We start from the raw sequence: 57671 nt of genomic DNA, 5'->3' as shown, positions 1-57671 counted from the left end.
GGCGAAGATGTGCGCAAAACTGTTGGGGAAGCGGTTGTAGGCTGGCGGACGCATCACCGACACTTCGTCACGCACGCCTTCGAGCACTTGCAGCACGCTGCGGCCGTCGCCGTGGGTGGCGTGCAGTTCGAAGTCGAACAGCGAGAACTCCAGCTGGCGAACCATCATCAGGCCGGACTGGAAGTTTTTCGCCGCGAGCATTTTCCCGAGCAGGTCCTGAGGCAGAGGCTCGCCAGTTTCATAGTGACCGGAAATCAGCGCCAGGCCTTCCGGCTCCCAGCACCAGTTTTCCATGAACTGGCTTGGCAGCTCGACCGCATCCCAGGCCACGCCATTGATGCCGGACACGCCGGCATGCTCGACGCGGGTCAGCAGGTGATGCAGGCCATGGCCGAATTCGTGGAACAGGGTGGTCACTTCATCGTGGGTCAGCAGCGCAGGCTTGCCGCTGTCGGCCGGGGTGAAGTTGCACACCAGGTTCGCCACCGGGCTTTGCAGAACGCCACCGGCGGTGCGGCGACGGTCGCGAGCACCGTCCATCCAGGCGCCGCCACGCTTGTTGGCGCGGGCATAGAGGTCGAAGAAGAAGCGGCCGACGTGCTGGCCGTTTTCCTTGATTTCGAACAGGCGGACATCCGGGTGCCAGGTGTCGAAACCTTTCTGTTCGGCGATTTCGATGCCGTACAGACGCTGCACAATGGCGAACAGGCCGCTCAATACCTTGTCGATCGGGAAGTAGGCACGCAGGGCTTCCTGGGCCACGCTGTAGCGTTGTTCGCGGAGTTTTTCCCCGTAGAAACCGCTGTCCCAGCTTTGCAGGTCTGCGCAGCCTTGTTCGGCCGCGTAGGCCTTGAGTTGCTCCAGGTCCTGGGCGGCGAACGGTTTGCTGCGCTTGGCCAGGTCACGCAGGAAGCTCAGCACCTGATCGCTGGATTCGGCCATCTTGGTTGCCAGGCTCAGCTCGGAGAAACTGGCGAAGCCCAACAGCTTGGCCAGTTCCTGGCGCAGGTCGAGGATCTCTTCCATGACCGGGCCATTGTCGTTCTGGCCAGCATTCGGCCCCTGGTCCGACGCGCGGGTGCAGTAGGCCGCGTAGACTTCTTCACGCAGTGCACGGTCCTGGGCGTAGGTCATCACCGCGTAGTAGCTCGGGAATTCCAGGGTGATCAGCCAGCCGTCGAGGTTCTTGGCCTGGGCAGCGGCCGCCATTTGCGCCTTGGCCGAATCGGTCAGGCCGGCGAGGACGGCTTCATCGGTGATGTGCTTGGTCCACGCCTGGGTGGCGTCGAGCAACTGGTTGGAGAAACGGCTGCCCAGTTCCGACAGTTTACTTTGCACTTCGGCATAGCGCTTCTGCTCGGCTTCCGGCAGGTCGATACCCGACAGACGGAAATCACGCAGGGAGTGTTCCAGGATGGTTTTCTGCGCCACGTCGAAACCGGCGGCTTCCGGGCTGTTGGCCAGGGCATCGAAGGCCTGGAACAGCTCGCGGTTCTGGCCCATTTCGGTGGAATAGGCGCTCAGGGCCGGCAGGCACGACTCATAAGCTTCGCGCAGTTCGGCGCTGTTGCACACGGCGTTGAGGTGACTGACCGGGCTCCAGGCTGCGCCCAGGCGATCGTTCAGCTCGTCCATCGCCAGTACGAGGCCAGCCCAGGTAGGCTGTTTGCCCTGGGTTTTGAGGATTTCGACAATGGCGGCGCGGTTGTCAGCCAGGATCTGTTCGATGGCCGGTTGCACATGTTCGGCACGGATCGCGGAGAACGGCGGCAGGTCATAGGACTGCAAAAGAGGGTTGTTCACGCTCACGTTGGCACCTTGGCTGAAGAAACATGCAACCATCTTAATTACAATCGACGCTCACCGCAGCTATCAGCGACAGAGAGAAACACTATCGTGAACCTTCGCAAGTATCAGAACCATACGCCACAGCTGGGCAAAGGCGCCTTTGTCGACCGTTCGGCAGTGGTGATCGGTGACGTCGAGATCGGCGAGGACAGCTCGGTCTGGCCTCTGACGGTGATCCGCGGCGACATGCACTGCATCCGCATCGGTACGCGTACCAGCGTCCAGGATGGCTGCGTGCTGCACATCACCCATGCAGGCCCGTTCAATCCCGATGGTTTTCCACTGCTGATCGGCGATGACGTGACCATCGCCCACAAGGTCATGCTGCACGGCTGCACCGTCGGCAGCCGGGTGCTGATCGGCATGGGCAGCATCGTCATGGATGGCGCGGTGGTCGAGGATGACGTGATCATCGGCGCCGGTAGCCTGGTGCCACCGGGCAAGCGTCTGCAAAGTGGCTTCCTGTACGTCGGCAGCCCGGTGAAACAGATCCGCCCGCTGACCGACAAGGAACAGGCCTTTTTCACCTACAGCGCGGCGAACTACGTCAAGCTCAAGGACCTGCACCTGGCCGAAGGCTACGACCAGATCTGAACCGTCTCGCTACTGCCCAGGATTTTTCATGCATTACCAAACCGTTTTATTCGACCTCGACGGCACCCTGACCGACCCGCGCGAAGGCATCACCCGCTCGATCCAGTTCGCCCTGAGCAAACTGGGTATCGATGAGCCCGACCTGAGCAAACTCGAGCACTTCATCGGCCCGCCGCTGTTGCAGGCGTTCATGCAGTTCTATGCCTTCGACGAAGCCAAGGCCTGGGAAGCGGTGAACTTTTATCGCGAGCGCTTCAAAGTCACCGGGCTGTACGAAAACCGCGTATTCGACGGTGTCACGCCGCTGCTGGAAACCCTGAACGGACAAGGCCGGCAGCTGTACATTGCCACCTCGAAACCCTGGGTGTTCGCCCGCGAAATCGCCCGGCATTTCGATTTCGCCAAACACTTCAAAGTGATCTACGGCAGCGAACTGGACGGTACCCGCACCAACAAGGTCGAGCTGATCGCTCACTTGATGGCCGAAGAGGGCCTGGACCCGACCGATACGCTGATGATCGGCGACCGCAAGCACGACCTGATCGGCGCGCGCAGCAATGGCCTGGACGCCGCGGCGGTGGGCTATGGCTTTGGCAGCCACGAAGAGTTGAGCGCCGAAGCGCCGGCTTTTCATTTTGAAACGCTGGACGCGCTGCATCGGGCGTTTTTGCAACGATAGTTGAGCCACCCCTAACCCCTTGTGGGAGCGGGATTGCTTGCTAGGGCGGTGCATCAGGAAGCATCGATGTCGACTGACACTCCCTCATCGCGAGCAAGATCGCTCCCACAGGGGACGGCATGCATCCTCAAGGTCTGGGTGGCGGCGCCAGCTTCTGCCCTTGCTCCACCGCCCAGCTTACAACCTGTGCGGTCAACTGATCATTGGCCTGACCGAACGCAGACACCACCGCCGGGACCTGCACAGCGCTGACCGGCTGGCGCACTTCGAAGCGGCGGCTGGCCAGCAGGCGCTGGTCATAGCTGCGCACCAACAAGGCATCCAGGCGCACCACCACACTGGCATTCGCGCCCTGGTATTCGGTCTGGAAAGCTTGCAGGCTGCCACCCAATTCCAGATCGGTCTGGAAAATGCTGTCGTCAGTGCTCACCAGCGAGACCCTGCCGTCATGCTGAAATCCCTCCAGCAGACGATTGCGCACCAGCACCGGCGCCGGGTCGCTCCAACGCGAGCCCTTGTAGTGGCTGATCACATCGCCCTGGGGAATCACCGCGATGTTCGGGCTGTTCAACGCCTCGCTCGATTGCAGCTTGGTCAGGCGCAGCGACCAGTGTTGCGGCGCGCCACGGCTGGCGGGTGCGCTGGTTGCAGCGGAGGGCAGGCGATAAACGTCGAACGGTTCTTGCTTGGGCAGGATCGAGCAGGAACTGATCAGCATGAAGCCGGCGAGCAAGGCAATACGGGTCAGCGTCATGGCGTGAATTCCTTGGTCTTGTCACTGCCCAGCAGGTAACCGCTGGGGTTGGCCTCCAGGCGTTTGGTAATGGCGCGCAACGAGGTCAAGGTCTCGCGCATTTCGCGCACGGCCGGGCCCAGGCCACTGAGCCCCTGCATGCCGCTGTTGATCGAATCCTCGTTTCTGGCCAGCAGCTTGTTGAGGGTGGCACTGCTTTCTTCCAGGGATTTCATGGCCTGCTCGGCGCTGCCGAACATCTGCTTGCCGTTATCGTTGAGCAAGCCGTTGGCGGTGCGCATCAACGCGCTGGTCTGTTCCAGCATGTTGTTGGCTTGTTTGCCCACCGACGCCAGTTGCTTCATGGCCTGACGGATATCGTCTTTCTGATCGGCCACCGCTCCGGTGGCTTGCTCCAGGTGCTCCAACGTGTTGCTGATGCGCTCGATGTTTTCGGTGGAGAACAACAGATTGGCGTTCTGCATCAGCGTGTTCACACCAGACATCAGGTCGTTGCTGTCATTGAGCAGACGCGCGATGGGTGAAGGCGAGGCGACGATGGTCGGCAGGTTACCGTCCTTGCCGCGCAGCTTCGGACTCTGGGGCGTGCCACCGCTGAGCTGGATGATCGAGGTGCCGGTCACTCCGGTCAGGGCCAGCTTGGCATTGGTGTCTTCCTTGACCGGGGTATCACCGGCCAGGCGAATCCGCGCCAGCACCCGGCGCGGGTCCTTCGGGTCCAGGCGCAACGAAATCACGTCGCCGACCTTGATCCCGCTGTACTGCACGGAGCTGCCCTTGGACAGACCGCTGACTGCCTCGTTGAACACCACTTCGTAGTCCTTGAACTCGGTGTCGACGCTCGACTTGGCCAGCCACAGTCCGAACAACAGCGCGGCCGTCACCACGATCACGGTGAACAGGCCGATCAATACATGATGGGCTCGGGTTTCCATGTCAGACCTCGTTTAACTGTTGAGCGGCCGTCAATGCCGCGCGGCCGCGTGGGCCATGGAAATACTCGTGAATCCACGGGTCATTGGTTTCCGAGACCTTGTCGATGGCGTCCGCCACCAACACTTTTTTCTGCGCCAGCACCGCCACCCGGTCAGTGATGGTGTACAGCGTGTCGAGGTCGTGGGTGACCAGAAAAACGCTCAGGCCCAGGGCATCACGCAGGGTCAGGATCAACTGATCGAACTGCGCCGCACCGATCGGATCGAGGCCGGCGGTAGGCTCATCGAGAAACAGGATGTCCGGATCAAGCGCCAGGGCCCGGGCCAATGCGGCACGCTTGATCATGCCGCCGGACAGCGACGCGGGGTATTTGTCCGCCGCCGACAGCGGCAACCCGGCCAATGCCATCTTCACAGCCGCCAGGTGCTCGGCATCATCACGGCTCAAGCCGGCGTGTTCGATCAGGGGCAAGGCCACGTTCTCGGTCACCGTCAGCGAAGAAAACAGCGCGCCCTTCTGAAACAGCACGCCAAAGCGTCGCTCAATCATGGAACGCTCGTGCTCAGGCAAGCTCGGCAGGTTCTTGCCGAAGACCTTGACCATGCCTTCGCTGGGCTGGCGCAAGCCGACGATGCTGCGCAACAGCACGGATTTACCGCTGCCGGAGCCGCCGACCACGGCAAGGATTTCGCCTTTGTACAAATCCAGATCGAGGTTCTCGTGCACGCTCTGACGGCCAAAGCGGTTGCACAGGCCACGCACTTCGATCACCGCCTCGGCAGGCGCTCGGGGTAGACGACTCACCAGCCCATCTCCATGAAAAACATCGCTGCAATCGCATCGAACACGATCACGACGAAGATTGACTGCACCACGCTCGAGGTGGTGTGAGCGCCAACGGATTCGGCGCTGCCGCTGACCTTGAAGCCTTCAAGGCAGCCGATCGCCGCGATCAGGAAGGCGAAGATCGGCGCTTTGACGATCCCCACCAGAAAATGCTGCACGCCGATGTCCGTTTGCAGCAGCGAGAGGAACATCGCCGGTGAAATATCCAGCGCCACCGCACAGACCACGGCTCCACCGATAATCCCCGACAGCATGGCCAGGAATGTCAGCATCGGCAGGGCGATCAGCAACGCCAGCACACGGGGCACCACCAGCAGCTCCACAGGGTCGAGCCCCAGGGTGCGGATGGCATCGATTTCTTCGTTGGCCTTCATCGAACCGATTTGCGCGGTGAACGCACTGGCGGTGCGCCCGGCCATGAGGATGGCGGTCAGCAACACGCCGAACTCGCGCAGGAAAGCGAAGCCCACCAGGTCGACGGTGAAGACCGTGGCGCCAAAGGTCGCGAGCACGGTGGAGCCAAGGAAGGCCACGACTGCGCCGACCAGAAACGTCAGCAGTGCGACGATAGGCGCGGCGTCGAGACCGGTCTGTTCGATGTGCGCGATGGTCGGTGTGATGCGCCAGCGTTTTGGACGGAACAGGCCGCGGGCGATGGTTTCGATGATCAGGCCGACGAAACCGAGCAGCTGTAGGGTGTCCTGCCAGACGGTGTCCACTGCGCGGCCGATGCGGGTCAGCAATTGCACGGTGACGCTGATTTCCGGTTCCTTGATTGGCACGCAGAAATCGGTCAGCGAGCAGTAAACCGTCTGCAGCAGGGCACGATCAGGAGCGGAAAGGGTGCAATCGGGATGCTCCGCCGAACGACCGATTCGCTCGGAGCCCAGCAGCTCCACCAGTAACGACGCACCTGCGGTATCGAGGGCACCGAGGCCATTGAGATCGATGGGTGTGTCGGCGTCGTACTGACCGTAAAGTTTTTCGCTCAACAGCTTGAGGTCGGCGTAATGGGCAAGCGTCCAGTCGCCTGTCACCCGCAACCGCGCAGGCGTAAGCGAAGTGTCTAGCTGGGCATTTCCGGCCATTGGGCTGTTGATCATAAGCTCCGTGCTTGTTCGGTGGTAACGCAGCCCTACGTAATAGCACGAACCGGGCTACTTTTCTTTGACCGCTGTGCTGTCCTTGACCTCGAAGCGCAGCACACCGATCACCTGACCGTCTTCAGTCAGCACCCGCACTTGCCACTTGCCGACCGGGTTACCGGGGAAATTCTGCTTGTGCGTCCAGGCCCGGTAACCTTCCTTGCGGCCCCCGTGGATGTCCAGCGGGATACGGTCGACCTCATTCCCGTTGAACTGCCACACGTGATAAATGCGCTCGTCGAGGCCGCGCGGCGCGTTGATTGCAGTGTAGGCATAGAGACCACCGCTGCGAATCTGCTCGGCGCTGACTTCATCAAGGCTGGCGCCGGGCGTGCGGTCCTGCATTTGTGTGCTGATCGCCACGTCGGTCATCCACAGGGTGGCCGGCGGCACCCACGAACGCAGCTCCCATCCGACCGCACCGATGCCCAGGGTAATACTGAGGATCGCCAGCGCGCTGCGCAACGTGCGGATCGGGAAAATCGACGCCAGGCTCGGGAACGACAGCAGCACCGCGATGCCCAGCGCCCATTTGAAGCTCTGCGCGGTGGTCAGGTGCAGGATCACCGGCAGTGCGGTGAGCAACGCGGCGAACAGGGTCAGGGTGTGCAGGGCGAGGAATGCCCAACGGCGCGGCGCCAGCCATTTGTAATAGAGCGGGTCGATGATCGAAATCAGTGCCGCGATGCCCAGCAGGCCGGTGAAAAACAACTGGCCGCTGTTCCAGGTCGTCGTGATGAAAAAGAACGGCAGGACGAAAAACAGGCTTTCCTGATGGATCATCTGCGTGGCGTAGCGCAACAGCGGCTGCGGGATTTCACGCTTGAAAATACGGGTGAACAACTGAGTCAGGCTGTTTTCCAGCATCAGCCAGATCCAGCTGATCAGCATGATGGTGGTGATCCAGGTCGCCAGGCCCTGTTGCCGGTCGACCAGAATGAAACTGCAAACGCCTGAGATAAAACCGCCGAGCGCAATGACCCCGGGATAGCGCTTCATCAAGTCGAGGATGCGCTGTACGAAAAGGGGCATGTTTTGCATTGGGCGGTTCACAGTAGTCGTAGGAAAAATCCTCAACAGGGTACCGCTGGCGCGGCGGTGTGGCGAGGGTTTGCACTCACCTGCACCGCGCGACCTGTGGGAGCAAGCCTGCTCGCGATGAAGCCATTCGCTTCAACATCAGCGTTGAATGACGGATCGCCATCGCGAGCAAGCTCGCTCCCACAAGGAAAACCTATTTCCTGCGATGGAAGCGCCATGCCACCAGACCGAGCAGCAACATCCCCAACGCCCCAGCCGCCAGCCACAGCAATTGGTCATAACTGAACAGTGGCTTCTCGATCCGCAGGTAACCCGGCTGCAACAGCAACTCGCGCACCGCCTTGTTCGCCTCTTGCAGCGTCACGGCCTTCAGCTCCCGGGCCGGATCGGCGAAACGACCGTCCTCGTAGTCGCCGATGGCCCCCCAATAGTAATCGGCCAGCGCGCTGTTGCCTTGCACCGCCCAAGCCTGCCGGGCGATAGCAGCCTCTTTCAGGCGATTGAAGGTCTCGGCGTTCAACCCCTCCTTGAGCAGCCTGGCCTTCAGGTCCTCCAGCACTTGCTCGGCCTCGGGCACGTCATCGCGCTCAAGGTCGGCGTTGAGGCTCATGAAACCCACACCACCGAACACTTCGCGCTCCGCCCAAGGACCGTAGGACAGACCGTGGGCCAGGCGCAGCTCACGGTAGAGCGCCCAGTCCAGGTAGTCCTTGAGCAGGTCGAAGGTTTCGTCGTGTTCGTCCTCCAGCACGGGCTCAGGCACCAACCAGTGCAGTTTGGCCCCGTTGCCGACCAGGCCATGGGTCAAGGTCCGCTCATGGGCGGCGCTGGAGGCGATCTGTGGCAGCGGCGGATGCTCGCTGGGCGTGATCGCTTCCAGCGCGCCATAGGCCCGCTCCAGATAAGCCGGCAACAACTTGTCGAGATCGCCGACCACGATCAGGGTCATGTTGTTCGGCGCGTACCAGTCCTTGCGCACGCGCTCCAGCTGTTCGCGGGTCAGGTTATCGACTTCGGCGCGCTGGGCACATTTGAGGCCCAGTTCCACCGCCAATTGGCTGCTGGCGGTATGGCCAAGATCCTGGCGGTCGAGCCAGCGTTGCAGGTGCGAGTAGTGGCCGCCATCCTCACGCTCCACCACTTGCTTTGCGGCATTGATGGCGTTGTCGTCGAAGTGCGTCTGGGTCAGCAAGGCCAGCAGCAGGTCGAGCACCTTGCGCTGGTTTTTCGCCGGGGCTTCGATGACGAAGGTGGTGTCGGCGTTGCTGGTGAAGGCGTTCCACTCGCCACCCAGTGCCTGCATGCGCTCTTCAAGGCCGCCTTCGCCGCTGGCGTCGATGCCGCTGAACAGGAGGTGCTCTAGCAGGTGCGGCAGCTCTTTTTCGTCGCAGCTGAAATCATCCAGGCCCACCCCAACTACCAGCCGGATCGCCACATGCCCGCGATCAGCACTGGGTTTGAGCAGCAACTGCAAGCCGTTGCGCAGGGTATAGCCCTCGACCTGGAAGCGATCCAGGGCCAGCGAGGGAAGAGAAACCAGCAACAGACAAGCGAACAACAGACAACGCATAACGAGCTTCCAGGCAATCAATAGGCGATCCGTGTCGTCAGTCGGGCCGACGTACTCACGAATGACCTTCCGGCTGAATCAGTAGTACTGACTGGCCACTGTGCCAGACGTTCAAGGTGAATGCGTGATGTCGTTCAAGTCTTCAATGGCCAAGGCGCCGGTCTCCGAGGTTTCCAGCACGACGTAGGCACTGCTGCAGAACAGCGAATTCAAGCGCTTCATGTCGGCAATCAGTTCCAGATGCAAGGAGCTGGTTTCGATACTTTGCACGATTTTACGTTGCAAGCGGCTGACATGGGCGTGGGCCAGACGCCGCTCCTGAGCGCGAAAACGACGTTTCTCGCGCAGCAACTGACGGGCACTCTCCGGATCGGCACTGAGGAACACCGACATGCCCAGCCGCAGATTGGAGATCAATTGGCTGTGCAAGCCCACCAGCTCATCCAGTCCGGTTTCTGAGAAAGAACGGCGCTGGGAGGTTTTCTGCTGCTGGACCTTGCGCAGCATGCGCTCGATCAGGTCGCTGGCGAGTTTCAGGTTGATCGCCAGTTCGATGATTTCCGCCCAGCGTCGGCTGTCCTGGTCGCTGAGGTCTTCCCGGGGCATTTGTGCCAGATACAGCTTGATTGCGCTGTAGAGCGACTCGACATCATCGGTCAGGCGGCGCATTTCCTGGGTCACCGCCGTTTGTTTGCCACGCAGCACATCGAGCATGGCTTCGAGCATGCTGTCGATCAGGTCGCCCATGCGCAGGGTCTCCCGCGCCGCGTTGGCCAATGCAAGCCCCGGGGTGTCCAACGCGGTTGGGTCCAGATGGCGGGGTTTGGCGGTGCCATTGGCTTGCGGGCGCTCCGGCAACACCCAGGCACAGAACCGCGCCATCGGCCCGACGCTGGGCACCAGGATCAGGCAACGTGCGGTGTTGTAGAGCAGGTGAAAGCCGATGACCAGTTCCTGAGGGCTGAAGTCCAGGCCATCGAGCCAGTGCGCCAGCGGGTCCAGAACCGGGATGATCAACAGCAGGCCGATCAGCTTGTACAACAGGCTGCCCAGCGCCACCTGGCGCCCGGCGGTGTTCTGCATGCTGGTGCTGAGGAACGCGAGCACACCACTGCCGATATTGGCACCAATCACCAGGCCGATGGCCACTGGCAGGCTGATCACGCTGGCGCCGGCCAGAGTCGCAGTGAGCAAGACGGCCGCCAGGCTGGAGTAGGAAATCATCGCGAACAGCGCACCAACCAGCGCATCGAGGAGGATATCGCCGGTCAGCGAGGCGAAAATCACCTTGACCCCCTTGGCGTGGGTGATTGGGTGCGCCGCCTCGACGATCAGTTGCAGTGCCAGGATGATCAATCCCAGACCAATGGCGACACGGCCCATCTGTCCGAGCCGGGTCTGTTTGCGCGACAGGAAGAAAATCACCCCGATGAAGATCAGCAGGGGCGATAGCCACGACAGATCGAAGGTCAGCACCCGTGCCATCAAGGCTGTACCGACATCCGCACCGAGCATCGTCACCAGCGCCGGCGTCAGCGCCATCAGGCCCTGGCCGACGAAAGACGTAACGAGCATGGCGGTGGCGTTGCTGCTCTGGACCATGGCCGTGACCACGATGCCCGAGATGAATGCCAGCCAGCGATTGGCCATGTTCTGGCTGATGACATGGCGCAGATTGGTGCCGTACACCCGCAGGATGCCGGTTCGGACGATGTGCGTGCCCCAGATCAGCAGGGCGACGGCGGAGAGCAGATTGAGCAGGGTGAGCATACCGGCCCCCTGTGGTGTAGCGCCCCAATGGAGCAAGTTGAAGTACCGCGAAACGTTCTAGGTTCTGATACTTAAGCTGTAGTTGCCTGACGGCCTGAGCGCCAGCATCGCATAGCTAAAGAAGGGATTGAAACAAAAGCGTCATGAAAACAGCTTCATGCGCTGCACAACGTAATGTGGGAGCGAGTCTGCTCGCTCCCACAGGTTTTGCTTCGCTAGCGCTTGCGGGTTACTGGCCCGGAATGTCCTTGCGCAGTTTCACCGGGTCCTGCTGCTTCTTTTTTGCAATCGCGCTGCGCATCTTGATGTTGATCGCTTCCACCGCCAGCGAGAACGCCATGGCGAAGTAGACGTAGCCTTTTGGCACATGCACGTCGAAGGATTCGGCAATCAGCACCGTACCGACGATCAGCAGGAACGACAGCGCCAGCATCTTCAGCGACGGGTGCTTGTCGATGAATTCGCTGATCTTGCCGGACGCCAGCATCATCACCAGTACAGCGACGACAATGGCCGCAACCATGACCGGCACGTGGGAGACCATGCCCACCGCGGTGATCACCGAGTCCAGGGAGAACACGATGTCGATGATCGCGATCTGGATGATGGTGTAGAGGAAATTGCCGCCCTTGCCCTTCGGCTCGTCGTTGGTTTCGTCTTCGCCTTCCAGCGCGTGGTACATCTCTTGCGAGCTCTTCCACAGGAGGAACAGACCACCGAAGAACAGGATCAGGTCGCGCCCGGAAATGCCCTGGCCGAACAGCACGAACAGGTCGGCCGTCAGGCGCATGACCCAGGTGATCGATAGCAGCAACAGGATGCGCGTGATCATCGCCAGCGCCAGACCGAAGATGCGCGTGCGCGCCTGCATGTGTTTGGGCATGCGGCTGACCAGGATCGAAATCATGATGATGTTATCGATGCCCAGAACGATTTCCAGAGCGGTCAGGGTAAAGAAAGCAACCCAGATTTCAGGGTTGGTCAGCCATTCCATGTGTATTCCTTTGAGCGAGTGTTAAACCAAAAAGGGCCCGGGCTTCAAACAGCAAAGCCTGGACCCGAAATGGTGAGTCTTGGGCTTATAGAGTGCTGAACATCGGGAAAGTCCCCAACAACAGTGCAGCAATCAGGATGCAGATACACACCAGCACAGCCCACTTGAGGGTGAAGCGCTGGTGATCACCAAAATCGATACCGGCCAGCGCTACCAACAGATAGGTCGATGGTACCAGCGGGCTCAACAGGTGGACGGGCTGACCGACGATCGAGGCACGTGCCATCTCAACCGCGGTTATACCGTAATGGCTGGCGGCTTCGGCAAGTACCGGTAACACGCCGTAATAAAATGCATCGTTCGACATGAAGAACGTGAACGGCATGCTCACCAGGGCCGTGATCACCGCCAGGTACGGGCCGAGGAAGTCCGGAATCACTGCCAGCAGGCTTTTCGACATAGCGTCGACCATGCCGGTGCCGCTCAGGATACCGGTAAAGATACCCGCTGCGAAAATCAGGCTGACCACCGACAACACACTGCCGGCGTGCGCCGAAACGCGATCCTTCTGCTGTTGCAGGCAAGGGTAGTTGACGATCATGGCAATACTGAACGCCACCATGAACAGCACCGGCAGCGGCAGCAGGCCGGCCACCAGGGTGCACATCAAGGCCAGGGTCAACAGGCCGTTGAACCAGATCAGCTTCGGACGACGGGCATCCGGGAACTGCGAGACGCTGATTTCGCTGTGATCGATTTCATCCGTCACCAGGTGCAGCTCACCCAGGCGTGCACGCTCACGCATGCCATAGAAGTAGGCGATGACCAGGATCGCTACCACGCCGGCAGCCATCGCCGGGATCATCGGCACGAAGATGTCCGACGGATCCACGTGCAACGCACTGGCGGCACGGGCGGTCGGTCCGCCCCACGGGGTCATGTTCATCACGCCACCGGCGAGAATGATCAGGCCGGCCATGATCCGCGGGCTCATGCCGATGCGGCTGTACAGCGGCAGCATGGCGGCCACGCAGATCATGTAGGTGGTCGCGCCGTCACCGTCGAGGGACACCACCAGCGCCAGCACGGCAGTGCCGACCGAGACTTTCAGCGGGTCACCCTTGACCATTTTGAGGATCTTGCGCACGGCCGGGTCAAACAGGCCAGAGTCGATCATCAGGGCGAAGTACAGGATTGCGAACATCAGCATCACGCCAGTCGGCGCGAGCTTGGTGATGCCTTCGAGCATCATCGGGCCGATCTTCGGCGCAAAACCGCCGAACAGGGCGAAGGCAATCGGGATAATGATCAGGGCGATCAGCGCGGACAGGCGCTTGGTCATGATCAGGAACATGAACGTGATGACCATGGCAAAGCCAAGGAAAGTCAGCATGGGAATACTCCAGGCGTAGCGCGGCTAGGGAATGGGCGGATCGGGCGTGATCAGCGCAGAACGGGAAGCACGAGGCGTACGGGTGGAGTTGCAGCGAAGCGGCGGGTAGAAGAGGACATCAGAATCACCATTGTTGTTGTTAATTGGGCCTGACGTGCAAGCGAACGCACGCGTGGCCAACCGGTCTGTTGCCGGTAGTGGTGGCGATCCTAATAGGGGAAGCTTTCAGCCAGCTTTCGCCAGTGAAAGCTTTGGGCGGATGTACAACCGGTCGTCGGACAGTGGCAGCGCTTTACATCCGGTTGAGGCCATCGTCGGAACGCCGCCCGGAGCAAGCTCACTGGAGTCTGGATCAGATGCATCAGGAGGGAACAGCTATGACCGATATTCACACCGGCGGCTGCCACTGCGGGCAACTGCGCTATCAATTCAACGGCCCGTTGCACGACATCGCCCACTGCCACTGCTCGATTTGTCGGCGGGTCAGCGGCGGTATCGTGACTACATGGATCACTGTTCCAGCCTCCGCCTTTCAGTGGCTGGCCGGAACACCTACCCGTTACGACTCGTCAGCCACCTGCGCACGCTATTTCTGCGGCCGCTGTGGTGCACAACTGGCCCTGATGACGCACCTGAGCCCGGAAAGCATTGACCTGACCATCGCCACCCTCGATCACCCGGAACAGGCGCCGGCCGAGCGCCACATCTGGACCAACAGCCGCCTGCCCTGGCTGCATCTGGACGAACAGTTGCCCGGCGAAGCCGAAGAAACCCTTTGATCAAAAAATAGACAGGTCCAACGGACGCACTGCACCCATCCAGATCGCATGTTCGGTGTGGTCGAGCAGATCGTTGCCGGTATCCGGGTGCAGGAACACCACCAGACCCTGGCGATTGAGCGCCAGCCAGGGCAGCACCTCGCCTATGAGTTGCGGCTCGAAGGCCAATTGGCAACTCCAGTCCGGGTGCGGCCCGACCGGGCGCTCGTGCATGCGCCCCATCTTCAGGGCAAACAACTGTGCTGCCCGCTCACACAAGACCCGCGCCTGCTCGAGGGTATTGGCGTCGTAATACACGTGGGCGTGATAGCCCGTGATCTGTTGCATGTTCAATCCCTCTGAAACCTGTTCGAACCGCCGGGATGTCCCACCGGTCACACACTATATGCGTGGGAAAAACAGGGAGCCCAGCCATGAAAAATGCCGAAACCCCAGCCGTGAAAGTGGTGCTCTATGGTGCCATGAGTAGCTTGGGCAGTGCGCTGATGGCTGAAATGCTGCGCCGCCAACACGAAGTCATCGCCATCCTCAATGATCTGACAACGCTCGCGCCACGCCCTGGACTGCGGGCGAAGAAGGGCGACCTGTTCGACGCCGAGCGGGTCAAGCAAAGCGTCGCCGGCGGCTCTGCCGTCCTCTGTTTACTGGATGCCCCCGGGCTGCCGCTGAACAGCGAATACGTGGAAAAAACCATTGTCCCCGGCCCGGTGGAGCAGGTACTGGCCGTGGATGCGCTGATTGAAGGCATGCAGGCGGCGGGCGTACCCCGGTTGTTTCTGGTGGGCGATTTCGACGTACTGGACGATCCAGAGATGGAAGATCATCTGCAATTGCATGCGGCCGAAGAAATTCGCGAGGCTCTGCAAAGCAGTCGCCTGCAATGGACAATGGTCAATGCGCCTTGGGCTGTCGCGGGCCTGACTCTGGAACACTTCACCCAGGTCAGCAGCAGCCTTGAAGCAGGCATGGCCGAAACCCTTGATCGCCTGAATCGGGTCGCCGTGGGCATTGCCGATGAAATGCAGTTGAACCTGCACCTGGGTGAGCATGTGAATTTCGTCGCTACAACCGGGCCGTAGCATCACACCGCAATCGAAGGAAACGAAAGCCCCGACAGTGATTGCGCACTGCTGGCCTGCTCGGCCATCAACCAGTCGACAAATTGCTGGATCAATGCCCCGCGTCGTTTGCGCTGGGGCAAGACCACGTAATAACCCAGCCTGGACATCAGCGTTTCGGCAATCGGTCGGCACAACAATCCTTGCGCCAGCAAGTTATCCACAAGGTGACGCCAGCCGATGGCCACGCCCTGTCCGCCAATCGCGGCCTGAATCAACAAGGTGTAATTGTCGAAACGCAACTGACCCGGGGCCGGCGGCGAAGTGATGCCCAACTCGCGGAAGACGCCGCTCCAGTCGAACCAGTTGCTGCTGTTCTCGCCGCGCAGGTGCAACAACGGGAACTCGAGCAACGACTGCGCCGGCAAGGGCAACGGTCGCTCACTGAGCAATTGCGGGCTGCATACGGGGAACACTTCCTCGCTGAACAACCAGTGGCTTTCACCCTGTTTGAAGCGACCATCACCGAACAGTACAGCTACATCGATATCGGTACGTAGCATGTTATGACTGCGTTCACTGGTCACCAAACTCACGTCGACCTGGGGATTGGCGGCGTGAAAACGGTGCAGGCGCGGCATCAACCAGTAGGCCGCGAAGGCAAAGTCAGTGGCCACCTGAAGCACTTCATGTTGCTGCTGTGCGCTGATTGCGCTCAAACCGGCATCGATATGCTGCAATCCGAGCTGAACTTGCTGAAAAAGCACCATGCCCGCCTCGGTCAGTTCAATGCCGCGATAGATGCGATCAAACAACCGCGTCGCCAGTTGTTCCTCCAGACGCTTTATCTGCTGGCTGATCGCAGGCTGCGTTGTACCCAGTTCATTGGCAGCCGCCGTGAAACTGCGCTGGCGGGCGGCAGATTCGAAGGCGCGGAGCAGATCCAGAGACAGGTCACCGAGGGTGTCATACATAAGCTGTGCTTATCCTAGTCATTGCCGTACATGGGCTTTACCGCAGGCCAGTGGGATTCCATTCTCGATCCCAGCACCTTCGCATAAACATCCACTATGGAATGCCGCGATCACATGAAGCGCAAGAACATTCTTTTCATCATGGCCGATCAAATGGCCGCGCCAATGTTGCCGTTCTACGGCCCATCGCCGATCAAACTGCCTCATCTCAGCAAACTGGCCGCCCAGGGCGTGGTGTTCGACTCGGCTTACTGCAACAGCCCATTGTGCGCACCCTCGCGCTTCACCCTGGTCAGCGGTCAGTTGCCGAGCAAGATCGGTGCTTACGACAACGCCGCCGATTTCCCCGCCGATGTACCGACCTACGCCCATTACCTGCGCCGCCTCGGCTACCGCACTGCGCTGTCGGGCAAGATGCATTTCTGCGGTCCGGATCAGTTGCACGGCTACGAAGAGCGTCTGACCAGCGATATTTACCCGGCCGACTACGGTTGGGCGGTGAACTGGGATGAGCCGGACGTTCGGCCGAGCTGGTACCACAACATGTCTTCGGTGCTGCAGGCCGGCCCCTGTGTACGCACCAACCAGCTGGATTTCGACGAAGAAGTGGTATTCAAGGCCCAGCAATACCTGTTCGATCACATTCGCGAGGATGGCGATCAGCCGTTCTGCCTGACGGTTTCGATGACTCATCCGCACGATCCGTACACCATTCCCAAGGCGTTCTGGGACCTGTATGACGACGCCGACATTCCGCTGCCTGTTACTCCAGACCCACATGACCTCGATCCACACTCGCAGCGCCTGCTCAAGGTCTACGACCTGTGGGAAAAACCCTTGCCTGTGGATAAGATTCGCGACGCCCGTCGTGCCTATTTCGGTGCCTGCAGCTATATCGACAGTAACGTCGGCAAACTCCTGCAAACACTCGAGGATACCGGGCTGATTGACGACACCATCATTGTCTTCTCCGGCGACCATGGCGACATGCTCGGCGAACGTGGGCTCTGGTACAAAATGCATTGGTACGAGATGGCCGCCCGCGTGCCCCTGTTGATAAGTGCTCCGGGACAATTCGCAGCCGGGCGGGTCAGCGCCAGCGTTTCCACCGCTGACCTGCTGCCGACCTTCGTCGAACTGGCCGGCGGTTCCCTCGAACCTGGCTTGCCCCTCGATGGCCGCTCACTGGTGGCGCATCTGCAAGGGCAGGGCGGTCATGATGAAGTGTTCGGCGAATACATGGCCGAAGGCACCATCAGCCCGCTGATGATGATTCGCCGCGGCGCCTACAAATTTATCTACAGTGAAGACGACCCCTGCCTGCTCTTCGATGTACGCAACGACCCTCAGGAACAGGAAGAACTCAGCCAATCACTGCAACATCGCCAGATTTTCGACGACTTTCTTAGCGAAGCGCGTGCGAAATGGGATGTGCCGGCGATTCATCAACAAGTGCTCGCCAGCCAGCGTCGCCGGCGTTTTGTCGCCGAGGCACTGACCCTCGGCAAGCTCAAGAGCTGGGATCACCAGCCGCTGGTAGACGCCAGTCAGCAGTACATGCGCAACCATATCGACCTTGATGATCTGGAGCGTAAAGCACGTTATCCACAACCCTGCCAAAACCAATAATGTTAAGGGGAAGTCCATGCAAAGGTTATCCACACTACTGACGGTCGGGCTCCTGGCCCTGGGCAGCGCGTCGGCGTTTGCCGATGCAAGTTGCGACACGGTGAAAATGGCCGATCCGGGCTGGAGCGACATCGCCGCGACCAACGCCATCACCGGTTTCCTGCTGGACGGCATGGGCTACAAGGCCAAAGTAGACACCCTGGCGGTGCCGATCACCTTTGGCGGCCTCAAGGACGGCCAGGTCGATGTCTTCCTCGGTAACTGGATGCCGGCGCAACAGGGCTTCTACGACAAGTTCGTGGCCAGCGGCGATGTCACGCAACTGGCGAAGAACCTCGACGGCACCGAATTCACCCTGGCCGTCCCGGATTACGTGTGGGACGCCGGTGTGCATGACTTTGCCGACCTGAACAAATTCGCCGACAAGTTCGACCGCAAGATCTACGGCATCGGCTCCGGCGCGCCGGCGAACCTCTCGTTGCAGGAGATCATCAAGAAAAACGATTTCGACATGGGTCAGTGGAAACTCATCGAATCCAGCGAACAGGCGATGCTCGCCGAAGTGTCCCGCGCGATAAAGAAACAGAAGTTCGTCACCTTTCTCGGCTGGACCCCGCACCCGATGAACGTGCAGTTGAAAATGCATTACCTCAAGGGTGGCGAGAAGTACTTCGGTGACACCGGCAGCGTGCATACCCTGACACGCAAGGGTTATGCACAGGCGTGTCCGAATGTGGGCAAATTGCTGACCAACCTGAGTTTCACCCAGGACATGGAGAACAGCATCATGGCCGAGGTGGTGAACAAGAAGGTGAGCAATGCCGACGCGGCCAAGGCGTGGATCAAGGCGAATCCGGTGGTGCTGGACAAGTGGCTCGATGGCGTGAAAACCGTTGATGGCAAAGACGCACTGCCGGCAGTCAAGGCCAAGTTGTAACGATTAGCCGGCAGGACGCTGTATTAAGCAACTGTGGCGAGGGAGCTTGCTCCCGTTCGGCTGCGCAGCAGACGCAAACCCGGACAACTCTATAAGAGCTGGATACCGGATTAGGAGCGCTCCGCGCTCCAGCGGGAGCAAGCTCCCTCGCCAAAGAAGCTTCCTTCAGCACAGCAAGCGTCCTGTCCTGCTACCCTTGCGCAAAACCCCAACCGAGAGGCCCCATGGCCCTGCCAAGTCGCCAATCACTCTTCCCGTTCCTCACCTGGCTGCCCAGGCAAACCCGCGCCAGCGTCGGACGGGACCTGATCGTTGGCCTCAGCGGCGCGATTCTGGCGTTGCCGCAATCCATTGCCTACGCACTGATCGCCGGTCTCCCACCCGAATACGGCCTGTACGCCGCCATCATTCCCGTGTTGATCGCCTGCCTTTGGGGCTCTTCGTGGCACCTGATCTGCGGCCCAACGGCGGCCATCTCTATCGTCCTGTACGCCAGCGTCAGTCCTCTGGCTGTGCCGGCGTCGCAAGACTACGTCGTGCTGATCCTGCTGCTGACCTTCCTCGCGGGCATCTTCCAGTGGCTATTGGGGCTGTTGCGCTTTGGTGCCTTGGTGAATTTCGTCTCGCACTCGGTGGTGCTCGGCTTCACCCTCGGCGCTGCAGTGGTGATCGCCATCGGCCAATTGCCCAACCTGATGGGCCTGGACCTGCCCGGCCAGGCCACGGCGCTGGACAGCTTCATCACCTTGTTGCGTCATCTGGGTGAAGTCGACAAGCCTTCGCTGGTGCTGGGCCTGGCAACCGTGGTGCTCGGCGTGATCCTGAAGCTGTTGCTGCCACGCTGGCCAACCCTGCTGATCACCCTGGTGATCGGGGCGCTGGTGGTGTGGCTGTGGCCATCAATGTTTGGCCACGTGGCGCTGGTCAGCGCATTCACCGGCCAACTGCCGCCTTTCAGCCCGCTGCCGCTGGACCTGGATCTGATCCTGCGTCTGCTGCCCAGCGCTGTCGCAGTGGGCATGCTCGGACTGGTGACCAGCCTGTCGATTGCCCGCTCGATTTCGGCACGCTCGCAACAGTTGCTCGACGCCAACCAGGAAGTGCGTGCCCAGGGGTTATCGAACATCGTCGGTGCTTTCTTTTCCGGATCATTGTCCGCCGGTTCCTTCACTCGCTCTGGGTTGAGCTACGAGGCTGGCGCCTGTTCGCCACTGGCTGGGATCTTTTCGGCGCTTTGGGTCGCGCTGTTCGCGCTGTTCGGTGCGAACCTGATTGAACACATCCCGATCCCCGCCATGGCCGGCAGCATTCTGCTGATCGCCTGGGGACTGGTGGATCACCGTGGTATTCGATCCTTGCTGCGGGTCAGCCGCGCCGAGTTCGTGGTCATGGCGCTGACCTGCCTGGCGACCTTGCTGCTGGAGTTGCAGACGGCAATTTATGCCGGGGTGCTGGCCTCACTGTTCTTTTATCTCAAGCGCACCTCGCAGCCCCGGGTGCAGCATTGGCGCGATGGCGAGGAAGACATTCTGCGGGTCGGTGGTTCGATCTTCTTCGGCGCCAGCCACTACCTGCAGGTCCGCCTGCAACGCATGCAGGGCCCGCGTGTGGTGATCGAGGCGCAACAGATCAACTTCATCGACTATTCGGGAGTGGAGATGCTGCATCAGGAGGCACGGCGACTGCGCCAGCAGGATCGCAGCCTGACCCTGCGTCGGGCGCGACCGCAGGTGGTTGAAGAATTACGCAAGCTGGAAGGCGCGGAGAAATGCCCGATCCGGTTTGAGGATTGACCTGTAGGCGCTGGCTTGCTGGCGGTGGCTAACGACACGATAAATCTGATGCACCGTGTTGTTCCAATCGCCAGCAAGCTGGCTCTTACACAGTTTTACAGGGCCAGTTGCCGACGAAGTTCGGCCAGCACCGGCGCCGTGTCCGGGCGTACGCCGCGCCACAGCAGGAACGCCTCCGCCGCTTGCTCGGCAAGCATTCCCAACCCATCCATTGACACCGCAGCCCCCTGTTCAGTGGCCCAACGGCAGAACGAGGTCGGCTCCTTGCCGTACATCATGTCGTAGCACACCGTCTTGCCGGGTTCGATCAGGCTGCCGGCAATCGGCGGTACGTCGCCGGACAGGCTGGCAGAGGTTGCGTTGATGATCAGGTCCACCGGCTCGCGTAACCAGTCGAAACCACTGGCCGATACCGGGCCCAGGTCAGCGAACAGCTCGGCCAGCAGTTCAGCCTTTTCCACCGTGCGGTTGGCGATGATCACCGACGCCGGCTGCTCGGCCAGCAACGGCTCCAGCGCACCGCGCACCGCACCGCCGGCACCGAGCAGCAGGATGCGTTTGCCCTTGAGGCTGAACCCGGCATTCACCGTCAGGTCGCGAACCAGTCCGGCGCCGTCGGTGTTGTCGCCCAGCAGACTGCCGTCGGCCTGTTTGCTCAAGGTATTGACCGCGCCAGCCCGTTGCGCCCGCGCCGTCAGGCTGTTGGCCAGCCGATAGGCTTCTTCCTTGAACGGCACTGTGACGTTCGCGCCGCGTCCTTCAAGGAAAAACGTGCGAGCGCAGGTGGAAAAGTCGTCCAGTGGCGCGAGCAGCGTGCTGTAGTCGAGTTTTTGCGCCGTCTGCTCAGCGAACAGACGATGAATCATCGGCGATTTGCTGTGGCCGATCGGGTTACCGAATACGACGTAACGATCCATCAGGATTCCTCGCTCAGGCCCAGCCAGTCACGGTCTTGCAGGAAGTACTCGGTCAGGCGCGCTTCTTCGCTGCCGGGCTCGGCCTTCCAGTCATAACCCCAGCGCACTTGCGGCGGCAGGGACATCAGGATCGATTCGGTACGCCCGCCTGATTGCAGGCCGAACAGCGTGCCACGGTCGTAGACCAGGTTGAACTCGACATAGCGCCCACGGCGGAATTCCTGGAATTCACGCTGCTGAGCGGTAAATGCATCGTGCTTGCGGCGCTGCACGATGGGCAGATACGCATCGATGTAGGCATCGCCGATGGCACGCATGAAGGCAAAGCTGGTGTCGAAATCCCATTCGTTCAGGTCGTCGAAGAACAGACCACCAATGCCCCGTGGCTCGTGACGGTGCTTGATGTGGAAGTAACTGTCGCACCAGGCCTTGTAGCGCGGGTAGACGTCCGCACCGAACGGCGCACAGGCCTGCTCGGCGATGCGGTGCCAGTGCACACAGTCTTCTTCATTGCCATAGTAAGGCGTCAGGTCAAAACCGCCGCCGAACCACCAGACGGGCTCTTCGCCCTCTTTTTCGGCAATGAAAAAGCGCACGTTGGCGTGGGAAGTCGGGACATGCGGATTGTGCGGGTGGATCACCAGCGACACGCCCAAGGCTTCGAAACCACGCCCGGCGAGCTCCGGCCGATGGGCGCTGGCAGACGGCGGCAGGCCACTGCCAAAGACGTGGGAAAAGTTGACGCCGCCCTTTTCGATCACCGTGCCGTTTTCGATCACGCGCGTGCGACCACCACCGCCGGCAGGCCGGGTCCAGGCGTCCTCGACGAAGCGCGTGCCACCGTCTTCGGCTTCCAGGGCAGCACAGATGCGGTCTTGCAGGTCCAGCAGGTAGGCTTTTACGGCCTCGGTGCGGGTCGTCATGTCTTCACCTTGAATCGGACAGAACTACGCGGCGCTCCAGCGGAGCTCAGCCTGCGCAAATGGGCGCGTAGCATAACATCGCCAGTCACGCCTTCGCAGTTGACGAAGATCAAGCTTAGGAGTCCGATAGGGGGCTTGGTAAACCAACTCAGGAGAGTGCAGATGGCAAAGCGTATTCAGTTCCGTGCCCACGGTGGCCCCGAAGTGCTTGAGTATGTGGATTACCAACCCGCGGAGCCGGGACCGAAGGATGTTCGTGTGGCCAACAAGGCCATCGGACTGAACTTCATCGACACCTACTACCGCAGCGGCCTGTATCCGCCACCGTCCCTGCCATCGGGTGTGGGTTCGGAAGGTGCCGGCGTGGTCGAGGCTGTGGGCAAGGATGTCACCCGCTTCAAGGTCGGTGATCGCGTGGCCTATGGCAGCGGTCCGTTGGGCGCCTACAGCGAAGTACACACCCTGCCTGAGGCCAATCTGGTGAGGCTGCCGGATTCAATCAGCTTCGAGCAGGCCGCAGGCGTGATGCTCAAGGGCCTGACCGTGCAATACCTGCTGCGCCAGACCTATGAACTCAAGGGTGGCGAAACCATTCTGTTCCACGCGGCCGCCGGTGGCGTCGGCTCCCTGGCCTGCCAATGGGCCAAGGCCCTGGGCGTAAAACTGATCGGCACCGTGAGCTCGCCGGAAAAAGCCGCGCTGGCCAAGGCCAACGGTGCCTGGGCGACCATCGACTACAGCCACGAGAACGTCGCCCAGCGCGTGCTGGAGTTGACCGACGGCAAGAAAGTCCCGGTGGTGTACGACGGCGTTGGCAAGGACACCTGGCTGACCTCCCTCGACAGCGCTGCGCCTCGCGGCCTGGTGGTGAGCTTCGGCAATGCCTCCGGCGCCGTGGACGGGGTGAACCTGGGGATCCTGGCAGGCAAGGGGTCGCTGTACGTGACCCGGCCGACGCTGGGCACCTACGCCAACAATGCCGAGAACCTGCAGCGCATGGCCGATGAGTTGTTCGGGATGATCAGCAGCGGCAAGCTGCATGTGGACATCAGCCAGCATTATCCACTGGCTGAAGCGGCGAAGGCACACACCGAGTTGTCGGCACGACGCACGACGGGTTCGGTTGTGTTGTTGCCTTAAGATTTTCCGCGTCATCGCTCATCGCTGGCTTGCCAGCGATGAGCGATGACGCGGTGTTAATCCGGGCGCACAACATGCCCGGTCGCCAGATCCCGGATAACACTCGGGTTCTTGCGCCCACCCAGATTCCCGCCCAGCACCAGATCCACCTGGCCACGGAAATACTGCTCGACGCGAAGCCGCGTGCGCGCCGCCGGACGGCCTTGAGGGTTGGCCGAAGTCGACACCAGCGGCCCGACCAGTGCACACAAGTCGCGCACCAGGGGGTGATCGCTGACCCGCAATGCCACCGTTTCATGCACGCCGGTGATCCACTGCGGCAGCATGTTCTGGTGCGGTACCAACCAGGTATTGGGCCCTGGCCAGGTACTGGCCATGCGGTCCATCCACAGCTCGGGGAAGTCCTCGAAGAGGAAGTCGAACTGACGGATGTTATCGGCGACCAGGATCAGGCCCTTGTCCACCGAGCGGCCCTTGATCATCAGCAGGCGATCCACTGCTTCTTCGTCCCACGGGTCGCAACCCAGACCCCAGACGGCTTCGGTTGGGTAGGCAATCACCGCCCCGGCGCGAACTGCTTGCGCGGCTTGTTGCACACGCCAACTGTTGACCATGAAAAAACTCTCCAGAAATAGGCTCCGTGCAGTTTACCGATCTTGTCCGTAAAACCTAGCTCACTCGCGCAAACCAGCGCCCGCTTTCGCAGACAGCGCGTCCATCCATCTCCAGTTCGGTCAATGCCACCAGGACTTTGGGCAAGGCCCAGCCACTGGCATCGGCCAGGGCTTCGCTGGTGTGAGGTGCCGCGTGAAGCAGCATTAAAAGTGGGTGATCGGTGGAAATCGCCGGCGCTCGGGCTGAAAACGGCAATTGCTGCCAGCCACGCAAGGCTTCGAGGATATGTTCAATGGTTTCCACCAGCACCGCGCCATCGCGAATCAACTGGTGACAACCTCGGGCACCCGGGTGATGAATTGATCCGGGAATCGCAAACACCTCGCGCCCTTGCTCCCCGGCCAGCCTCGCGGTGATCAATGACCCACTGGCAACACTGGCCTCGATCACCAGCACGCCAAGAGACAAACCACTGATGATCGGGTTGCGTCGCGGAAAATTGCTGGCGGTGGGACCGGCGTCCAGCGGGAATTCGGAAAGCACGGCACTGCCCGAGGCAATCATGGCCTCTGCCAGCCTGCGATTGCGCTGTGGATAAAACTTCTCGAGACCGGTGCCCAATACGCCAACTGTTTGCCCACCAACATCCACAGCTGCCTGATGCGCAGCAGCATCGATGCCCAGGGCCAGGCCGCTGGTGATGACAAAACCGGCACCGGCCAGGCTGCGGGAAAAAGCCGCGGCGGTGTCCATGCCGGGGCGGGAAGCGCGGCGGCTGCCCACCATCGCCAGCTGTGGTTTTTCCAGAATGGCCGGATCGCCCGCCACGAACAACAACGGCGGCGCATCACTGATCTGCGCCAGCAATGCCGGGTAGTCAGGCTGGTCCCACATCAGTAAATGCTGGCCCTGGCGCTCCAGCCAGGCCAGAGTATGGCTCGCGCCATCGCGGATTTCAGCACTGCGCCTGGCCTCTGCACAGGCCGCCGGCAGCCCCAGCGAACGCCATGCACTGGCTGGCGCACTGATCGCCCTCGACGCTGAACCGAAGGCCTCGATTAACTTCCTGAAGCGCGCCGGACCGAGCTCCGGCAAGCGATGCAAACGTAAACGGGCTTCCAGTTCCGCGGGGGAAACCGGTGTTCTGATAATCTGCGACATGGATCATCCTTGATCATTTCGAATGCCCGTTCGAAACCGAACAAGCTGTGGATAACTCTGTTGGTAACTTGTGAAGCGTGCTAAGGATTTCGCACCTTGTCCATGACGGCCAGCGAGCGTGAAGTGCTGAGCACCAGCCCGTAACTGAGCTTGTCGTAGGTACGGAATACCATCAGCAGGCCGGCCCGCTCATCAGGAATTTTCAACGGCTGGCCGGAGACGCGATCACGCACGGTTTCACCGGTTTTCATCACCGCCAGCACATTGCCTTCAACCAGCCCGTCGCGTTTCCCTTTGTTCAGCGTGACCACGTCCATCGCGCCGATCTGCGTGACGCCACGTGGCACATCGATGATCAGGCCGTTGATGTCGGCGTTCGGTGAGCGAGGAACGTATGTCGAATCGAAAGAGGGTGCTTGCCCCTCGAACAGACGATCCCCCGGGCGTACCTCTTGAGTCGTGCGTTGCAGCATCAGGGTGACGACGCCGTCCTCTGTGGCCTGCACTTCGGCGCTGCCAATGTCGTCGGCGTTGATCCCGAGCAGCTCATGGCTCACCGGATCGGTGTAGACCTTGCCCTGGCGAAAAATGCCATACACCGCTTGGCCCGGGTCGACGTGACCCCGGGCGAAAACCCGGTCGCCACTGCCACTGAGCACACGCTCGGCATCGCCGGCGACGATGTAGGGAGCCTTATCGAAATCTTCGGCGGCGTTGACGATGCGATTGCTCAGCAAAAAGCTGTTGATGGTTTTCAGGGCAATGGCCGGAACGGCATCGCTCAGTGGACTACTGCGCACCTGCGGTGAGAGCTTCAGGGTTGGCATTTCGTCCTTGAGCGGCACTTGCCCGTGCGCCAAACCAGCCGACACCAATAGCAGCAGGGCGAGTAGTGATTTCCTCATGCGGTGAATCCCTTTATTATGTACGTTCGCGTGAAACGCCAGAGCCCCCATTGGCTCGCTCCCGGCTTGCCTGGCAAAACTTGCCAGACCTCAGAACGGAGCTACGTTTTACAACGATGACCTGCCTTTCTTCGGACCTGCCAGGCCATCGACCCGACCTTACTTCACACGTGCACACATCAAGCTTATGGCCATTTTAAACATCCTCGAATTCCCTGATCCGCGTCTGCGCACTATCGCCAAACCTGTGGCCGTAGTGGACGACGAAGTGCGTCAGTTGGTCGACGACATGTTTGAAACAATGTATGAAGCGCCGGGCATCGGCCTCGCCGCGACCCAGGTCAACGTGCACAAACGTATCGTCGTGATGGATCTCTCCGAAGACCGCACCGAACCCCGGGTGTTCATCAATCCGGAGTTCGAGCCACTGACCGAAGAGATGGAGCAATACCAGGAAGGCTGCCTCTCGGTGCCGGGCTTCTACGAAAACGTCGACCGCCCGCAAAAGGTCAAGATCAAAGCCCTGGACCGCGACGGCCAGCCTTACGAACTGATCGCCGAAGGCCTGCTCGCCGTGTGCATCCAGCACGAATGCGACCATCTCAACGGCAAATTGTTCGTTGACTACCTGTCCACGCTCAAACGCGACCGAATCAAGAAGAAACTGGAAAAGCAGCACCGCCAGAACGCTTGATGCCCCTCTTCAAAGGCTTGCTGCGGCAAGCCTTTTTCTTTTTATGAGACTCCTCCCATGACTGAGCCACTGCGCATCGTTTTTGCCGGCACCCCGGAATTCGCCGCCGAACACCTCAAGGCCCTGCTCGACAGCCCTTACGAGATCGTCGCGGTCTACACCCAACCGGATCGTCCGGCCGGTCGTGGACAAAAACTGATGCCGAGCCCGGTCAAACAGCTGGCGCTGGAAAACAACATCCAGGTGTTGCAGCCGCCGACCCTGCGCAACGCTGACGCTCAAGCCGAGCTCGCGGCACTGAAGCCTGACTTGATGGTGGTGGTCGCCTACGGCCTGATCCTGCCGCAAGTGGTGCTGGATATTCCGCGCCTGGGCTGCATCAACAGCCATGCCTCGCTGCTGCCACGCTGGCGCGGTGCGGCGCCGATCCAGCGTGCCGTGGAAGCCGGCGACGCCGAAAGTGGCGTGACCGTGATGCGCATGGAAGCCGGCCTCGACACCGGGCCGATGCTATTGAAAGTGACCACGCCGATCAGCGCCGAAGACACCGGTGGCACCCTGCATGATCGTCTCGCCGAGATGGGTCCACCTGCGGTTGTTCAGGCCATTGCCGGTCTCGCCGCCGGCACCCTGCAAGGCGAAGTGCAGGACGACAGCCTGGCCACCTACGCACACAAATTGAACAAGGACGAAGCGCGCATCGACTGGAGCCGTCCGGCCGTCGAGCTGGAACGCCTGGTCCGGGCCTTCAACCCCTGGCCGATCACCCACAGCACCTTGAATGGCGAAGCCCTGAAAGTGCTGGCGGCGAATCTTGCCGAAGGCAGGGGCGCACCGGGGGAAATCCTCAGCGCCAGCAAAGATGGCCTGATCGTCGCCTGCGGCGAACAAGCCCTATGCCTGACCCGTCTGCAATTGCCCGGTGGCAAGGCGCTGAATTTCAGCGACCTGTTCAACAGCCGCCGTGAGAAATTCGCCACCGGCACCGTCCTCGGTCAAGTGGTGGAGGCGAAATGAACCCGCGTCTGGCCGCCGCCAAGGCACTCGCCGCCGTCCTCAGTGGCAAGGCCTCGCTCAACAGCTCTCTGCCGACACAACTGGACAAGGTCGAAGACCGTGATCGCGGTTTCACCCAGGACCTGGCGTTCGGCACCGCTCGCTGGCAGCCACGCTTGTCGGCGCTGGCGGCCAAGTTGCTGCAAAAACCGTTCAAGGCCGCCGACGCCGATGTCGAAGCGCTGCTGTTGGTCGGCCTCTATCAACTGCTCTATACCCGCGTCCCGGCACACGCTGCCATTGGCGAGACTGTCGGTTGTGCCGACAAGCTGAAAAAGCCTTGGGCCAAAGCCTTGCTCAACGCCGTACTGCGCAATGCCCAGCGTGAAAGCGAAACGATTTTCGCCGAGCTGGAACGTGATCCGGTGGTACGCACCGCCCACCCGCGCTGGCTGCAAAAATCCCTGAAGGCCTTCTGGCCTGAGCAATGGGAAGCCATCTGCGCGGCCAACAACGCCCACCCGCCGATGATCCTGCGGGTCAATCGCCGCCATCACACGCGTGATGCCTACCTCGGCCTGCTGAGCGACGCCGGCATAGCGGCTGCGGCCTGTATCTACAGCCGCGACGGCATCGTTCTCGAATCCGCCGCCGACGTTCGCAGCCTGCCGGGCTTCGCCGACGGCTGGATCAGCGTGCAGGACGAAGCGGCGCAACTGGCCGCCGATCTGCTGGACCTGGCCCCCGGCCAGCGCGTACTGGATGCCTGCTGCGCACCGGGTGGCAAGACCTGCCACATCCTCGAAGCCGAGCCGAAACTGGCCGGCGTCGTTGCTGTGGACCTGGAAGCCAAGCGCCTGGTGCGGGTGCGGGAAAACCTCGAACGCCTGAAGCTGAGCGCCGAACTGATCGCCGCCGACGGCCGCGATACGCAGGCCTGGTGGGACGGCAAGCCGTTCCAGCGCATCCTGCTCGACGCGCCTTGCTCGGCCACGGGTGTGATCCGCCGCCACCCCGACATCAAGCTCACCCGTCAGCCAGACGACATCGTTGCCCTCGCGCAACTGCAAGGCGAACTCCTGGACGCCATGTGGACAACGTTGGAAGTGGGCGGCATTTTGCTCTACGCCACCTGCTCGACCTTGCCGACCGAGAACACCGAAGTCATCGAGGCCTTCCTCGCCCGCACGCCGGGTGCCCGTGAACTGGACCTGGCAACGGCCGCCGGGATCAAGCAACCTCATGGTCGCCAGTTGCTGGCACAAGAGGGCGGCCACGACGGTTTCTACTACGCCAAGCTGATCAAGATCGCCGCCGCGCGCGGTTAATGGATTCAATGGAGTGAGCGGATGAAAATCATCATCCTCGGAGCAGGGCAAGTGGGCGGCTCGCTGGCCGAACATCTGGCCAGCGAAGCCAACGACATCACCGTGGTCGACACCGATGGCGAACGCCTGCGTGACCTCGGCGACCGCCTGGACATCCGCACCGTGCAGGGTCGTGGCTCGTTCCCGACCGTGCTGCGCCAGGCTGGCGCCGACGATGCCGACATGCTGGTCGCGGTCACCAACAGCGACGAGACCAACATGGTCGCCTGCCAGGTTGCCCACACCCTGTTCCACACCCCGACCAAGATCGCCCGCGTGCGTGAAGCCGCCTACCTGACCCGCGAAGAACAGCTGTTCCAGAACGAAGCGATTCCGGTCGACGTGCTGATCAGCCCCGAGCAGGTGGTGACCAACTACATCAAGCGCCTGATCGAACACCCCGGCGCCCTGCAGGTCATCGATTTCGCCGAGGGCAAGGCGCAACTGGTGGCCGTGCGCGCCTATTACGGCGGGCCGCTGGTAGGTCAGCAATTGCGCCAACTGCGCGAACACATGCCGAATGTGGAAACCCGCGTCGCCGCCATTTTCCGCCGTGACCGGCCGATCCTGCCGCGCGGCGATACGGTGATCGAGGCGGACGACGAGGTGTTTTTCATCGCCGCCAAAGCGAACATTCGCGCGGTGATGAGCGAAATGCGCCGCCTCGACGAAAGCTACAAGCGCATCGTCATCGCCGGCGGCGGGCAAATCGGCGAGCGACTGGCCGAGGCCATCGAAAGCCGTTATCAGGTGAAAATCATCGAGATGAACCCGGCGCGCTGCCGGCATCTGTCGGACCACCTCGACAGCACCGTTGTGTTGCAGGGCAGCGCCTCGGACCGTGACCTGCTGCTGGAAGAGAACATCGCCGACGCCGACCTGTTCCTGGCCCTGACCAACGATGACGAAGCCAACATCATGTCGTCATTGCTGGCCAAGCGCCTGGGCGCAAAAAAGGTCATGACCATTATCAACAACCCGGCCTACGTCGACCTGATCCAGGGTGGCGACATCGACATCGCCATCAGCCCGCAACTGGCGACCATCGGCACCTTGCTGGCCCACGTGCGCCGTGGCGACATCGTCAGCGTGCACTCCCTGCGCCGGGGCGCGGCGGAAGCCATAGAGGCCATCGCCCACGGCGATGCGAAATCGAGCAAGGTGATCGGCAAGGCCATCGAGAACATCGGTCTGCCGCCCGGGACCACCATCGGTGCGATCATTCGCGATGAAGAAGTCATCATCGCCCACGACGATACAGTGATCGAAGCCGGCGACCATGTACTCCTGTTCCTTGTGGATAAAAAGCATATTCGCGATGTGGAGAAGCTGTTCCATGTAGGGTTGAGCTTCTTCTGATCCGGAACACACTCAAAAAGGAATCCACTGATGATCGAATCCCTGGAAAAAATGCTCGCCAAGGGTGTGGATAACTCCCTGTTGCGCTTCGGCCTCGGCAAGGGTTATCTGGATCTGGGGGAGAACGCCAAGGCGGCTGAGCATTTCCAGCGCTGCGTGGATTTCGATCCGAAGTATTCGGCGGCCTGGAAACTACTGGGCAAGGCGCACCTGGCGCTGGCGGACCACACAGCCGCGCGGCAGGCCTGGGAACAAGGCCTGGAAGCTGCACGCGCCCATGGTGACAAGCAGGCGGAGAAAGAGATGACGGTGTTTCTGAAGAAGCTGGATCGTCAGGCGAACTGATCACAGATAGCGCAAGCCAATCCCCTCGGCGTCCACCAGCACCACTTCCATGCGCACTCGCGGCGCACCCGTGGGTAAATCCTGCACCTGACCGTAGACCACCGCGCCTTTGGGCAAGCCCGCCAGTTTCGGGTGCTTGACGTAAACCCCCGTGGTCGACAGGTTGCGCGTCTGGCCCAGGCAATCGCCGAGGCTTTCGTGAGTGATCTTGATGCGAAATGACTTGCGGTGTTCGGACATCTTCTGCGCCCTTGAATGAACAGTTGTGGATAACCTTTCGTGCAAGGTTATCCACAGATCATGCCAATTGAATCAATACCAACGCTCTTCGCCCGGTGGGCGCTTCTTGAAACGCTTCATGCTCCACATGTACTGGCTCGGGTAGGCGCCGACATAACGCTCGACCACTTTGCTCATGGCCGCGCAGGATTCCGCCGTATCCGTGCTGTACATGGCCTCGGGCGCGGCTTCGAGGATCACTTTGTACCCCGAGCCGTCCGGCAGACGCAGGGCGTGCAGGAACACGCCGACCGCTTTATGGCCGGCGAGCATGTTCGGTACGAATTTACTGGTCAGTGCCTGGGTGGCGAAGAATGGCACAAAGATACCGGCGGATTCGGCCGGTTCCGGGTCAGCGGGAATGCCCACTGCACCACCTTTGCGCACTTCCTTGATGACGCTGAGGATGCCTTCCTTGGTCGAGGCGGCCACCTTGTTGCCCAGCTGCACCCGCTGTTTTTGCAGCAATTCATCCACTGCCTTGAGTTTGGGCGGGCGGTAAAAAATGATCGGTTTGCATTGGCTGCAATAGAAATGGTTCAGCACTTCCCAGTTACCCAGGTGGCTAGTGATGCCGACCACACCCTTGCCGGAGGCGAGGGCATCCTTCAATACGTCCAGACCCTCGACTTCCCGGACCAGGTCGATGGAGCGCTGGGCCGGCCAGATCCAGGCGCAGGCGCTTTCGGTCAGGGACTTGCCGATGTCTTTCAGGCTCTGGCCCACCAGCCTTTCACGTTCGGCAGGGTCCATGTCCGGAAAACACTTGGACAGGTTGATCCGCACCACGTCGCGAGAACGGTTCGGGGTTTTCCACATGACCCAGCCAATCGCCGAGCCCACGGCTTGCACGGCCCGCCACGGAAGCAGGGCAAACAGCCGCAGAGCGCCTACCAGCAAGGCGCCTTTAAACTTATCCACAGGTCACTCCTGATCTTGTGCTGTGCGCGAGGCGGCCATTCTAACCGCCGTTCGCCAGCTGCGCGTAGCGGTCGCAATCACGGGTGTGGTCCATGACCATGCCCGAAGCCTGCATCAGGGCGTAGCAAATGGTCGGGCCGACAAAGGTGAACCCGGCCTTTTTCAGGCCCTTGCTCATTTCCACGGCGGTGGGCGTGACCGCCGGCACTTCGCTGCGATCCTTGAAATGATTGACCACGGGCTTGCCACCGACGAAGGACCAGAGAAACCCCACCGGGTCCTCCAGCGCCAGCCAGGCCTGGGCATTGCGCCGGGCGGCGTTGAGCTTGAGGCGATTGCGGATGATGCCCGGATCGAGCATCAATTCATCGATTTCGGCATCGCTCATCTGCGCCACGCGCTGGACATCAAAGCCAAACATCACCTGGCGATAATGCTCGCGCTTGCGCAGCACCGTGATCCAGGAGAGGCCGGCCTGGAACCCTTCGAGCAAAAGCAACTCGAACAATCCCTGCGCATCGCGTAGCGGCGTGCCCCACTCCTGATCGTGATAAGCCATGTACAGCGGATCTTCGGAACACCAAAAGCAGCGTGGCATAAGGCTCCAGGGGGCGTGCGCAGCAATGAATCGGGTATACTCCCGCTCTTTAAATCGCAGCCCAAGAAACAGGTGAATTTCGTGAGCCAGCCTACGCCAGCCGTGCGTACCTTCCAAGACTTGATCCTCGCCCTCCAGCAATACTGGGCCGAGCAAGGTTGTGTGGTACTTCAGCCCTACGATATGGAAGTAGGCGCCGGCACTTTCCACACTGCAACATTCCTGCGCGCCATCGGCCCGGAAACCTGGAACGCCGCCTACGTGCAGCCAAGCCGCCGCCCGACTGACGGCCGCTACGGCGAAAACCCGAACCGTCTGCAGCACTACTACCAGTTCCAGGTAGTCCTGAAGCCGAACCCGGACAACTTCCAGGAACTGTACCTGGGCTCCCTCAAGCATGTCGGCCTGGACCCGCTGGTCCACGACATCCGCTTCGTCGAAGATAACTGGGAATCGCCGACCCTCGGCGCCTGGGGTCTTGGCTGGGAAGTCTGGCTGAACGGCATGGAAGTGACCCAGTTCACCTACTTCCAGCAAGCGGGCGGCATCGAGTGCTACCCGGTGACCGGCGAGATCACCTACGGCCTCGAGCGTCTGGCCATGTACCTGCAAGGCGTGGACTCGGTCTACGACCTGGTCTGGGCTGACGGTCCGTTCGGCAAGGTGACCTACGGCGACGTGTTCCACCAGAACGAAGTGGAACAGTCGACCTACAACTTCGAACACGCCAACGTCGACAAGCTGTTCGAACTGTTCGATTTCTACGAAAGCGAAGCCAAGCGCCTGATCGAACTCGACCAGCCGCTGCCGTTGCCGAGCTATGAAATGGTGTTGAAGGCCTCCCATACCTTCAACCTGCTGGATGCGCGCCGGGCGATCTCGGTGACCGCGCGTCAGCAATACATCCTGCGTGTGCGCACCCTGGCGCGTTCCGTTGCGCAAGCCTACCTGCTGGCTCGCGCCAAGCTGGGCTTCCCGATGGCGACCCCGGACCTGCGTGACGAAGTACTGGCCAAGCTGGAGGCTGCACAATGAGTGCTCTGGATTTTCTGGTTGAACTGGGCACTGAAGAACTGCCACCCAAAGCCCTGAACACCCTGGCCGAGGCGTTCCTCGCCGGTATCGACAAGGGCCTGCAAGCGGCCGGCCTGAACTACGAAAGCAAAACCGTTTATGCCGCTCCGCGCCGTCTGGCCGTGCTGATCACCGCACTGGCCACTCAGCAGCCGGATCGCAGCATCAACCTCGACGGCCCGCCGCGTCAGGCGGCGTTCGATGCCGACGGCAACCCGACCCAGGCAGCCCTGGGCTTTGCCAAGAAGTGCGGCGTCGACCTGAGCGAAATCGATCAGAGCGGCCCGAAACTGCGCTACAGCCAGAGCATCGCCGGCAAGCCGACCGCAAGCCTGCTGCCGACCATCGTCGAAGATTCGCTGAACGACCTGCCGATCCCCAAGCGCATGCGCTGGGGTGCGCGCAAGGAAGAGTTCGTGCGTCCGACCCAGTGGCTGGTGATGCTGCTCGGTGACCAGGTCATCGACTGCACCATCCTCGCCCAGAAGGCCGGCCGTGACTCCCGTGGTCACCGCTTCCATCACCCGCAAAGCGTGCGCATCGGTTCGCCGTCGAGCTACCTGGCCGACCTGCGTGCCGCCTACGTGCTGGCCGACGCCGACGAGCGTCGCGAAATCATCAGCAAGCGCACCGAAGAGCTGGCCACCCGCCAGGAAGGTACCGCGATCGTACCGCCGGCCCTGCTCGACGAAGTGACCGCGCTGGTCGAATGGCCGGTGCCGCTGGTGTGCTCGTTCGAGGAACGCTTCCTCGACGTGCCGCAAGAAGCCCTGATCACCACCATGCAGGACAACCAGAAGTACTTCTGCCTGCTGGATGCCGACGGCAAGTTGCTGCCACGTTTCATCACCGTGGCCAACATCGAAAGCAAGGACCCGCAGCAGATCATCGCCGGTAACGAGAAAGTGGTTCGCCCACGCCTGACCGACGCCGAATTCTTCTTCAAGCAAGACAAGAAGCAGAAGCTCGAAGACTTCAACCTGCGCCTGCAAAACGTGGTGTTCCAGGAAAAACTCGGCAGTGTCTACGACAAGGCCGAACGTGTTTCCCGCCTGGCTGCATTCATCGCTGCACGTATCGGTGGCAACGCTTCGTGGGCCGCTCGTGCGGGCCTGCTGTCGAAATGCGACCTGGCCACTGAAATGGTCGGCGAGTTCCCGGAGATGCAAGGTGTCGCCGGTTACTACTACGCCCTCAACGATGGCGAGCCGGAAGATGTTGCCCTGGCGCTGAACGAGCAGTACATGCCGCGGGGTGCTGGTGCTGAGTTGCCTTCGACACTGACCGGTGCGGCCGTGGCCATCGCCGACAAGCTGGATACCCTTGTGGGTATCTTCGGCATCGGCATGCTGCCCACCGGCAGCAAAGACCCGTACGCACTGCGCCGCGCCGCACTGGGCGTGCTGCGTATCCTGATCGAGAAGCAACTGGACCTGGACCTGAACGACGCAGTGGCTTTCGCCGTGGATGCGTTCGGCAGCAAGGTCAAGGCTGCCGGCCTGAACGACTCGGTGCTGGAGTTCATCTTCGACCGTCTGCGTGCTCGCTACGAAGACGAAGGCGTCGATGTGGCGACCTATCTGTCGGTACGCGCCTTGAAGCCGGGTTCCGCCCTAGACTTCGACCAGCGTGTTCAAGCCGTGCAAGCCTTCCGCAAACTGCCGGAAGCAGCTGCCCTGGCGGCGGTGAACAAGCGTGTGTCGAACCTGCTGAGCAAGGTTGAAGGCTCGGTGCCGACCGTCGTGGAAGCCAAGTACTTCGACAACGCCAACGAGTTCTCCCTGTATTCGGCGATCCAGCAGGCTGACCAGGCTGTCCAGCCAATGGCCGCCTCGCGTCAGTACAGCGAATCGCTGGCACGCCTGGCCGCCCTGCGCGAACCGGTGGATGCATTCTTCGAAGCCGTGATGGTCAACGCGGAGGACGCGAAGGTCCGCGCCAACCGTTATGCGTTGCTGGCGCGTCTGCGTGGGCTGTTCCTCGGCGTCGCCGACATTTCGCTGCTGGGTTGAGGGATTGCTGTTGAAACTGCTGATTCTCGATCGGGACGGGGTGATCAATTACGACTCCGACGCTTACATCAAGTCGGTGGAGGAGTGGATTCCGCTCCCCGGGTCGATCGAAGCCATCGCGCAGTTGAGCAAGGCCGGCTGGACGGTAGCGGTCGCTACCAACCAGTCGGGCATCGCTCGCGGCTATTACGACATCGCCACTCTGGATGCCATGCACGCGCGTTTGCGCGCGCTGGTGGCGGAACAGGGTGGCGAAGTCGGGCTGATCGTCTATTGCCCGCACGGGCCGGATGACGGCTGCGATTGCCGCAAGCCAAAACCTGGAATGTTGAAAACCATCGCCGAACATTACAACGTGTCGCTGAGCAATCTTTGGTTCGTCGGCGACAGCCTTGGTGACCTGGAAGCCGCCAAAGCCGTCGATTCACAGCCAGTTTTGGTAAAGACCGGGAAAGGCGAAAAGACTTTGGGCAAGACCCTTCCGGTAGGCACATTGATTTTTGACGATCTGGCGGCGATTGCCGCAGAACTTATCCACAATTAGAGTGCTTCTGAAATTCCTGAGAGAGGATTGATCGGGAGTGCGCTTTATATAGTCGGGCCTTGCCCGCAACGGTAAACGTCACCATGTCGATATTGCAGGCGATCAGAACCTTCCTCTTTTACCTGCTGCTGGGCACCAGTTCCCTGCTTTGGTGCAGCCTGAGCTTTTTTATCGCGCCGTTTCTGCCTTTCAAGGCACGTTATCGCTTCATCAACGTGTATTGGTGCCGCTGTGCCCTGTGGTTGAGCAAGGTTTTCCTGGGCATCAGCTATGAAGTCAAAGGCGCTGAAAACGTGCCTGGACGCCCCTGCGTGATCCAGTCGAACCACCAGAGCACCTGGGAGACCTTCTTTCTCTCCGCCTATTTCTCACCGCTGAGCCAGGTGCTCAAACGTGAATTGCTCTATGTTCCGTTCTTTGGCTGGGCCATGGCCATGCTGCGGCCGATCGCCATTGACCGTGACAACCCCAAAGCCGCCCTCAAGCATGTGGCCAAGAAGGGCGATGAACTGCTCAAGGACAATGTCTGGGTACTGATCTTCCCTGAAGGCACCCGTGTTCCATTCGGCACCATCGGCAAGTTCTCCCGTGGCGGCAGCGCCCTGGCGGTCAATGCCGACCTGCCTGTATTACCGGTTGCGCACAACGCCGGTAAGTTCTGGCCAAAAACCGGTTGGGCCAAGAAGCAGGGGGTCATCACCGTGATCATTGGCGAACCCATGTATGCCGAGGGCAACGGCCCGCGCGCCATTGCTGAATTGAACGACCGCGTTCAAGCCTGGAACGAACAAATGCAGCGAGAAATGGGTTCGCTTCCACCCACGCCGCAAGCACCTGTTTCCAGCGATCAGGCAGTTGTCTGATCTTCTGTGGATAACCTGTGTGCAATGTTTCTGAAAGCGCCCGACATTTGTCGCTAACTTTATGATTTTTATACATATTTCTTAGAATGATAAAAACCATAAAAACGTGCATAAGTTTTTTTCGGGCACAAGAAAACCGGCTGATATAGCCGGTTTTTTTATACCCGGACAACGCGCCTGCGCAGTCGCTTCAATACTCTTTGAAAATCGGAAACCGCAGCACAAATCGCGTGCCTTTACCGACTTCGCTCAGACACTCAATCGTCCCGCCGTGTCGATCGACCACAGCCTTCACCATGGATAATCCCAAGCCCACCCCATCAATGCCCTGGGCAGAAGAAAATCGTCGGTACTGACTGAACAGCTCAGGCAGTTCCTCCGCGGCAATACCTTTACCCTGGTCGGCCAGCTCGCAGGTTAACCAATCATCGTGCTGGGTCACCTGCAAACTGACACAAGTCCCTTTCGCGCTGTACTTGATGGCGTTTTCCAACAGGTTGAACAGCGCCCGGGTCAACAATGACTGATCCGCCATGATCAGGCTTTCCTGTGCCAGCTCGTCCACGTCGTGGAACAGCTCAATCTGTTTCTGCTGGGCAATGGGCAACGCCTGATCGAACACATCCAGCACCAGCATTGCAAACAGACTGGGTTGAAGCTGATAGCTTTCGGATTCGGCCCGCGCCAGTTGAACGAAGCCATCAGTCAGGTCCAGCGCCCGTCGGACCTGGCGTTCAATCTGATCGAAAAGCTGGGGATCACCGCCCACCTGGTGTCGGTGCACGTCGAGCAGGGCGAGAATGGCCGAATGGGGCGCACGCAGATCATGGGACAGAAAGCGCAGCATGAGGGCTCTTTGCTCCTCGGCATCACGCTCCACGCTCAGATCGGTCAGGCTCCACAACCAGCCGACCGGGGCTTCGCCGCCAACCGGCAGGAGTTCGGCGCGCTCTAGGCGCAAGCTGCGCTCCTTGATGTCGCGAAATTCCAGCAGCGGCAGTGTCGATAACAGTGCATCCAAATCCTGGCTGACGTGTGGATAACCCAACTGCACCAATTGCTGGCGCACGTCATCGCCCACCAGATCTCCCTCAAACAACTCACGGGCCTTGCGATTGCCGAGCAGGATCTGCCCACGCGGATCACTGATCAGTGTCGCCACCGGCAAGTACTCCAGGCCATCGGCGATGAAGCGGTGGGTATCGCGGGTGCGGCTCATGGCTTGCTCAAGCGCCATGATCTGGCCCTGTAAGCGGTCACCGCCGGAGAAGCGTGGACGTCGTCGCTCCGGAAAGACCTTGGGCTCGCTGTCCAACCGTGCCAGCTCCCAGCCGAAGTAGGTCAGAACACCATTGAGTCGGCGCCAGTTCCAGATCAGGTAGCCAAACAGAATGCTCAGGAACGCGGGCGTCGGCGACCACCACTTGCGTAACTCCGCAAGGCCGGCGCTGGTCAGTAACGCACAGGCCATACCAATCAGCGTGATCCACAACGCCCAATGCGGGCGCCATAACAACAGGCCGAGAACTCCGGTCACCAGGCCAACCGAAAGCAACGCGCTCAGTCCCGGCGTGGCATCTGCCAGGTTCATCTGCGTGCGATAAGACAACAGTGCAGTCAGCGGTAACAGCACTAGACTTATCCACAACCACTCACGCAGCAATTGCCGGAACAATCGTTGAACCTGACTGGGCTCGCGGCTTTCCTGACGATGTGGATTATTCATCGAGCTGTGGTCCGAGGACATAGACCCCAAGAATCATAGCGGACGCCGGGGAGCCGGGCTGCTTACTTAACCGCCATTGCCATCAAGGAATCACCGCGTATGCGCGTTGCGATACTGGACGATGAGCCTGCCGAGCTGCGGCGGGTCGAGCAAACCCTGCAGCAGATGGCAGACGCCGGCGAGCAGCCATGGTCGCTGCACAGCTTTGAAAGGGGAGAGGACTTGCTGCGGCAACTGCGCCGGGAAACCTTCGACCTGTTGATCCTCGATTGGCAACTGCCCGATATCAACGGCTTGTCGGTGCTGCATTGGACCCGCGAACACATGGATGCTCCACCCGCCGCCATAATGCTCACCAGTCGCGACGGTGAAAGCGATATCGTCCAGGCCCTGAACACCGGTGCCGACGACTACGTCAGCAAACCCTTTCGCCCCAATGAACTGAAGGCCCGGGTTGCCGCGGTACTGCGCCGGCACAGTCAACAACGTGCTACCGCCGAAGTTCTGAGTTTCAATGACCTGGTGTTCGACGATGCGGAGCTGACGGTGACACGCGACGGCAAGCCCATCGTCATGACCGAACGTGAGTACAGGTTGGCGCATTGCCTGTTCAGCAACCTCGGCCGCCCACTGTCGCGGGATTACCTGTACGAGCGGTTCTGGCCCCACGAAGAGATGTCCTCGTCACGCCCACTGGATACCCATATCTACCGGTTACGCAACAAGCTTGGGCTGACAGCAGACCGGGGCTGGCAGCTACTGACCATTTATGGCTATGGCTATCGACTGGAGAGCGTGACCCCGGCAAGCGAGTGAATCGTGGAAGGTACAAAAGGCCGGCGCCGATGCGTTGGCCTTTTTCACACCCACTCGGGCTACTGGCGCCTCAGCCTGGAATTAGGAACAATCGCGCAAGACCTTTGAAGCGTTCCTAGAGACAGGGAGTTGCCCGTGGTTTCCGAATCTCCGCATATTGCCGCGACCATCGCGGTTTTTGAGCATCCCGTCGTATCTCAGGACTGCGCAGACGCATTGCAAAGCCTTGGCTTTAACGTGACGTACCGGCCCCTGACCGAAGAAAATGTCATGGGATTGATGACGACGCGACCGGACTACGTGCTCACGGTCAACTTCAACCAATACATTTGCGAAGTCTGCGAACTGCTGAAGATTCCCTATCTGGCCTGGGTGATCGACACCCCCTGTTATCCCATCTACGACAAAGCCATCAATCATTCACAGAGTTTCACGTTCATATACGATGCCGCCATTGCACAGCGGTTGAGAAACAGGGGGGTTCGACAGGTCTATCATCTGCCCGTCGCTGCCAACCTTGAGCGTATACAGCAGATTCGGATGGACGACGAAGCCCCATCGCTGAGCCGCGACATCAGCTTTGTCGCCAACCTGACGAAAACCGAATACCGAACATCAATCCTGCCCCAACTATCAGCCAGTACCCGGGAGCGCTGCGCCAGCCTGATCGACTCACTCGATCAACCCCAGGCCTTCCTGACTTTGGCCGAGCAACTGGATGCTGACCTGATAGATAGCATCAAGAACGAGTCAGGTTATCCATTGGTCGGTGATCATTACCTCAGCCTCGCTGAAAAACTGGCCTACCTGTTAGGACGCGAGCATTCCTGGCAGGAGCGGATCAATTTGATCCGGCAACTGGAAGGGCGTTTATCCATCTCTGTTCATGGCAACAGCGACTGGCAGGACGTCATCAGTTGTTATGCGGGGCACGCCGACCACTTCAGCCAGATGCCGAAGATATTCCAGCGCTCGCGAATCAACCTCAACCTCACCCGCTCGTTCGTCGAAAACGGCCTGCCCATGCGCGTGTTTGATGTGCTGAGTTGTGGTGGCTTTCTCGTCACCAATGACAAACAGGACCTGCACAAACTCTTTACCGATGGAAAAGACCTGGTCATTTTCCGTGACACTCAGGACCTGATGGAGATCTGTGCCTACTACCTCGAGCATGATGAGGAGCGCAAGGCCATAGCGGAGCAGGGGCACGCGACGTTGGCAGAAAACCATACCTTCCTGTCGCGCATGATCGATATGGTCAGTACGGTGCAGCGTGAACTTCGCGGAGAACCTGTGCCGTTGAGCCGCTGGTATTCTTGAGCCGGCGTCCAGTTACTTAATTCCCAAGCCCCAAAAAAAACCCCGGCACACAGGCCGGGGTTTTCTTTGGTGGTGATTTAACCGGGATCAGAAGTCCAGGTTGGAAACCGCCAGGGCGTTGCTTTCGATGAAGTCACGGCGAGGCTCGACCGCATCACCCATCAGGGTGTTGAAGATCTGGTCCGCGCCAATGGCGTCTTCGATGGTCACTTTGAGCATCCGGCGCACGCTTGGGTCCATGGTGGTTTCCCACAGCTGATCCGGGTTCATCTCGCCCAGACCTTTGTATCGCTGAATGGTGTGACGCTTGGTGCTTTCGGCCATCAGCCAGTCCAAAGCTTCCTTGAACTCGGTGACCGACTTGCGACGCTCGCCACGCTGGATGTACGCACCGTCATCCAACAGAGTGCTCAGTTGAGCGCCCAGGGACACGACTGTCTTGTAGTCGTTGCTGCCGAAGAAATCGCGGTTGAAGGTGACGTAGTTCGACAGGCCGTGGGAGATCAACTCCACTTCCGGCAGCCAGACACCACGCTCACGGTCTTCGCGCAGGCTGGCCTTGTAGACCAGACCCGACTTCTCGACGGTGCGCAGACGAACTTCGTATTGGGCCAGCCAATCCTGCATCGCTGCGTGATCGGACAATTGCTCCATGCTCACGGCAGGCAGGTAGATGAAGTGCTCGGTCAACTCCTGCGGGTACAGGCGCGACAGACGCTTGAGGGTCTTCATCACCAGACGGAAGTCGTTCACCAGGCGCTCAAGGGCTTCGCCGGAGATACCCGGTGCGTCCTCGTTCAAGTGCAGGCTCGCATCTTCCAGGGCCGACTGCGTCATGTACTCTTCCATGGCGTCGTCGTCTTTGATGTATTGCTCTTGCTTGCCTTTCTTGACCTTGTACAGCGGCGGCTGGGCGATGTAGATGTAGCCACGCTCGATCAGCTCCGGCAACTGACGGAAGAAGAAGGTCAAAAGCAGGGTACGGATGTGCGAACCGTCGACGTCAGCATCGGTCATGATGATGATGTTGTGATAACGCAACTTGTCGATGTTGTACTCTTCGCGACCGATGCCGCAGCCCAGCGCGGTGATCAAGGTGCCCACTTCCTGGGAGGAGATCATCTTGTCGAAGCGTGCCTTCTCGACGTTGAGGATCTTACCCTTGAGCGGCAGAATCGCCTGGGTCTTGCGGTTGCGTCCCTGCTTGGCGGAGCCGCCAGCAGAGTCACCTTCCACGAGGTACAGTTCGGACAGGGCAGGGTCTTTCTCCTGGCAGTCGGCCAGTTTGCCCGGCAGGCCGGCGATGTCCAACGCACCTTTACGGCGGGTCATCTCACGGGCCTTGCGGGCCGCTTCACGAGCACGCGCCGCGTCGATCATTTTGCCGACAACCAGCTTGGCTTCGTTCGGGTTTTCCAGCAGGAAGTCGGAGAAGTACTTGCCCATTTCCTGTTCGACCGCGGTCTTCACTTCGGAAGACACCAGCTTGTCTTTGGTCTGGGAGCTGAACTTTGGATCCGGCACTTTTACCGAAATGATCGCGGTCAGGCCTTCACGGGCATCGTCACCGGTGGTGGCGACCTTATGCTTCTTCGCCAGGCCTTCGGCTTCAATATAGGTGTTCAGGTTACGCGTCAGGGCAGAACGGAAACCCACCAGGTGAGTACCGCCGTCGCGCTGTGGAATGTTGTTGGTGAAGCACAACAGGTTCTCGTTGAAGCTGTCGTTCCACTGCAAGGCGATTTCCACGCCGATGCCGTCTTCACGCTGGATGTTGAAGTGGAACACCTGGTTGACCGGGGTCTTGTTGGTGTTCAGGTATTCAACGAATGCGCGCAGGCCACCTTCGTACTTGAACAGTTCTTCCTTGCCGCTGCGCTCGTCCTTGAGGACGATGCCGACACCGGAGTTGAGGAAGGACAGTTCACGAATCCGCTTGGCGAGGATGTCCCAGCTGAAGTGGATATTCTTGAAAGTTTCGCTGGAAGCCTTGAAGTGAATCTGCGTACCGGTGGTTTCGCTGTCGCCAACAATCTTCATCGGTTCTTGCGGAACACCGTGGACGTAGGTCTGTTCCCAGATCTTGCCGCTACGGCGAACAGTCAGGACCAACTCTTCGGACAGGGCGTTTACTACGGAAACACCTACACCGTGCAGACCGCCGGAAACCTTGTAGGAGTTGTCGTCGAACTTACCGCCGGCATGCAGCACGGTCATGATGACCTCGGCTGCGGAAACGCCTTCTTCTTTATGGACGTCTACCGGGATGCCACGACCGTTGTCGCGAACGGTGATGGACTCATCCGGGTGAATGATGATGCTGATGTCGTCGCAGTGGCCGGCGAGCGCTTCGTCGATCGAGTTATCGACCACCTCGAACACCATGTGGTGCAAACCGCTGCCATCGTCGGTGTCACCAATGTACATACCGGGACGTTTGCGTACGGCATCCAGGCCTTTCAGCACTTTAATGCTCGTTGAGTCGTACGTATTTTCTTCGCTCAATGCCTTCACTCCCGATGGTCGTGGGTCTGGGTGATACGGCCCTGTTCCACGTGGAACAGAGCAACTGGCGTTTCCGTCTGCCAGCCTTCCCTCAATAATTCGTGATCTACACAGGTGATAAATACCTGGCAGCGTAAGTCTTCCAACAAGCGGCAAAGGGCGCGACGGTGGTGCTCGTCCAGCTCGGACGGCAAGTCATCCACCAGATAAATACACTGACCGCGTCGGGCCTGGCTGACCAGGTGCCCCTGGGCGATCCGCAATGCACAGACCACTAGTTTCTGCTGGCCACGAGACAAGATGTCCGCGGCATTGTGTGCGCCCAATCTGAGACGCAAATCAGCGCGCTGTGGCCCGGCCTGGGTGTGCCCCATTTGCTGGTCCCGCTGCACAGACCCGGCGAGTACAGCACTCAGCTCACGGTCTTTGTCCCAACCTCGGTAATAGCTGAGCGTTAAACCTTCCAGCTCAACCAGCTCACTCAAGGTTTGCTCAAAGACCGGTTTCAGGGCTTTGATGTAAGCGCGGCGGTATTCATCTATTTCAGCGCTGGCCTGGCACAGTTCCCTGTCCCAAACCGCTTGCGAAACGGCGTCAAGTGTACCATGCCGCAGCCAAGAGTTTCTCTGGCGCAGGGCCTTCTGCAGGCGCTGCCAGGTTGACATGAAGCGCGGTTCCACGTGGAACACACCCCAATCGAGGAACTGCCGACGAATCTTCGGCGCACCTTCAAGCAAGCGGAAACTGTCGGGGTTGATTAGCTGCAGCGGCAGGATTTCTGCCAACTGCGCAGCGCTCCGGGCGTTCTGGCCGTCAATGCGAATCTGGAATTCGCCTTGTCGATCCCTGGAAATACCCAATGCACTATTCGCCCCCTCTCCCAGCTCGACCTGACCAAACACCGTGCATGCAGGCTGTTCGTTCTGAATAACCGGCAACAATCGGGTGCTACGAAAGGAACGGGCAAGCCCCAGCAGGTGAATGGCTTCCAGAACACTGGTTTTGCCGCTGCCGTTGGCGCCGTAAAGGATATTGATGCGGGGAGAGGGGGAGAAGGTCACCGGGTGCAGATTGCGCACCGCGGTGACCGAGACGCGACTTAAGGACATCTAGCTTCTGCTGGACATGATTACAGGCGCATCGGCATGACAACGTAAGCCGAGTCGTCGTTGTCGGACTCTTGCACCAGCGCACTGCTGTTGGAGTCAGACAGAATCAGTCGAACCTGCTCGGTGGTCATCACACCCAGCACGTCCAGCAGGTAGCTCACGTTGAAACCAATTTCCAGCGAGCCGCCGTTGTATTCAACGCCCACTTCCTCTTCCGCTTCTTCCTGTTCCGGGTTGTTCGCCTGGATCTTCAACTGACCGCTGGCCAGTTGCAGACGGATACCACGGTACTTCTCGTTGGACAGGATCGCGGTACGGCTGAAGGCTTCACGCAAAGCCTGACGGTCGCCGAGTACCAGCTTGTCGCCGCCCTTGGGCAGAACACGCTCGTAGTCCGGGAACTTGCCATCAACCAGTTTCGAGGTGAAGGTGAATTCGCCGGTGGTGGCGCGAATGTGGTGCTGCCCCAGCACGATGCTGACGTTGCCATCCGGTTCGGTGAGCAGGCGTGCCAGTTCGAGTATACCCTTGCGCGGCACAATGACCTGGTGGCGATCCGGCTGGCCGATATCTGCCTGCATCGAGCACATGGCCAGACGGTGACCGTCGGTGGCCACAGCGCGGATCACGCCGGCAGACACTTCCAGCAGCATGCCATTGAGGTAGTAACGCACGTCCTGCTGGGCCATGGCGAAGCTGGTGCGTTCGATCAAGCGGCGCAACTTGCTTTGCTCGAGGCTGCACGTCAGCGAGCCCGGACCTTCTTCCACGGTCGGGAAGTCGTTCGCTGGCAGGGTCGACAGGGTGAAGCGGCTGCGGCCGGCTTTGACCACCAGTTTCTGCTCGTCGACCTTGATGTCGATCAGCGCATCGTTGGGCAGGCTTTTGCAGATGTCCATCAGCTTGCGCGCAGGCACGGTGATGGAACCGGTCTCAGCAGGCTCTTCGAGTTGAACACGGCCGACCAGCTCGACTTCCAGGTCGGTACCGGTCAGCGACAGTTGCTGGCCTTCGACAACCAGCAGCACGTTGGAAAGCACCGGCAAGGTCTGACGGCGTTCGACGACGCCTGCGACCAGTTGCAGGGGTTTCAACAGGGCTTCGCGTTGAATGGTGAAATGCATGGTCTAGTCCCTTGCCTTAATAAGCTGCGTGTTCATCAAGTGGTCAGCGTTCGCAGCAGGTTCTTGTAGTCCTCGCGGATGTCCGCGTCGGATTCCTTAAGCTCGTTGATCTTGCGACAGGCGTGCAAAACCGTGGTGTGGTCGCGACCGCCAAACACATCGCCGATTTCCGGCAGGCTGTGGTTGGTCAGTTCCTTGGACAACGCCATGGCGACCTGACGCGGACGAGCGACCGAACGCGAACGACGTTTGGACAGCAAGTCGGAGATCTTGATCTTGTAGTACTCGGCGACGGTGCGCTGAATGTTATCCACAGAGACCAGTTTATCTTGCAGTGCCAACAAATCCTTCAAGGATTCGCGAATCAACTCGATGGTGATGTCGCGACCCATGAAATGCGAGTGAGCGATGACGCGCTTGAGGGCGCCCTCGAGCTCACGGACGTTGGAGCGAATGCGTTGGGCAATGAAGAACGCCGCGTCATGTGGCAACTCGACCTTCGCCTGATCGGCTTTTTTCATCAGGATCGCGACGCGGGTTTCCAGCTCCGGTGGCTCGACAGCCACCGTCAGGCCCCAACCGAAGCGCGACTTGAGGCGTTCTTCAAGACCTTCGATTTCTTTCGGATAGCGGTCACTGGTGAGAATGACTTGCTGGCCGCCCTCAAGCAGGGCGTTGAAGGTGTGGAAAAACTCCTCCTGGGAGCGTTCCTTGCGGGCGAAGAACTGAATATCGTCGATCAGCAACGCATCCACCGAACGGTAGAAGCGCTTGAACTCGTTGATCGCGTTGAGTTGCAGCGCCTTGACCATGTCGGCCACGAAACGCTCCGAATGCAGGTACACAACCTTGGCATTCGGGTTCTTCTTTAATAGATGGTTACCCACAGCGTGCATCAAGTGGGTTTTACCCAGACCCACACCACCATAAAGGAAGAGTGGGTTGTAACCGTGCTTTGGGTTGTCTGCCACTTGCCAGGCCGCGGCGCGAGCGAGCTGGTTGGATTTACCTTCGACGAAGTTTTCGAAGGTAAAGGTGCGATTCAGGTAACTGGTGTGCTTGAGCGCACCTTCTACCTGCACGGTGCGCTGTTCGGCGCGAACCGGTGCCTGTTGCGAGCTGGCGCCAGACATCGGGTCGAAGCTGTCACGGGAGGGCTCATCGCTGACTTCTGCAGTCTTTTGCGTAGAGCGCTTGGCCGGAGCAGGCGACGGGGCAGGCGCCGGCGTACTTGCAGGCGCAGCATTCGCTTGTACCTGGGAAGCCTGTGCCGCAGCCAGCGGAGCATTCGGTGCGGCACGCGGTGCCGAGCTGCGCTTGCTGCCTATTAATAAGGAAAGCGCAGGCGCCATGCCGTTGCCGTGTTCGTCGAGCAACTCGAGGACACGACCCAGGTATTTCTCGTTGACCCAATCCAGAACGAATCGGTTGGGTGCATAGACACGCAGCTCGTCGCCTTCGGCTTCGACCTGTAGTGGACGGATCCAAGTGTTGAATTGTTGGGCAGGCAGCTCATCGCGCAAAAGCTCCACGCACTGCTGCCAAAGTTCCACTGACACGGATATCCCCTAAGTTGAAAGCCGGTGAGGCAAAAACAAGCGGCCATTGTAGCGAGCGCACGCACACTTATCCACACGAAGGTGGCCATTGGGCCAAGAAGAATCAAGGTTTTATGCGCGAAAAAGGCGACCAGCGGTCTGTGAATAAGCTCTGTGGATAACCTGGCCTGAGGTCGTTGTACAAGTGCGGGCAAAACCCGGTGGATAACCGGCCTGTGGATAACGCCTCGTTCCACACACAGGTTATCCGACAGCGCAGCACAGGCTGAACACTGTTTTCCACTGTAGTTGTCATTCTCTGTACATCAGGTAAAACAAGGCCTTGTGCCAGTTATCCACAGATAATGGCGAGCCTAGCTTTTATAAGCTTTACAGAAAAGCTTTAAATACTTTCCTTTCTTATTTTTATATTTGCCGGCCGCCTGGGTGCTCACCAAACCACTGGGGAGCTATTTATAAGGAAACGTTGGTTGGAAATTGACCTAGAGGCTTGCTTTCTCTAGAATCCCCGGTCTCTTAAAACGGGGGCCATTCCGGCCCGTTGTGGACGAACCAGGTAACACGACATGAAACGTACTTTCCAACCAAGCACTATCAAACGCGCTCGTACCCACGGTTTCCGTGCTCGCATGGCTACCAAGAACGGTCGTGCCGTCCTGTCGCGTCGTCGCGCCAAAGGTCGTGCGCGTCTGGCAGTTTGATAATCCGGCACTGGAGGTGAGTCAGGACTTCAGTCGGGAAAAGCGTCTGCTTACTCCCCGGCATTTCAAGGCAGTCTTTGACTCCCCTACCGGCAAGGTTCCGGGGAAAAATCTCCTGCTCCTTGCGCGCAACAACGATCTTGATCACCCCCGTCTCGGGTTGGTTATCGGGAAAAAGAGCGTAAAGCTCTCCGTCGAGCGCAATCGCCTCAAACGTCTGATGCGCGAATCGTTTCGCCTGCACCAGGATTCACTGGTCGGCTGGGACATAGTTATAGTCGCGCGCAAAGGTTTGGGTGACGTAGAAAACCCCGAATTGATTCAGCATTTCGGCAAACTCTGGAAACGTCTGGCTCGCAGCTCGCCGGTACCAGCAGTCAAAACCGAAACTGTAGGGGTAGACAGTCCAGATGCGTAAACTGGCACTCGTTCCGATCCAGTTTTACCGCTATGCCATTAGTCCCCTGATGGCCAGTCACTGTCGTTTCTACCCCAGTTGTTCCTGCTACGCGTTAGAAGCCATAGAAAATCATGGCCTTCTTCGCGGTGGCTGGCTGACCTTTCGTCGTTTAGGTCGCTGTCATCCGTGGAATCCCGGTGGTTATGACCCGGTTCCACCTATCCCTACCTCCCGTTCTTCTTCGATGGCCGAGTAATCATGGATATCAAACGCACGATCCTGATCGTCGCCCTGGCAATCGTGTCCTATGTCATGGTTCTTAAATGGAACCAGGACTATGGCCAGGCTGCCCTGCCGACTCAGAATGTTGCTTCCAGTACGACTACATCCGGTTTGCCGGACACCGCCACTGGCAATAACGCTTCCGCCAGTGACGACATTCCGCGCGCCGCAAGTGATACCAGCGCACCCGCCGAAACGCCGGTGGCCGTCAGCAAAGATCTCATCCAGATCAAAACGGATGTACTGGATCTCGCGATCGACCCACAAGGTGGTGACGTTGCCCAGTTGACGCTGCCGCTGTACCCGCGTCGTCAGGATCACCCGGAAATTCCGTTCCAGCTGTTCGATAACGGTGGCGAACGTGTTTATCTGGCCCAAAGCGGCCTGATCGGCACCAATGGTCCGGATGCAAACCCGGCCGGTCGTCCGGTTTACTCCTCGGAGAAGAAGGTCTATCAACTGGCTGATGGTCAGGACCAACTGGTCGTCGACCTGAAGTTCAGCAAGGACGGCGTCAATTACATCAAGCGTTTCACCTTGAAACGTGGCCTGTATGACGTAACCGTTTCCTATCTGATCGATAACCAGAGCGCTCAGCCTTGGACCGGTGCGATGTTCGCCCAGTTGAAGCGCGACGCCAGCGCTGATCCTTCGTCCACAACTGCCACCGGCACCGCGACTTACCTGGGCGCCGCCCTGTGGACAAGTTCGGAGCCGTACAAGAAAGTGTCCATGAAGGACATGGACAAGGCGCCGTTGAAGGAAACCGTCACTGGCGGTTGGGTTGCCTGGTTGCAGCACTACTTTGTAACTGCGTGGATTCCGGAGAAGGGCGAAAACAACGTCGTTCAGACCCGTAAAGACAGCAAAGGCAACTACATCATCGGTTACACCGGCCCAGCCATCAGCGTCGCACCCGGTGCGAAAGCTGAAACCAGTGCTGTGCTGTATGCCGGTCCGAAAAGCCAGGCAGTGCTGAAACAGTTGTCCCCAGGTCTGGAACTGACTGTCGACTACGGCATTCTGTGGTTCATCGCTCAACCGATCTTCTGGCTGCTGCAGCATATCCACGCAATTGTGGGTAACTGGGGCTTCTCGATTATCTTCCTGACCATGCTGATCAAAGGGCTCTTCTTCCCGCTGTCGGCTGCCAGCTACAAATCCATGGCCCGTATGCGTGCCGTGGCACCTAAACTGGCCGCGCTGAAAGAGCAACATGGCGACGACCGGCAGAAAATGTCGCAAGCCATGATGGAGCTGTACAAGAAAGAGAAGATCAATCCGCTGGGTGGTTGCTTGCCAATCCTCGTGCAGATGCCGGTTTTCCTTTCGCTGTACTGGGTTCTGCTGGAAAGCGTGGAAATGCGCCAGGCGCCGTTCATCCTGTGGATTACTGACCTGTCGATCAAGGATCCGTTCTTCATTCTGCCGATCATCATGGGTGCAACCATGTTCATCCAGCAGCAGTTGAACCCGACTCCACCGGATCCGATGCAGGCCAAGGTGATGAAGCTGATGCCAATCATCTTCACCTTCTTCTTCCTGTGGTTCCCGGCCGGTCTGGTGCTGTACTGGGTAGTGAACAACTGCCTGTCGATCGCACAACAGTGGTACATCACACGTAAAATCGAAGCCGCTACCAAAGCCGCTGCCTGATTTACACTGTGGATAACCACTCAAAACGCCCCCTAGTGGGGCGTTTTGCTATCTGTCATTTTTGTCTGGATAAAGGTTTATGAGCGCTCCGCGTGAAACCATCGCCGCCGTCGCCACCGCCCAGGGTCGTGGCGGTGTAGGCATCGTCCGTATTTCAGGGCCGCTGGCCAGCGTTGCAGCCAAGGCTTTCAGTGGTCGCGAACTGAAACCGCGTTATGCCCACTATGGTCCTTTTCTTGGCGAAAACGACGAGGTGCTCGATCAGGGCATCGCCTTGTATTTCCCTGGACCGAACTCGTTCACGGGCGAGGATGTCCTGGAGCTTCAGGGGCATGGCGGGCCGATTGTCCTGGATATGCTGCTCAAACAGTGCCTGCACCTGGGATGCCGACTGGCCAGGCCGGGGGAATTCAGTGAGCGCGCGTTCCTGAACGACAAACTCGATCTTGCCCAGGCAGAAGCGATCGCCGACCTGATTGAAGCCAGTTCTGCACAGGCCGCACGAAATGCACTGCGCTCTCTGCAGGGTGCCTTTTCCACACGTGTGCATAACCTCACCGAACAGTTGATTGGCCTGCGCATCTACGTCGAAGCAGCCATCGACTTCCCGGAAGAGGAAATCGACTTTCTCGCTGATGGCCACGTCCTGAGCATGCTCGACAAGGTTCGTGACGAGTTATCCACCGTCATGCGCGAAGCCGGGCAGGGTGCCTTGCTGCGCGACGGCATGACCGTGGTGATTGCCGGCCGTCCGAATGCGGGGAAATCCAGCCTGCTTAACGCCCTCGCCGGCCGTGAAGCCGCGATCGTGACCGAGATTGCCGGCACCACGCGAGATGTACTGCGCGAACATATCCACATCGATGGCATGCCGCTGCACGTCGTCGATACCGCTGGTCTGCGCGATACCGATGATCATGTGGAAAAAATCGGTGTTGAACGCGCCCTCAAAGCCATCGGCGAGGCAGATCGTGTGCTGTTGGTGGTCGATGCCACCGCTCCAGAAGCGCTTGATCCATTTGCGCTGTGGCCGGAGTTCCTCGAAACCCGCCCGGATCCGGCAAAAGTCACGCTGATTCGCAACAAAGCAGACCTTACGGGCGAAGCCATTGCGCTCGAGGTCAGTGAGGACGGTCATGTCACCATCAGCCTCAGCGCAAAATCCGCGGGGGTTGGCCTCGATCTGCTGCGCGAGCACCTCAAGGCCTGCATGGGCTACGAACAGACGTCGGAAAGCAGTTTCAGTGCCCGCCGCCGGCACCTGGAAGCCCTGCGTCATGCCAGCACGGCTCTTGAACATGGGCGCGCGCAGCTGACACTGGCTGGCGCTGGGGAGTTGCTGGCCGAGGATCTGCGCCAGGCTCAGCAGTCGCTGGGAGAAATCACCGGCGCCTTCAGCTCTGATGACCTGTTGGGGAGAATTTTCTCCAGCTTCTGCATCGGTAAATAACCCACCAGTTGCTCACAGACAGGCCATTCGCGCCTGTCTGCCCCCTCGATATGTGAATAACCCCTTCAGTGCAGAGCGGCGATTGCGCGCTTGAGCGGATTTTCCGTGCCTGGATTTCCGTCGGTTGACGCATTTCTGTGGATTAAGCCCTGTGAATAACCGCCGCTAAGGTCAGTTGATAACAGGGCCTGAAAACTAGACATAACCACCGTTGTGGATAAGCCACCCTTTCATCCACAGGCTTACACCGGTTATCCAAGGGCCTTATTGGCACATGAACACAGGGTTTTGAATCTCTGTACACATTGAAAATAAAGGCCTGTATCAATCTATCCACAGAAAGGCATGTGTATAGAAATAAACATAAAAACAAAGATTTAATAAATTTCTCTCTTTTTAATTTCTATAACTCCAACTTTTCCACAGCTGGTTAAATTTTGTGCAAAGGGTTCTTTAGGAAGGGCGAAGTCCCTATACTTGTCGACCAGGTCCGAAAACCTGAGCTCAAACTATTCCTGAATTACCTACTTAAGCAGGCACGAGGTGCGTGGTGGATTTCCCTTCCCGTTTTGAAGTGATCGTCATCGGCGGCGGTCATGCCGGTACCGAGGCAGCACTGGCCTCAGCACGTATGGGGGTGAAAACCCTGTTGCTGACGCACAACGTGGAAACCCTCGGTGCCATGAGTTGCAACCCGGCCATTGGCGGCATCGGCAAAAGCCACCTGGTCAAGGAAATCGATGCCCTGGGCGGCGCGATGGCCATGGCCACCGATAAAGGCGGTATCCAATTCCGCGTGTTGAACAGCCGTAAAGGCCCGGCCGTGCGCGCAACCCGCGCCCAGGCAGACCGGATCCTTTACAAGGCCGCTGTTCGTGAAATCCTGGAAAACCAGCCGAACCTGTGGATATTTCAACAGGCTGCCGACGACCTGATCGTCGAACAGGAACAAGTACGCGGTGTTGTCACGCAAATGGGTCTGCGTTTCTTCGCCGATTCCGTGGTGTTGACCACCGGTACCTTCCTCGGCGGACTTATCCACATCGGTTTGCAGAATTTTTCCGGCGGTCGCGCCGGTGATCCACCGTCGATTGCCCTGGCTCACCGTCTGCGTGAACTGCCGCTGCGTGTCGGCCGTCTGAAAACCGGTACGCCACCGCGTATCGACGGCAAGTCTGTGGATTTCTCGGTGATGACCGAGCAACCCGGTGATACGCCGATCCCGGTGATGTCGTTCATGGGCAACAAGGAACAGCATCCACGGCAAGTCAGTTGCTGGATTACCCACACCAACGCCCGCACCCACGAAATCATTGCCGCGAACCTCGATCGTTCGCCGATGTATTCCGACGCAGGGGAAATCGAAGGCATTGGCCCGCGTTATTGCCCTTCGATCGAAGACAAGATTCACCGCTTTGCCGACAAGGAAAGCCATCAGGTGTTCATCGAGCCGGAAGGCCTGACCACCCATGAGCTCTATCCGAACGGGATATCCACAAGCTTGCCGTTCGACGTGCAGTTGCAGATCGTGCAATCGATCCGCGGTATGGAAAACGCACACATCGTGCGTCCAGGCTATGCGATCGAGTACGACTATTTCGATCCACGCGACCTGAAGTACAGCCTCGAAACCAAGGTTATCGGCGGTCTGTTCTTCGCCGGACAAATCAACGGCACCACCGGTTACGAAGAAGCCGGCGCCCAAGGTTTGCTGGCTGGGACCAACGCGGCACTGCGCGCCCAGGGCAAAGAAGCCTGGTGCCCACGCCGCGACGAGGCGTACATCGGTGTGTTGGTCGACGACCTGATCACTTTGGGAACTCAAGAACCGTACCGCATGTTCACTTCCCGTGCCGAGTACCGCCTGATCCTGCGTGAGGACAACGCCGACCTGCGTTTGACCGAAAAAGGTCGCGAACTCGGATTGGTCGATGACGCGCGTTGGGCGGCGTTCTGCAAAAAACGCGAAAACATCGAACTGGAAGAACAGCGCCTGAAAAGCACCTGGGTCCGCCCGGGGACGCAGCAGGGTGATGCGATTGCTGAAAAATTCGGTACGCCGCTGACTCACGAATACAACTTGCTCAATCTCTTGAGCCGTCCGGAAATCGACTACGCTGGTCTGGTCGAAGTGACTGGCCACGGGGCAGAAGATCCACAAGTCGCCGAACAGGTCGAAATCAAGACCAAGTACGCCGGTTACATCGACCGTCAACAGGACGAAATCGCCCGTCTGCGCGCCAGTGAAGACACGAAACTGCCTGTGGATATCGATTACACCAACATTTCCGGGCTCTCCAAGGAGATCCAGAGCAAGCTCGGCGCGACCCGTCCGGAGACGCTGGGCCAGGCTTCTCGGATTCCGGGTGTGACCCCGGCGGCCATTTCCCTGTTGATGATTCATTTGAAAAAACGCGGCGCGGGCCGTCAGTTGGAGCAAAGCGCTTGAGTTCGTTGGTCACTTCGCAACACGCAGAAGAGTTATCCACAGGCGCTCGCCAGCTTGGCGTCAGCCTGACCGAAACCCAGCACGCACAGCTGCTGGGTTATCTGGCCCTGTTGATCAAATGGAACAAGGCTTACAACCTGACTGCCGTGCGTGATCCGGACGAAATGGTCAGCCGCCATCTGCTCGACAGTCTGAGCGTGATGTCATTCATCGAAAACGGTCGCTGGCTGGACGTCGGCAGCGGTGGTGGCATGCCGGGCATTCCATTGGCCATCCTGTTTCCCGAGTCCCAGGTCACTTGCCTGGACAGCAACGGCAAGAAAACCCGCTTTCTGACCCAGGTCAAACTCGAACTCAAACTGGATAACCTGCAAGTTATCCACAGTCGTGTCGAAGCCTTCCAGCCTGAGCTGCCGTTCAATGGGATCATTTCCCGGGCGTTCAGCAGCATGGAGAACTTCAGCAACTGGACCCGCCACCTTGGCGATAGCGAAACACGCTGGCTGGCAATGAAGGGCGTTCATCCGGCCGATGAGCTGGTAGCATTGCCGGCAGACTTCAAACTCGATAGCGAACACGCCCTGGCCGTACCCGGTTGCCAAGGCCAACGCCATCTGCTGATACTGCGCCGCACGGCATGATTGGGAACACAAGCAAGAATGGCTAAGGTATTCGCGATAGCGAACCAGAAGGGTGGTGTCGGCAAGACCACCACCTGCATCAACCTCGCAGCATCCCTGGTCGCGACCAAGCGCCGGGTGCTGTTGATCGACCTCGATCCACAGGGCAACGCCACCATGGGTAGCGGTGTGGATAAACACGGCCTGGAAAACTCGGTCTATGACCTGCTGATCGGCGAGTGCGACCTGGCCCAGGCCATGCACTACTCCGAACACGGCGGTTATCAACTGCTGCCGGCCAACCGCGACCTCACCGCGGCCGAAGTGGTCCTGCTGGAAATGCAGATGAAGGAAAGCCGCCTGCGCAGTGCGCTGGCGCCGATCCGGGAAAACTACGATTACATTCTGATCGACTGCCCGCCGTCGCTGTCGATGCTGACCTTGAACGCGCTGGTCGCCGCCGACGGGGTGATTATCCCCATGCAGTGCGAGTACTTCGCCCTGGAAGGCTTGAGCGACCTTGTGGATAACATCAAGCGGATCGCCGAGTTGCTGAACCCGAACCTGAAGGTCGAAGGCTTGCTGCGTACGATGTATGACCCGCGCCTGAGCCTGATGAACGACGTTTCCGCGCAGCTCAAGGAACATTTCGGCGAGCAGCTCTACGACACCGTCATTCCGCGCAACATCCGTCTGGCCGAAGCGCCAAGCTACGGCATGCCGGCGCTGGCGTACGACAAAGCTTCGCGAGGCGCCGTTGCCTACCTGGCATTGGCGGGCGAGATGGTTCGTCGTCAACGCAAAAATTCACGCACTGCCGCCGCTCAGGCAACTTAAGGAATCCCCATGGCCGTCAAGAAACGAGGTCTCGGACGTGGACTGGATGCACTGCTGAGTGGTCCGACTGTCAGCTCGCTGGAAGAACAAGCGGCGCAAGCCGATGTTCGCGAGCTGCAACACTTGCCTTTGGACCTGCTCCAGCGTGGCAAGTATCAGCCACGCCGGGACATGGACCCACAGGCGCTTGAAGAACTGGCGCAGTCGATCAAGGCCCAGGGGGTCATGCAACCGATCGTGGTTCGCCCGATCGGCGGCGGACGTTTCGAAATCATCGCCGGTGAACGCCGCTGGCGCGCCAGCCAGCAGGCCGGACAGGAAACCATCCCGGCCATGGTGCGCGATGTGCCGGATGAAACCGCCATTGCCATCGCGCTGATCGAAAACATCCAGCGTGAAGACCTCAACCCGATTGAAGAGGCGGTGGCCCTGCAGCGTTTGCAGCAGGAATTCCAGCTGACCCAGCAACAGGTCGCCGAAGCCGTGGGCAAGTCCCGCGTGACTGTGGCCAACCTGTTGCGCCTGATTTCGCTGCCGGAAGTCATCAAGACCATGTTGTCCCACGGCGACCTGGAAATGGGTCATGCCCGTGCTTTGCTCGGATTGCCGGAAAATCAACAGGTTGAAGGGGCGCGACATGTTGTCGCACGTGGGCTGACCGTGCGCCAGACTGAAGCACTGGTTCGCCAGTGGTTGAGTGGCAAACCGGAGCCTGTGGAACCCTCGAAACCGGACCCGGATATCGCCCGTCTCGAACAGCGTCTGGCCGAGCGCCTAGGCTCTGCGGTGCAGATTCGCCACGGGAAGAAGGGTAAAGGGCAGTTGGTGATCGGCTACAACTCTCTGGATGAGCTCCAGGGTGTGCTTGCACATATCCGCTGAAACATTTCCTCATGTAGCGCGCAGTCGGAAATCACTACCTGACAGTTGAATAGGGGCTGAACCGCCCCTATACTCTGCGCGCATTTTGTCGGCACAAATTATGCCAAGTTATTGAATTTCGGCAGCCGACCATTGGAGAGCAGAAGTGATGGAAACCCGCACGCCAAACCGCTTGCCGTTCCATCGCCTGGCAGTGTTTCCGGTGTTGATGGCTCAATTTGTCGTTCTGCTCATTGCCGCTTTGGCGCTCTGGCAACGGTATGGAGTCGTTGCCGGGTACTCGGGACTCTGCGGAGGCCTGATAGCCTTGCTTCCCAATGTTTATTTTGCTCACAGGGCATTTCGGTTTTCCGGCGCCCGGGCAGCTCAAGCCATCGTCCGGTCTTTTTATGCCGGCGAGGCGGGCAAACTGATTTTGACGGCGGTGCTTTTTGCATTGACGTTCGCAGGTGTGAAGCCATTGGCGCCGCTGGCTGTATTCGGCGTCTTCGTGCTGACCCAACTGGTCAGCTGGTTCGCTCCCCTGCTGATGAGAACAAGACTTTCGAGACCTTAGGGCGTTTGAGGCAACCATGGCAGAAACAACCGCTTCGGGCTATATCCAGCACCACTTGCAGAACCTGACCTTCGGTCAGCACCCTACCGGCGGCTGGGGCTTTGCTCACACCGCAGCAGAAGCCAAGGAAATGGGCTTTTGGGCTTTCCACGTCGATACCCTCGGCTGGTCGGTCGCATTGGGTCTGATCTTCGTTCTTCTTTTCCGCATGGCGGCCAAGAAAGCG

General features: G+C 59.6%; 55 protein-coding genes (2 of these 55 cut by a window edge). 30 read left to right on the top strand and 25 right to left on the bottom strand.

The window, feature by feature from the left end:
- Window positions 1-1842, bottom strand: the 5' portion of a protein-coding gene (gene prlC / locus EIY72_RS07325; protein WP_197678808.1) for an oligopeptidase A. The gene continues 243 nt to the left of window position 1, outside the view; only the first 1842 of its 2085 coding nucleotides appear in the window; its start codon is at window positions 1840-1842; its stop codon lies off the left edge, out of view.
- A gap of 54 nt (window positions 1843-1896) precedes the next feature.
- Here prlC and EIY72_RS07320 point away from each other — a divergent pair, with 54 nt between their 5' ends.
- Both EIY72_RS07320 and EIY72_RS07315 read left to right on the top strand, forming a co-directional pair.
- Entirely contained in the window at window positions 1897-2442 is a 546-nt protein-coding gene (locus EIY72_RS07320; RefSeq protein WP_093228211.1) for a gamma carbonic anhydrase family protein, read from the top strand.
- 28 nt (window positions 2443-2470) lie between these two features.
- Window positions 2471-3121: an HAD family hydrolase gene (locus EIY72_RS07315; RefSeq protein ID WP_093228214.1), complete on the top strand. Its 651-nt coding sequence runs from the start codon at window positions 2471-2473 to the stop codon at window positions 3119-3121.
- A gap of 127 nt (window positions 3122-3248) precedes the next feature.
- Here EIY72_RS07315 and EIY72_RS07305 read toward each other — a convergent pair whose 3' ends face one another.
- The 9 genes from EIY72_RS07305 to EIY72_RS07265 form a co-directional block, all read right to left on the bottom strand.
- Window positions 3249-3875 (bottom strand): ABC-type transport auxiliary lipoprotein family protein, encoded by a 627-nt coding sequence (locus EIY72_RS07305; RefSeq protein ID WP_093228217.1) that lies wholly within the window; start codon window positions 3873-3875, stop codon window positions 3249-3251.
- On the bottom strand, window positions 3872-4810 hold the full coding sequence (locus EIY72_RS07300) for an MlaD family protein (RefSeq protein WP_093228220.1): 939 nt from the start codon (window positions 4808-4810) through the stop codon (window positions 3872-3874). Before EIY72_RS07300 ends, EIY72_RS07305 begins: the two co-directional genes overlap by 4 nt.
- A 1-nt stretch (window position 4811) precedes the next feature.
- Window positions 4812-5615, bottom strand: a complete 804-nt coding sequence (locus EIY72_RS07295) for an ABC transporter ATP-binding protein (protein ID WP_093228223.1) — start codon at window positions 5613-5615, stop codon at window positions 4812-4814.
- Entirely contained in the window at window positions 5612-6760 is a 1149-nt protein-coding gene (locus EIY72_RS07290; protein WP_093228226.1) for an ABC transporter permease, read from the bottom strand. The genes EIY72_RS07295 and EIY72_RS07290 overlap by 4 nt, the downstream gene beginning before the upstream one ends.
- A gap of 54 nt (window positions 6761-6814) precedes the next feature.
- Window positions 6815-7843 carry a DUF5924 family protein gene (locus tag EIY72_RS07285; protein WP_093228229.1) on the bottom strand — a complete coding sequence of 343 codons (1029 nt, stop codon included), beginning with the start codon at window positions 7841-7843 and terminating at the stop codon, window positions 6815-6817.
- Between the two features lie 193 nt (window positions 7844-8036).
- A complete protein-coding gene (locus EIY72_RS07280) occupies window positions 8037-9413 on the bottom strand; it encodes a M16 family metallopeptidase (protein ID WP_093228232.1) in 1377 nt (458 codons plus the stop codon).
- Between the two features lie 111 nt (window positions 9414-9524).
- Window positions 9525-11183, bottom strand: a complete 1659-nt coding sequence (locus tag EIY72_RS07275; RefSeq protein ID WP_093228235.1) for a Na/Pi cotransporter family protein — start codon at window positions 11181-11183, stop codon at window positions 9525-9527.
- 229 nt (window positions 11184-11412) lie between these two features.
- Window positions 11413-12177 carry a TerC family protein gene (locus EIY72_RS07270; protein ID WP_093228237.1) on the bottom strand — a complete coding sequence of 255 codons (765 nt, stop codon included), beginning with the start codon at window positions 12175-12177 and terminating at the stop codon, window positions 11413-11415.
- An 85-nt stretch (window positions 12178-12262) separates the two neighbouring features.
- Window positions 12263-13570: a CitMHS family transporter gene (locus EIY72_RS07265; RefSeq protein ID WP_093228240.1), complete on the bottom strand. Its 1308-nt coding sequence runs from the start codon at window positions 13568-13570 to the stop codon at window positions 12263-12265.
- A gap of 377 nt (window positions 13571-13947) precedes the next feature.
- Between EIY72_RS07265 and EIY72_RS07260 the strand changes: the two genes are divergently transcribed.
- Window positions 13948-14349 (top strand): GFA family protein, encoded by a 402-nt coding sequence (locus tag EIY72_RS07260; protein ID WP_093228243.1) that lies wholly within the window; start codon window positions 13948-13950, stop codon window positions 14347-14349.
- Here EIY72_RS07260 and EIY72_RS07255 read toward each other — a convergent pair whose 3' ends face one another.
- A complete protein-coding gene (locus tag EIY72_RS07255) occupies window positions 14350-14676 on the bottom strand; it encodes a DOPA 4,5-dioxygenase family protein (RefSeq protein ID WP_093228248.1) in 327 nt (108 codons plus the stop codon). It lies immediately after the preceding gene.
- Between the two features lie 86 nt (window positions 14677-14762).
- On the opposite strand from EIY72_RS07255, the gene EIY72_RS07250 reads away from it, so the two are divergent.
- Window positions 14763-15428 (top strand): NAD(P)-dependent oxidoreductase, encoded by a 666-nt coding sequence (locus tag EIY72_RS07250; protein ID WP_093228250.1) that lies wholly within the window; start codon window positions 14763-14765, stop codon window positions 15426-15428.
- 2 nt (window positions 15429-15430) lie between these two features.
- Here the strand turns inward: EIY72_RS07250 and EIY72_RS07245 are convergent, their stop codons facing one another.
- Window positions 15431-16381, bottom strand: coding sequence for a choline sulfate utilization transcriptional regulator (locus EIY72_RS07245; RefSeq protein WP_093228253.1), 951 nt, complete (start codon window positions 16379-16381; stop codon window positions 15431-15433).
- Window positions 16382-16495: 114 nt separating this feature from the next.
- On the opposite strand from EIY72_RS07245, the gene betC reads away from it, so the two are divergent.
- The 3 genes from betC to EIY72_RS07230 all read left to right on the top strand — a co-directional run bounded on the left by betC (window position 16496) and on the right by EIY72_RS07230 (window position 20740).
- On the top strand, window positions 16496-18010 hold the full coding sequence (gene betC, locus EIY72_RS07240) for a choline-sulfatase (RefSeq protein WP_093228255.1): 1515 nt from the start codon (window positions 16496-16498) through the stop codon (window positions 18008-18010).
- Window positions 18011-18026: 16 nt separating this feature from the next.
- Window positions 18027-18947, top strand: coding sequence for a choline ABC transporter substrate-binding protein (gene choX, locus EIY72_RS07235; RefSeq protein WP_093228257.1), 921 nt, complete (start codon window positions 18027-18029; stop codon window positions 18945-18947).
- A 224-nt stretch (window positions 18948-19171) separates the two neighbouring features.
- Complete coding sequence (locus tag EIY72_RS07230; RefSeq protein ID WP_093228259.1) at window positions 19172-20740, top strand: SulP family inorganic anion transporter; 1569 nt, start codon at window positions 19172-19174, stop codon at window positions 20738-20740.
- A 95-nt stretch (window positions 20741-20835) separates the two neighbouring features.
- On the opposite strand, the gene aroE is transcribed toward EIY72_RS07230, so the two are convergent.
- Together aroE and hemF are read right to left on the bottom strand one after the other, a co-directional pair.
- Complete coding sequence (gene aroE / locus EIY72_RS07225) at window positions 20836-21657, bottom strand: shikimate dehydrogenase (RefSeq protein WP_093228261.1); 822 nt, start codon at window positions 21655-21657, stop codon at window positions 20836-20838.
- The gene (gene hemF, locus EIY72_RS07220; protein WP_093228263.1) at window positions 21657-22580 is read right to left on the bottom strand and encodes an oxygen-dependent coproporphyrinogen oxidase; all 924 of its coding nucleotides are present in this window, start codon (window positions 22578-22580) and stop codon (window positions 21657-21659) included. The genes aroE and hemF overlap by 1 nt, the downstream gene beginning before the upstream one ends.
- 162 nt (window positions 22581-22742) lie before the next feature.
- Between hemF and EIY72_RS07215 the strand changes: the two genes are divergently transcribed.
- On the top strand, window positions 22743-23720 hold the full coding sequence (locus EIY72_RS07215; protein WP_093228266.1) for an NADPH:quinone reductase: 978 nt from the start codon (window positions 22743-22745) through the stop codon (window positions 23718-23720).
- Window positions 23721-23776: 56 nt separating this feature from the next.
- Here the strand turns inward: EIY72_RS07215 and tsaC are convergent, their stop codons facing one another.
- The 3 genes from tsaC to EIY72_RS07200 form a co-directional block, all read right to left on the bottom strand.
- Window positions 23777-24334, bottom strand: a complete 558-nt coding sequence (gene tsaC / locus EIY72_RS07210) for an L-threonylcarbamoyladenylate synthase type 1 TsaC (RefSeq protein WP_093228267.1) — start codon at window positions 24332-24334, stop codon at window positions 23777-23779.
- 55 nt (window positions 24335-24389) lie between these two features.
- The gene (dprA, locus tag EIY72_RS07205; protein WP_093228269.1) at window positions 24390-25496 is read right to left on the bottom strand and encodes a DNA-processing protein DprA; all 1107 of its coding nucleotides are present in this window, start codon (window positions 25494-25496) and stop codon (window positions 24390-24392) included.
- A gap of 80 nt (window positions 25497-25576) precedes the next feature.
- Window positions 25577-26401: a peptidoglycan-binding protein gene (locus EIY72_RS07200; protein ID WP_093228271.1), complete on the bottom strand. Its 825-nt coding sequence runs from the start codon at window positions 26399-26401 to the stop codon at window positions 25577-25579.
- Between the two features lie 187 nt (window positions 26402-26588).
- Between EIY72_RS07200 and def the strand changes: the two genes are divergently transcribed.
- From def to EIY72_RS07175, 5 genes are read left to right on the top strand one after another with little or no spacing between them, the layout of a single operon-like run.
- Window positions 26589-27095 (top strand): peptide deformylase, encoded by a 507-nt coding sequence (gene def / locus EIY72_RS07195; RefSeq protein WP_093228273.1) that lies wholly within the window; start codon window positions 26589-26591, stop codon window positions 27093-27095.
- Window positions 27096-27152: 57 nt separating this feature from the next.
- Window positions 27153-28112, top strand: a complete 960-nt coding sequence (fmt, locus tag EIY72_RS07190) for a methionyl-tRNA formyltransferase (RefSeq protein ID WP_093228275.1) — start codon at window positions 27153-27155, stop codon at window positions 28110-28112.
- Complete coding sequence (rsmB, locus tag EIY72_RS07185; protein WP_093228277.1) at window positions 28109-29419, top strand: 16S rRNA (cytosine(967)-C(5))-methyltransferase RsmB; 1311 nt, start codon at window positions 28109-28111, stop codon at window positions 29417-29419. The genes fmt and rsmB overlap by 4 nt, the downstream gene beginning before the upstream one ends.
- Before the next feature lie 21 nt (window positions 29420-29440).
- Entirely contained in the window at window positions 29441-30817 is a 1377-nt protein-coding gene (trkA, locus tag EIY72_RS07180) for a Trk system potassium transporter TrkA (protein WP_093228279.1), read from the top strand.
- A 27-nt stretch (window positions 30818-30844) separates the two neighbouring features.
- Window positions 30845-31162: a tetratricopeptide repeat protein gene (locus EIY72_RS07175; RefSeq protein WP_165939587.1), complete on the top strand. Its 318-nt coding sequence runs from the start codon at window positions 30845-30847 to the stop codon at window positions 31160-31162.
- Here the strand turns inward: EIY72_RS07175 and EIY72_RS07170 are convergent, their stop codons facing one another.
- The 3 genes from EIY72_RS07170 to EIY72_RS07160 form a co-directional block, all read right to left on the bottom strand.
- Window positions 31163-31402, bottom strand: coding sequence for a pilus assembly protein PilZ (locus EIY72_RS07170; RefSeq protein WP_093228283.1), 240 nt, complete (start codon window positions 31400-31402; stop codon window positions 31163-31165).
- A 72-nt stretch (window positions 31403-31474) separates the two neighbouring features.
- Window positions 31475-32362 carry a lysophospholipid acyltransferase gene (locus EIY72_RS07165; RefSeq protein WP_093228285.1) on the bottom strand — a complete coding sequence of 296 codons (888 nt, stop codon included), beginning with the start codon at window positions 32360-32362 and terminating at the stop codon, window positions 31475-31477.
- Between the two features lie 40 nt (window positions 32363-32402).
- A complete protein-coding gene (locus EIY72_RS07160) occupies window positions 32403-32960 on the bottom strand; it encodes a DNA-3-methyladenine glycosylase I (RefSeq protein WP_093228288.1) in 558 nt (185 codons plus the stop codon).
- An 81-nt stretch (window positions 32961-33041) separates the two neighbouring features.
- Between EIY72_RS07160 and glyQ the strand changes: the two genes are divergently transcribed.
- The 4 genes from glyQ to EIY72_RS07140 all read left to right on the top strand — a co-directional run bounded on the left by glyQ (window position 33042) and on the right by EIY72_RS07140 (window position 37453).
- Window positions 33042-33995: a glycine--tRNA ligase subunit alpha gene (gene glyQ / locus EIY72_RS07155; protein WP_003187265.1), complete on the top strand. Its 954-nt coding sequence runs from the start codon at window positions 33042-33044 to the stop codon at window positions 33993-33995.
- Window positions 33992-36046, top strand: a complete 2055-nt coding sequence (glyS, locus tag EIY72_RS07150) for a glycine--tRNA ligase subunit beta (protein ID WP_093228291.1) — start codon at window positions 33992-33994, stop codon at window positions 36044-36046. Before glyQ ends, glyS begins: the two co-directional genes overlap by 4 nt.
- 4 nt (window positions 36047-36050) lie before the next feature.
- Window positions 36051-36590, top strand: a complete 540-nt coding sequence (gmhB, locus tag EIY72_RS07145) for a D-glycero-beta-D-manno-heptose 1,7-bisphosphate 7-phosphatase (RefSeq protein ID WP_165939584.1) — start codon at window positions 36051-36053, stop codon at window positions 36588-36590.
- Between the two features lie 83 nt (window positions 36591-36673).
- Window positions 36674-37453: a lysophospholipid acyltransferase family protein gene (locus EIY72_RS07140; RefSeq protein ID WP_093228294.1), complete on the top strand. Its 780-nt coding sequence runs from the start codon at window positions 36674-36676 to the stop codon at window positions 37451-37453.
- Window positions 37454-37643: 190 nt separating this feature from the next.
- Here EIY72_RS07140 and EIY72_RS07135 read toward each other — a convergent pair whose 3' ends face one another.
- Window positions 37644-39179: a sensor histidine kinase gene (locus EIY72_RS07135; protein ID WP_093230772.1), complete on the bottom strand. Its 1536-nt coding sequence runs from the start codon at window positions 39177-39179 to the stop codon at window positions 37644-37646.
- A 99-nt stretch (window positions 39180-39278) separates the two neighbouring features.
- Between EIY72_RS07135 and EIY72_RS07130 the strand changes: the two genes are divergently transcribed.
- Together EIY72_RS07130 and EIY72_RS07125 are read left to right on the top strand one after the other, a co-directional pair.
- Window positions 39279-39995: a response regulator transcription factor gene (locus EIY72_RS07130; protein ID WP_093228297.1), complete on the top strand. Its 717-nt coding sequence runs from the start codon at window positions 39279-39281 to the stop codon at window positions 39993-39995.
- A gap of 135 nt (window positions 39996-40130) precedes the next feature.
- Window positions 40131-41315 (top strand): CgeB family protein, encoded by a 1185-nt coding sequence (locus EIY72_RS07125; protein ID WP_093228300.1) that lies wholly within the window; start codon window positions 40131-40133, stop codon window positions 41313-41315.
- An 87-nt stretch (window positions 41316-41402) separates the two neighbouring features.
- On the opposite strand, the gene gyrB is transcribed toward EIY72_RS07125, so the two are convergent.
- The 4 genes from gyrB to dnaA are packed head-to-tail and all read right to left on the bottom strand — an operon-like array spanning window position 41403 to window position 47612.
- Window positions 41403-43820, bottom strand: coding sequence for a DNA topoisomerase (ATP-hydrolyzing) subunit B (gyrB, locus tag EIY72_RS07120; protein ID WP_093230775.1), 2418 nt, complete (start codon window positions 43818-43820; stop codon window positions 41403-41405).
- Between the two features lie 5 nt (window positions 43821-43825).
- The gene (gene recF / locus EIY72_RS07115) at window positions 43826-44929 is read right to left on the bottom strand and encodes a DNA replication/repair protein RecF (RefSeq protein WP_093228303.1); all 1104 of its coding nucleotides are present in this window, start codon (window positions 44927-44929) and stop codon (window positions 43826-43828) included.
- Between the two features lie 20 nt (window positions 44930-44949).
- Window positions 44950-46053, bottom strand: a complete 1104-nt coding sequence (gene dnaN / locus EIY72_RS07110; RefSeq protein ID WP_016772390.1) for a DNA polymerase III subunit beta — start codon at window positions 46051-46053, stop codon at window positions 44950-44952.
- Window positions 46054-46088: 35 nt separating this feature from the next.
- Window positions 46089-47612: a chromosomal replication initiator protein DnaA gene (gene dnaA / locus EIY72_RS07105; RefSeq protein ID WP_093228306.1), complete on the bottom strand. Its 1524-nt coding sequence runs from the start codon at window positions 47610-47612 to the stop codon at window positions 46089-46091.
- A gap of 566 nt (window positions 47613-48178) precedes the next feature.
- Between dnaA and rpmH the strand changes: the two genes are divergently transcribed.
- The 11 genes from rpmH to atpB form a co-directional block, all read left to right on the top strand.
- Window positions 48179-48313, top strand: a complete 135-nt coding sequence (gene rpmH, locus EIY72_RS07100; protein ID WP_003213577.1) for a 50S ribosomal protein L34 — start codon at window positions 48179-48181, stop codon at window positions 48311-48313.
- 16 nt (window positions 48314-48329) lie between these two features.
- A complete protein-coding gene (gene rnpA, locus EIY72_RS07095; RefSeq protein ID WP_197678881.1) occupies window positions 48330-48731 on the top strand; it encodes a ribonuclease P protein component in 402 nt (133 codons plus the stop codon).
- Window positions 48724-48969, top strand: coding sequence for a membrane protein insertion efficiency factor YidD (gene yidD / locus EIY72_RS07090; protein WP_010207715.1), 246 nt, complete (start codon window positions 48724-48726; stop codon window positions 48967-48969). Before rnpA ends, yidD begins: the two co-directional genes overlap by 8 nt.
- Before the next feature lie 2 nt (window positions 48970-48971).
- Window positions 48972-50651 carry a membrane protein insertase YidC gene (yidC, locus tag EIY72_RS07085; RefSeq protein ID WP_093228312.1) on the top strand — a complete coding sequence of 560 codons (1680 nt, stop codon included), beginning with the start codon at window positions 48972-48974 and terminating at the stop codon, window positions 50649-50651.
- Between the two features lie 79 nt (window positions 50652-50730).
- Window positions 50731-52101: a tRNA uridine-5-carboxymethylaminomethyl(34) synthesis GTPase MnmE gene (gene mnmE, locus EIY72_RS07080; RefSeq protein WP_093228315.1), complete on the top strand. Its 1371-nt coding sequence runs from the start codon at window positions 50731-50733 to the stop codon at window positions 52099-52101.
- A 550-nt stretch (window positions 52102-52651) separates the two neighbouring features.
- Window positions 52652-54550 (top strand): tRNA uridine-5-carboxymethylaminomethyl(34) synthesis enzyme MnmG, encoded by a 1899-nt coding sequence (gene mnmG / locus EIY72_RS07070; RefSeq protein WP_093228318.1) that lies wholly within the window; start codon window positions 52652-52654, stop codon window positions 54548-54550.
- Window positions 54547-55191, top strand: coding sequence for a 16S rRNA (guanine(527)-N(7))-methyltransferase RsmG (gene rsmG, locus EIY72_RS07065; protein ID WP_093228320.1), 645 nt, complete (start codon window positions 54547-54549; stop codon window positions 55189-55191). Before mnmG ends, rsmG begins: the two co-directional genes overlap by 4 nt.
- 18 nt (window positions 55192-55209) lie before the next feature.
- Entirely contained in the window at window positions 55210-56007 is a 798-nt protein-coding gene (locus tag EIY72_RS07060; protein ID WP_093228322.1) for a ParA family protein, read from the top strand.
- 9 nt (window positions 56008-56016) lie between these two features.
- The gene (locus EIY72_RS07055; RefSeq protein ID WP_093228325.1) at window positions 56017-56889 is read left to right on the top strand and encodes a ParB/RepB/Spo0J family partition protein; all 873 of its coding nucleotides are present in this window, start codon (window positions 56017-56019) and stop codon (window positions 56887-56889) included.
- 148 nt (window positions 56890-57037) lie between these two features.
- Window positions 57038-57445, top strand: coding sequence for a F0F1 ATP synthase subunit I (locus EIY72_RS07050; protein WP_007985054.1), 408 nt, complete (start codon window positions 57038-57040; stop codon window positions 57443-57445).
- A gap of 16 nt (window positions 57446-57461) precedes the next feature.
- Window positions 57462-57671 carry the beginning of a F0F1 ATP synthase subunit A gene (atpB, locus tag EIY72_RS07045; protein WP_007969902.1) on the top strand. Its footprint extends 660 nt past the window's final position, so 210 of the gene's 870 nt are visible here — the first part of the coding sequence; the start codon lies at window positions 57462-57464; the stop codon falls past the right edge of the window.

The sequence above is a fragment of the Pseudomonas vancouverensis genome (assembly GCF_004348895.1).
GTDB classification, from domain to species: Bacteria; Pseudomonadota; Gammaproteobacteria; order Pseudomonadales; family Pseudomonadaceae; genus Aquipseudomonas; species Aquipseudomonas vancouverensis.
This window is presented reverse-complemented; position numbering and strand designations above follow the sequence as displayed.

Coding starts and splice junctions, on each gene's coding strand:
- def (WP_093228273.1), top strand. CDS start 26,589: ATGGCCATTTTAAACATCCTCGAATTCCCTGATCCGCGTCTGCGCACT.
- EIY72_RS07270 (WP_093228237.1), bottom strand. CDS start 12,177: ATGGAATGGCTGACCAACCCTGAAATCTGGGTTGCTTTCTTTACCCTG.
- rsmB (WP_093228277.1), top strand. CDS start 28,109: ATGAACCCGCGTCTGGCCGCCGCCAAGGCACTCGCCGCCGTCCTCAGT.
- EIY72_RS07140 (WP_093228294.1), top strand. CDS start 36,674: ATGTCGATATTGCAGGCGATCAGAACCTTCCTCTTTTACCTGCTGCTG.
- EIY72_RS07260 (WP_093228243.1), top strand. CDS start 13,948: ATGACCGATATTCACACCGGCGGCTGCCACTGCGGGCAACTGCGCTAT.
- EIY72_RS07285 (WP_093228229.1), bottom strand. CDS start 7,843: ATGCAAAACATGCCCCTTTTCGTACAGCGCATCCTCGACTTGATGAAG.
- EIY72_RS07265 (WP_093228240.1), bottom strand. CDS start 13,570: ATGCTGACTTTCCTTGGCTTTGCCATGGTCATCACGTTCATGTTCCTG.
- EIY72_RS07130 (WP_093228297.1), top strand. CDS start 39,279: ATGCGCGTTGCGATACTGGACGATGAGCCTGCCGAGCTGCGGCGGGTC.
- yidD (WP_010207715.1), top strand. CDS start 48,724: ATGCGTAAACTGGCACTCGTTCCGATCCAGTTTTACCGCTATGCCATT.
- EIY72_RS07315 (WP_093228214.1), top strand. CDS start 2,471: ATGCATTACCAAACCGTTTTATTCGACCTCGACGGCACCCTGACCGAC.
- dnaN (WP_016772390.1), bottom strand. CDS start 46,053: ATGCATTTCACCATTCAACGCGAAGCCCTGTTGAAACCCCTGCAACTG.
- EIY72_RS07280 (WP_093228232.1), bottom strand. CDS start 9,413: ATGCGTTGTCTGTTGTTCGCTTGTCTGTTGCTGGTTTCTCTTCCCTCG.
- dprA (WP_093228269.1), bottom strand. CDS start 25,496: ATGTCGCAGATTATCAGAACACCGGTTTCCCCCGCGGAACTGGAAGCC.
- EIY72_RS07055 (WP_093228325.1), top strand. CDS start 56,017: ATGGCCGTCAAGAAACGAGGTCTCGGACGTGGACTGGATGCACTGCTG.
- EIY72_RS07170 (WP_093228283.1), bottom strand. CDS start 31,402: ATGTCCGAACACCGCAAGTCATTTCGCATCAAGATCACTCACGAAAGC.
- EIY72_RS07160 (WP_093228288.1), bottom strand. CDS start 32,960: ATGCCACGCTGCTTTTGGTGTTCCGAAGATCCGCTGTACATGGCTTAT.
- hemF (WP_093228263.1), bottom strand. CDS start 22,580: ATGACGACCCGCACCGAGGCCGTAAAAGCCTACCTGCTGGACCTGCAA.
- fmt (WP_093228275.1), top strand. CDS start 27,153: ATGACTGAGCCACTGCGCATCGTTTTTGCCGGCACCCCGGAATTCGCC.
- EIY72_RS07290 (WP_093228226.1), bottom strand. CDS start 6,760: ATGATCAACAGCCCAATGGCCGGAAATGCCCAGCTAGACACTTCGCTT.
- mnmE (WP_093228315.1), top strand. CDS start 50,731: ATGAGCGCTCCGCGTGAAACCATCGCCGCCGTCGCCACCGCCCAGGGT.
- choX (WP_093228257.1), top strand. CDS start 18,027: ATGCAAAGGTTATCCACACTACTGACGGTCGGGCTCCTGGCCCTGGGC.
- EIY72_RS07275 (WP_093228235.1), bottom strand. CDS start 11,183: ATGCTCACCCTGCTCAATCTGCTCTCCGCCGTCGCCCTGCTGATCTGG.
- EIY72_RS07230 (WP_093228259.1), top strand. CDS start 19,172: ATGGCCCTGCCAAGTCGCCAATCACTCTTCCCGTTCCTCACCTGGCTG.
- rpmH (WP_003213577.1), top strand. CDS start 48,179: ATGAAACGTACTTTCCAACCAAGCACTATCAAACGCGCTCGTACCCAC.
- betC (WP_093228255.1), top strand. CDS start 16,496: ATGAAGCGCAAGAACATTCTTTTCATCATGGCCGATCAAATGGCCGCG.
- EIY72_RS07300 (WP_093228220.1), bottom strand. CDS start 4,810: ATGGAAACCCGAGCCCATCATGTATTGATCGGCCTGTTCACCGTGATC.
- tsaC (WP_093228267.1), bottom strand. CDS start 24,334: ATGGTCAACAGTTGGCGTGTGCAACAAGCCGCGCAAGCAGTTCGCGCC.
- recF (WP_093228303.1), bottom strand. CDS start 44,929: ATGTCCTTAAGTCGCGTCTCGGTCACCGCGGTGCGCAATCTGCACCCG.
- glyS (WP_093228291.1), top strand. CDS start 33,992: ATGAGTGCTCTGGATTTTCTGGTTGAACTGGGCACTGAAGAACTGCCA.
- EIY72_RS07255 (WP_093228248.1), bottom strand. CDS start 14,676: ATGCAACAGATCACGGGCTATCACGCCCACGTGTATTACGACGCCAAT.
- EIY72_RS07135 (WP_093230772.1), bottom strand. CDS start 39,179: ATGAATAATCCACATCGTCAGGAAAGCCGCGAGCCCAGTCAGGTTCAA.
- EIY72_RS07060 (WP_093228322.1), top strand. CDS start 55,210: ATGGCTAAGGTATTCGCGATAGCGAACCAGAAGGGTGGTGTCGGCAAG.
- EIY72_RS07215 (WP_093228266.1), top strand. CDS start 22,743: ATGGCAAAGCGTATTCAGTTCCGTGCCCACGGTGGCCCCGAAGTGCTT.
- EIY72_RS07200 (WP_093228271.1), bottom strand. CDS start 26,401: ATGAGGAAATCACTACTCGCCCTGCTGCTATTGGTGTCGGCTGGTTTG.
- EIY72_RS07050 (WP_007985054.1), top strand. CDS start 57,038: ATGGAAACCCGCACGCCAAACCGCTTGCCGTTCCATCGCCTGGCAGTG.
- aroE (WP_093228261.1), bottom strand. CDS start 21,657: ATGGATCGTTACGTCGTATTCGGTAACCCGATCGGCCACAGCAAATCG.
- trkA (WP_093228279.1), top strand. CDS start 29,441: ATGAAAATCATCATCCTCGGAGCAGGGCAAGTGGGCGGCTCGCTGGCC.
- yidC (WP_093228312.1), top strand. CDS start 48,972: ATGGATATCAAACGCACGATCCTGATCGTCGCCCTGGCAATCGTGTCC.
- EIY72_RS07245 (WP_093228253.1), bottom strand. CDS start 16,381: ATGTATGACACCCTCGGTGACCTGTCTCTGGATCTGCTCCGCGCCTTC.
- EIY72_RS07305 (WP_093228217.1), bottom strand. CDS start 3,875: ATGACGCTGACCCGTATTGCCTTGCTCGCCGGCTTCATGCTGATCAGT.
- EIY72_RS07250 (WP_093228250.1), top strand. CDS start 14,763: ATGAAAAATGCCGAAACCCCAGCCGTGAAAGTGGTGCTCTATGGTGCC.